Source organism: Enterobacter sp. CRENT-193, assembly GCF_002787395.1.
Lineage (GTDB): Bacteria > Pseudomonadota > Gammaproteobacteria > Enterobacterales > Enterobacteriaceae > Enterobacter > Enterobacter hormaechei_C.
The window spans coordinates 4,680,014-4,737,684 of the sequence record NZ_CP024812.1 but is presented as its reverse complement, the minus strand read 5'-3'; the positions used below and the strand labels follow the sequence as shown (position 1 = coordinate 4,737,684).

Sequence of the window (57,671 nt, the reverse complement as noted above, 5' to 3'; positions counted from 1 at the left end):
ATGGCATCCCTGTGGGCGGATTACACCTTCCACGAGACGGCGCTGAGTGGCCTGACCGTCGGTGCAGGCGCGCGTTACATCGGTAACACGGTGACGTACTACTCCTCAGCGTCGCCTAAAGCCTATGAGTCCTTTAACGTCGCGGGTTATGCCCTGGCGGATGCGACCGTGAAATACGATCTGGCGCGCTTCGGTCTGCCGGGCTCTTCCGTCGGCGTCAACGTGAACAACATCTTTGACCGTGAATACGTCTCCAGCTGCTACAGCGAGTATGCATGCTACTGGGGAGCAGGACGCCAGGTTGTTGCCACGGCGACCTTCCGCTTCTAACCTCTTTATGGGCACGGTTCGCCGTGCCCTTTTTATTTAAGTTGGCTGACATGCAGGATAACAAAACGCAATCCGACTCCACCTTCACGCTCAATAATCTCTCCTTTCGCGTACCCGGGCGCACCTTGCTGCATCCGCTCTCTTTGACGTTTCCCGCAGGTAAAGTGACCGGTTTAATCGGGCACAATGGTTCCGGTAAATCGACGCTGCTGAAGATGCTGGGCCGTCATCAGCCACCGTCCGAGGGCGACATTTTGCTGGATGACCAGCCGCTGGCGAGCTGGAGCAGTAAGGCCTTTGCCCGCAAGGTGGCCTATCTGCCGCAGCAGTTGCCGCAGGCGGAGGGGATGACGGTGCGCGAACTGGTGGCGATTGGACGTTATCCGTGGCACGGTGCGCTCGGGCGTTTTGGCGTTGCTGACAGAGAGAAAGTGGAAGAGGCGATCGCGCTGGTGGGATTAAAACCGCTGGCGCACCGTCTGGTGGATAGCCTGTCCGGTGGCGAGCGTCAGCGCGCATGGATCGCAATGCTGGTGGCGCAGGACAGCCGCTGCCTGCTGCTCGACGAACCCACGTCGGCGCTGGATATTGCTCATCAGGTTGACGTGCTGGCGCTGGTGCATCGCTTAAGTCAGCAGCGCGGCCTGACGGTGATTGCCGTTCTGCATGATATCAACATGGCGGCACGCTATTGCGACTATCTGGTAGCGCTGCGCGGCGGTGAAATGATCGCTCAGGGTACGCCTGCCGAACTGATGCGTAGCGAAACGCTGGAACATATCTACGGTATTCCTATGGGCATCCTGCCTCACCCGGCCGGGGCTGCACCCGTGAGCTTTGTCTACTGATGCTGGATTCAACATTCATTAGCCGCCGTCGCCTGCTGACGGCCATGGCGCTCTCACCGCTGCTGTTAAAGATGGGCCCGGCCCGCGCTGCCGCTATCGATCCGCACCGCATCGTGGCGCTGGAGTGGTTGCCCGTTGAACTGATGATGGCGCTGGGCGTGACGCCTTACGGTGTGGCCGATATTCCCAACTACACCCTGTGGGTGAATGAGCCAAAACTGCCGGACTCCGTCATCGACATCGGTCTGCGTACGGAGCCGAACCTTGAGCTTCTCACCCAGATGAAACCGTCTTATTTATTCTGGTCTGCGGGGTATGGTCCGTCGGAAGAGACCATGGCGAAGATTGCGCCCGGACGGGGCTTTTCCTTTAGCGACGGTAAAAAGCCGCTGACCATGGCAAAAAATTCCATCCACGAGATGGCGCAGTTCCTCAACCGTGAGGCTCAGGCGAAAAAACATCTCGATGAATTTGATGCGCTGATTGATTCCCTTAAGCCGCGCTTTGCCCACCGTGGCGATCGGCCTTTGCTGATGGTGACCCTGCTGGATGCCCGCCATATGCTGGTCTTTGGAAATAACTGTCTGTTCCAGGAAGTGCTCGACAGCTTTGGCATTCGCAATGCCTGGGAAGGCGAGATGACGTTCTGGGGCAGTACCGCCGTGGGGATTGACCGTTTGGCGGCGTTTCGTGATGTGGACGTGCTGTGCTTTGACCACGGCAATGAGCGCGAGATGCAAACCCTGATGGCGACCCCGCTCTGGCAGGCAATGCCGTTCGTCCGCGAGCAGCGCTTCCTGCGCGCGCCAGCGGTATGGTTCTACGGCGCGACGCTGTCGGCCATGCATTTTGCCCGCGTGCTGGACAATGCACTGGGAGGCAAGGCATGAGCACGCGTATGGCCCGTTTCCCGATGTTACTGTTAGCGCTCATTTTTCTGGCTGCCCTGGCGTTAACCGGCTTTAACCTGACCACGGCGTTGCCGCGCGATCAGTGGGCAGCCGCGTTTGCCGCACCGGATATCGATAATATTCAGCAAATGCTGTTCCACTACAGCCTGCTGCCGCGTCTGGCTATCTCCCTGCTGGTCGGGGCGGGACTGGGACTGGTGGGCGTACTGTTTCAGCAGGTGCTACGTAACCCGCTGGCGGAGCCGACTACGCTGGGCGTGGCGACGGGGGCTCAGTTGGGGATCACCATCACCACTCTCTGGACCCTGCCGGGAGCGTTAACCTCGCAGTTTGCCGCGCTGGCAGGCGCATGCGTGGTCGGTGCGCTGGTCTTTGGCGTGGCCTGGGGAAAACGTCTCTCGCCGGTCACGCTGATCCTCGCGGGGCTGGTCGTCAGCCTCTACTGTGGGGCGATCAACCAGCTGCTGGTGCTGTTTCACCACGACCAGTTGCAAAGCATGTTTATGTGGAGTACCGGCACGCTCACCCAGACCGACTGGAGTATCGTCCAGCGCCTGTGGCCGCAGCTGTTTGGCGGCGTGGTGCTGACACTGCTGCTGCTGCGTCCGCTCACGCTGATGGGCCTGGACGACGGCGTGGCGCGCAATCTCGGGCTGGCGCTGTCGCTGGCGCGTCTGGCGGCCCTGACCCTGGCGATTGTGCTCAGCGCGTTACTGGTTAACGCCGTCGGCATCATCGGCTTTATCGGCCTGTTTGCGCCGCTGCTGGCAAAAATGCTCGGCGCACGCCGTCTGCTGGCGCGCCTGATGCTGGCGCCGCTGATTGGTGCGCTGATCCTCTGGCTTTCCGATCAGCTCATTCTCTGGCTGGCGCGCGTCTGGATGGAAGTTTCCACGGGCTCGGTGACGGCCCTGATCGGCGCGCCGCTGCTGCTGTGGCTCTTGCCGCGCCTGCGCAGCATTAGCGCCCCGGCAATGGATGCCGGCGATAAAGTACATGCTGAGCGTCAGTCGGTGGTGTGGTTCAGCCTTGCCGGACTGGCAGTGCTGGTTATCGCCTCGTTTGCCGCACTCTCGCTGGGACGCGACGCCACGGGCTGGCACTGGGCGACGGGGGATTTGTTGCATGAACTCATGCAGTGGCGCTGGCCGCGGATCTTCTCCGCGCTGATTGCGGGCGTCATGCTGGCGGTGGCGGGCTGTATTATCCAGCGTCTCACCGGCAACCCGATGGCAAGCCCGGAAGTATTAGGGATCAGCTCCGGGGCCGCGTTTGGCGTAGTGTTGATGTTGTTCCTCGTGCCGGGAAATGCATTCGGCTGGCTGATGCCTGCCGGGAGTATCGGTGCGGCAGTCACGCTGATGATTATCCTGATCGCCTCCGGGCGCGGCGGTTTCTCGCCTCACCGCATGCTGCTGGCCGGGATGGCGCTGAGCACCGCGTTTACCATGCTGCTGATGATGTTGCAGGCGAGCGGCGATCCGCGCATGGCGCAGATCCTGACCTGGATCTCCGGCTCGACGTACAACGCCACCGGCAGCCAGGTGGTACATACCGGGATCGTGATGATCGTACTGCTGGCGATAGTGCCGCTGTGCCGCCGCTGGATGACCATTCTGCCGCTGGGCGGGGACACCGCGCGCGCGGTTGGGCTGGCGCTGACGCCAACGCGTATCGCCCTGCTGCTGCTGGCCGCGTGCCTGACGGCGACGGCCACCATGACCATTGGCCCGCTCAGTTTTGTCGGATTAATGGCGCCGCATATCGCCCGTATGATGGGCTTCCGCAGGACTTTGCCACATATCGCGATCTCTGCCCTGACGGGCGGGGCGATCCTGGTCTTTGCTGACTGGTGCGGAAGGATGGTGCTGTTCCCGTATCAGATCCCGGCGGGCCTGCTGTCGACCTTTATCGGCGCGCCGTACTTTATATATCTGTTGAGAAAGCAGAGTCGGTAATAAAAGTACACGGCAATCCTTAGATTGCCGTTTTAGCGTTTGCTCCCTCTCCCTGTAGGAGAGGGCTGGGGTGAGGGCATCAAGCCGCACATTTTACAGCTTCGCAAACACCTTACGCGCTGCGTCGATGGTGTTATTGATATCTTCTTCGCTGTGTGCCACGGACATAAAGCCCGCTTCAAACGCTGACGGGGCCAGATACACGCCTTCTTCCAGCATCAGGTGGAAGAAGCGTTTGAAGCGTTCCACGTCGCATTTCACCACGTCCTGATAGCAGGTCACGGTTTTCGCCTCGGTGAAGAAAATCCCGAACATCCCGCCGACGTGGTTTACCACCAGCGGAATACCCGCGTCTTCTGCGGCTTCCAGCAGACCGTTTGCCAGCTGCGTCGTCCGGTCCGTCAGGGTTTGGTGGATGCCCGGCTGCGCCACTTCGGTCAGACAGGCAAAGCCCGCCGCCATCGCAATCGGGTTACCGGAGAGCGTACCCGCCTGGTAAACCGGACCGGTTGGCGCCAGCGCGTCCATTACGTCCTTACGGCCGCCAAACGCGCCGACAGGCATGCCGCCGCCAATGATCTTGCCGAGGCAGGTCAGATCCGGCTCGACGCCGTAGTATGACTGCGCCCCCGCCAGTGCGACGCGGAAACCGGTCATCACTTCGTCGATGATCAGCAGCGCGCCGAACTCATCGCACAGCGCACGCAGGCCCGGCAGGAAATCCGGCTGCGGTGGGATACAGTTCATGTTGCCCGCAACTGGCTCAACGATAATGCAGGCGATCTCCTGCGGATACTGCTCGAACGCCGCGCGAACGGTGTCCAGATCGTTATAGGTGCAGGTGAGGGTGTGTTTTGCGAAGTCAGCCGGCACGCCCGGAGAGTTAGGCTGACCGAGCGTCAGCGCGCCGGAACCGGCTTTTACCAGCAGGCAGTCGGCGTGGCCATGGTAACAGCCTTCGAACTTGATAATCTTGTCACGGCCGGTAAAGCCGCGCGCCAGACGGATGGCGCTCATGGTCGCTTCCGTACCGGAGTTCACCATACGTACCATGTCCATTGTCGGCACCAGCTCGGTGACCAGCTCCGCCATTTTGACTTCCATCTCGGTTGGCGCACCGAAGCTCAGGCCGCGCTGAGCGGCTTCAATCACCGCGTTGCGGATCGCCGGGTGGTTGTGGCCCAGTACCATCGGGCCCCAGGAGCCGACGTAATCGACATAGGCTTTACCATCCACATCATACAGATATGCGCCATCCGCACGTTCGATAAACAGCGGGGTGCCACCCACGCCGGTAAAGGCGCGCACCGGTGAGTTTACGCCGCCTGGGATAAGCTCGCGGGCTGCGCTGTAGAGGTTTTCAGACTTGCTCATGGCGTCGTTCCTGGTTCGTAGAAATAAGTTAAGGAGACTATTCTAAGTGATCCGGATGAGGTTATAAAATTTTTGCCCCGTAAAGGGCTTAACAATTGTTAAGTATTTTTCAGGGGACGAGGGGACTGTCTCTGGTAAAATCCCTGCGGCCATTTGTATGACGAAACAGAACAGGTAATGAACGAGAACACTCCGTCTTTTGAACAACAGCAGTTTACGCGCGCGAAGCGCCGGGTCAGCATCCGGCGGCTGCTCAACCGTGACAAAACCCCGTTGGCCATTCTGCTGGCAGCTGCCGTTGTGGGCACGCTGGCCGGTCTCGTGGGCGTCGCGTTTGAAAAAGCCGTCAACGCGGTGCTCAACTGGCGCATAGGCACCGTCGCCAGCTTTGCGGATCGGGAATGGCTGGTCTGGGTGTGGGCCTTTGGCCTTTCGGCCCTGTTTGCCATGGTGGGCTATTTCCTGGTACGTAAATTCGCACCCGAAGCGGGCGGCTCGGGGATCCCGGAAATTGAAGGGGCGCTGGAGGAGCTACGCCCGGTTCGCTGGTGGCGGGTACTTCCTGTGAAATTTATCGGCGGGATGGGAACGCTCGGGGCGGGCATGGTGCTCGGTCGGGAAGGGCCAACGGTACAGCTGGGCGGTAACGTCGGGCGCATGGTCGGCGATCTGTTCCGTATGCGCAGCGCCGAAGCACGGCATACGTTGCTGGCGACGGGGGCGGCGGCGGGGCTGTCTGCGGCGTTTAACGCGCCGCTGGCGGGTATCCTGTTTATCATTGAAGAGATGCGCGCCCAGTTCCGCTACAACCTGATCTCCATTAAAGCGGTGTTTACCGGCGTGATTATGTCGAGCATTGTCTTTCGCGTCTTTAATGGCGAAGGGGCGGTGATTGAAGTTGGCAAGCTGACCAATGCGCCGGTCAATACTTTGTGGCTGTATCTGGTTCTTGGGATGATTTTTGGCGTCGTTGGCCCGCTTTTTAACACCCTGATTTTACGGGCTCAGGATATGTTTCAGCGCATCCATGGCGGAAATACCACGAAATGGGTGCTGGTGGGGGGCCTGCTTGGCGGCGTGTGCGGGATCCTCGGCTTTATCGAACCGAACGCGGCGGGCGGCGGTTTCGGGCTGATTCCCATTGCCGCGGCGGGGAATTTCAGCGTGGGGCTGCTGCTGTTTATGTTTATCTCGCGGGTTATCACGACCGTGCTGTGCTTCTCCTCCGGCGCACCGGGCGGCATATTTGCCCCGATGCTGGCGCTGGGAACGCTGCTGGGCACGGCGTTTGGCATGGCGGCAGCGGTTGGCTTCCCGGCCTATCATCTGGACGCGGGGACGTTTGCGGTGGCGGGAATGGGGGCGCTGCTGGCGGCCTCCCTGCGCGCGCCGCTTACCGGGATCGTACTGGTGCTGGAAATGACCGACAATTACCAGCTCATTTTGCCAATGATCATTACCTGTCTCGGCGCGACACTATTAGCCCAATTCCTGGGTGGAAAACCGCTATACTCCACCATTCTTGCCCGTACCCTGGCGAAACAGGAAGCTGAACAGGCCCTGAAGCAGAATGCTTGAATGAATTACCAGGGTATTAGATAATGACAAAAAGAATTGGGTGATTTTTGCCCAATAGCAGTCGCAGTATTCATGGGAGCATAAGATGAGTGATGACGTAGCGTTGCCGCTGGAATTTACCGAAGCAGCAGCGAAAAAAGTGAAAACCCTGATTGCCGACGAGGACAATCCGGATCTGAAACTGCGTGTTTATATTACCGGCGGCGGCTGTAGTGGCTTCCAGTATGGTTTTACCTTTGACGACCAGGTTAACGATGGTGATATGACTATCGAGAAACAGGGCGTCGCGCTGGTGGTTGATCCGATGAGCCTGCAATATCTGGTGGGCGGTTCAGTGGACTACACTGAAGGTCTGGAAGGTTCGCGCTTTGTGGTGACTAACCCGAATGCGACCAGCACCTGCGGGTGTGGTTCTTCATTCAGTATTTAAACCTGAATGCAAATTGTAGGCCCGGTAAGCGAAGCGCCACCGGGCTTATAAACGATACCTATCTTGAATTTTCATCCAGTGCAAAGGTCGGCAGCTTCAGGTGCCAGCGTATCGCCGCTAAACGGATCACCAGCGTGACCACCATCCCCAGCATCGCCGCGTTTTCCAGCGGGACAGCAAAAGTGTAATACGCCGTGGCGTGAACGATCCCCCCGATGATACAGGCCGTCGCGTAGATTTCCGTTCGCAGGATCATCGGGACTTCTCGCGCCAGTATGTCGCGAATAATCCCTCCGCCCACGCCAGTTAACACCCCCATGCAGATCGCCACCAGCGGGCCAGTCCCGGCAATAAAGGCTTTGTTCACGCCTATTCCCACAAAGACCGCCAGACCGACGGCATCCAGCACCGGTAATATCCATTTTGGCAGTCTGCGAGGCTGACGAACCAGCACGATGGTTAACAGGCAGGTGACCATCGCCACCACCAGATCCGTGGGATCTTTTACCCAAAATACCGGGCCATTTGCCAGCGCCATATCGCGGATCGTTCCGCCTCCCACCGCCGTAACGACGCCGAGCACCAGTACGCCAAAAGGATCCATGCGTAGTTTTCCGGCAAGCAAAACGCCGGAGATAGCAAAAACGGCTGTGCCAAGAATATCCAGCCAATACACGAGCATCGTTAAATCCTCGAAGGGGGTATTTATCTGTTTGAGTGACTCTCTGCCAGTTCGGCGCAGAGTTGTTTTGCGGCGAGGATAATACGCGGGCTGGCGCGTTCAAACCAGTCGCTGTTGAGTGCGATGACCGGAATTTTAAGCTGCCGATGCCAGAATTGTTCTATTTTAGGAATCTCGCTCGCATTTCCGACCACCACAATGGCCTGCGGTTGTCGCGCCAGAACCTGCTCACGACTGACCTGGGGCCAGGGGACCCGGCTTTCGGCAAAGATATTTTCACCTCCACAGGTTTCAAGCACCTGGTTCTGGATCGAACCTTTCCCGGTAGTGAACAGCGGCTGGCTGCCAAATTGCAGAAAAACGCGTTGTTTCGGTTGCGTGCCGTATCGGGCTTTTAGCGCGGCATAGTCGTTGAGCATCTGCTGTGCAGCCTGTCCGGCGCGTTGGGGGGTAGGGCTGAAGGGCGCGAGGTCACGGAGGGTTTGCGACACCTGTTCGATGCTCACCGCGTCCACCCATTTAACCGTTATTCCCAGCGAAGAGAGCTGGTTTACCTGCCGTTCGGCATTACCGCCGCGCCAGGCGAGTACCAGATCGGGCTTTAGCGCAACGATGCGTTCCAGATTCATTCCCTGCCAGGTGGCAACCTGTTCGATTTGGGCGGCCTGCGGTGGATAATCGGAAAAGCTGCTCACCGCAACGGGCGTGATCCCGGCGGCAAAAGCCAGTTCCGTATTGGCAGGGGAGAGTGTGATCACCCGCGGCGCGGCGATGAGCCAGGCCGGAGCGAACAGAAGCAGGACGACCAGCGCCCTGAATGACACCTTACCCACGCGCCAGTTTCTGCACCAGGGTTTCCACCATCACGGTGGACTGCTTGGCCGCAACGGCCAGGAACTCGTCGAAGCTGATGTGGGACTGCTGGTCCGCTACGTCAGAGATCGCGCGAACGACCACGAACGGCACGCTGAAGTTATGGCACACGTGCGCAATGGCCGTGGCTTCCATCTCAACGGCCACAGCCTGCGGGAAGTTATGACGGATTTTCGCCAGACCAACAGAGCCGTTGATAAAGGCATCGCCGCTGACGATCAGGCCACGCACCGCATTGAGGTTCAGCTCGTTGATGCAGCTTTCAGCGGCGGCAATCAGCTTATCATCCGCTTTAAACCCGGCCGGGCAGCCCGGAAGCTGACCATATTCGTAGCCGAATGCGGTGACATCTGCATCGTGATAACGCGCTTCGTCGGAAACCACGATATCGCCCACTTTCAGCGTCGGCGCCAGACCGCCCGCAGAACCCGTATTAATGATAACGTCAGGCTTGCAGCGCTCAAGCAGCAGGGTCGCGCCCAGTGCCGCTGCAACTTTACCGATGCCTGATTTCAGCAGAGCCACGTCAACACCGTTCAGCTGGCCGGTGTAGATCTCACAGCCACCGAGGGAGAGGGTCTGACGGTTCTCAATTTTGTCACGCAGCAGCGTAACTTCTTCTTCCATTGCACCAATAATGCCGATTTTCATAGATTTACTCGCGATGTGCCTTGTTAAGATGCATAGTCTATCATGCGGTTAAGGGGAAACGCATTCTCACGCGGGGGAGCACATGGCACCAATCGATTTTCGCACCAAAATTAACTGGCACCGACGTTTCCGTTCGCCACAGGGCGATAAGAGCGAACATGAGATCCTGCGCATTTTTGAAAGCGATCGCGGACGCATCATCAATTCGCCCGCCATCCGCCGGTTACAGCAAAAAACCCAGGTGTTCCCGCTGGAGCGTAACGCCGCGGTGCGTACGCGGTTAACGCACTCCATGGAAGTGCAGCAGGTGGGGCGCTACATTGCGAAAGAGATCCTCAGCCGCCTTAAAGAGCAACGTCTGCTGGAAACCTACGGACTGGATGAACTCACCGGCCCGTTCGAAAGCATCGTTGAGATGGCCTGCCTGATGCACGATATCGGCAATCCTCCCTTTGGTCATTTCGGCGAGGCCGCCATCAATGACTGGTTTAAACAGCGGCTTTTTCCCTCTGATGCCATAAGCCAGCCGCTCAGCGATGACCGCTGTGTGGTACGCGATTTACGCCTGCGTGAAGGTGAAGATAGCCTGAACGATCTGCGCCGTAAGGTGCGCCAGGATCTGTGTCATTTCGAAGGTAACGCGCAGGGGATCCGTTTGGTGCACTCCCTGATGCGGATGAATCTGACCTGGGCCCAGGTGGGCTGTATTCTTAAATACACGCGTCCCGCGTGGTGGACCGGAGAAACGCCCGCCACGCATAGCTACCTGATGAAAAAACCGGGCTATTACTTATCGGAAGAAGCATATATCGCGCGGTTGCGTAAAGAACTGTCTCTGACCCCCAATGGCCGTTTTCCATTGACATGGATTATGGAAGCGGCTGATGACATTTCTTATTGCGTGGCCGATCTGGAAGACGCGGTGGAAAAAAGAATATTCAGCGTCGAGGAGCTCTATCAGCATCTTCATGATGCCTGGGGAGAGCATGAAAAAGGTTCTCTGTTTGCGCAGGTCGTCGAGAATGCCTGGGATAAATCGCGTTCAAATTCGCTGAGCCGCAGTACCGAAGATCAGTTCTTTATGTATTTGCGAGTAAACACGCTGAATAAACTGGTGCCGTATGCGGCCGCCCGTTTCATTGATAATTTGCCGATGATATTTAGCGGGGAATTTAATCACGCCCTGCTGGAAGATGATAGCAGTTTTAGCCAGCTTCTTGAATTATATAAAAACGTGGCTGTTCGCCATGTTTTCAGCCACCCGGATGTCGAACAGCTGGAGCTGCAAGGATACCGGGTTATCAGCGGGTTGCTGGAAATTTATGGCCCGCTGCTCCAGCTAACGGTCGATGAGTTTAGCGAGCTGGTCGAAAATGAACGTGTTCGCCGCCTGCCGATTGAATCTCGTCTCTATCAGAAGCTTTCAACGCGCCACCGGCTGGCATACATTGAAGCCGTCAGTAAAATAGATCGTCATTCTTCCCAATGGCCAGTCATGGAATATTATTATCGCTGTCGTCTTATCCAGGACTATATCAGCGGGATGACAGATTTGTATGCCTGGGATGAATACCGCAAGCTTATGGCCGTTGAATAAGCCATGAGTTTTGTAAAGACGACCAATAAATTTTTACTTTTTCCATAAACTTAATCCCGGAACTAAGCGGTATAAAACGAATCTGAGTTACACAGCAATTTTGCGTTATCTGGTAAATCGAGATTGAGAAACATGAAAAAAACCACATTAGCAATGAGTGCACTGGCTCTGAGTTTAGGTTTAGCGCTGTCCCCGCTGGCGACGGCGGCCGAGACAGCTTCCTCGGCAGCGACTGCGCAGCAGATGCCAAGCCTGGCCCCGATGCTCGAAAAAGTGATGCCATCGGTGGTGAGTATTAACGTTGAGGGCAGCACAACCGTCAATACGCCGCGTATGCCGCGTAATTTCCAGCAGTTCTTCGGCGACAATTCGCCGTTCTGCCAGGACGGTTCGCCATTCCAGAGCTCCCCGTTCTGTCAGGGCGGCGGTGCAGGGGATGACGGCATGGGCGGCGGCCAGCAGCAGAAATTCATGGCACTCGGCTCGGGCGTGATTATTGATGCAGCCAAAGGCTACGTGGTGACCAATAACCACGTGGTAGATAATGCTAACACCATTAAGGTGCAGATGAGCGATGGCCGTAAATTCGATGCTAAAGTGGTCGGTAAAGACCCGCGCTCCGATATCGCGCTGATTCAAATCCAGGATCCGAAGAACCTGACGGCGATTAAGCTTGCCGACTCTGACGCGCTGCGCGTGGGTGACTACACCGTCGCCATCGGTAACCCGTTTGGTCTGGGCGAAACCGTGACCTCGGGTATCGTCTCGGCGCTGGGACGTAGCGGCCTGAATGCGGAAAACTATGAAAACTTCATCCAGACGGATGCGGCCATTAACCGTGGTAATTCCGGCGGTGCGCTGGTTAACCTGAATGGTGAACTGATCGGTATCAACACCGCTATCCTGGCACCGGATGGTGGCAACATCGGTATCGGCTTTGCTATCCCGAGCAACATGGTGAAAAACCTGACTGCGCAGATGGTGCAATATGGACAGGTGAAACGCGGTGAGCTGGGTATCATGGGTACCGAGCTGAACTCCGAGCTGGCGAAAGCGATGAAAGTAGACGCTCAGCGCGGCGCATTCGTAAGCCAGGTCATGCCGAACTCCTCGGCGGCGAAAGCCGGCATTAAAGCGGGTGACGTGATCACTTCGCTGAACGGTAAACCGATCAGCAGCTTTGCCGCCCTGCGTGCGGAAGTGGGTTCTATGCCAATCGGCAGTAAAGTGACCCTCGGCCTGCTGCGTGAAGGTAAGCCGGTTAACGTGAGCCTGGAACTGCAACAGAGCAGTCAGAATCAGGTGGATTCCAGCACCATCTTCAGCGGTATTGAAGGTGCTGAGATGAGCAATAAAGGGGCAGATAAAGGCGTGGTGGTGAACAACGTGAAAGCGAACTCACCTGCTGCCCGTATCGGCCTGAAAAAAGGTGATGTGATCATGGGCGCTAACCAGCAGCCGGTGAAAAACATCGCTGAACTGCGCAAAATTCTCGACAGCAAGCCGTCCGTGCTGGCACTGAATATTCAGCGTGGTGATACTTCTATTTATCTCCTGATGCAGTAATCATCTTAAGCCCCTGTTCGCAGGGGCTTTCTCGTTTCTGTGACCTTTCCCACAACTCCATACATCTCTCTCTGCCTTTGGGCATCTGCACAATGCAGCCTTAGCTGAACTTCCCTATGCTTGAGCTCTGCTCACGGGAGGGTTTTATGGCTGGCTGGCATCTTGATACCAAAATGGCGCAGGATATCGTGGCGCGAACCATGCGCATCATTGATACCAATATCAACGTAATGGATGCCCGTGGGCGCATTATCGGCAGCGGCGATCGTGAGCGTATTGGGGAATTGCACGAAGGGGCGTTGCTGGTGCTCTCTCAGGGGCGCGTGGTCGACATCGATGACGCCGTGGCGAAACATCTGCATGGGGTTCGTCAGGGGATCAACCTGCCGCTGCGTCTGGAAGGAGAGATTGTTGGCGTTATCGGTCTGACCGGCGATCCTGAATCGCTGCGTAAATACGGTGAGCTGGTCTGCATGACGGCGGAGATGATGCTGGAGCAGTCGCGTCTGATGCACCTGCTCGCCCAGGACAGCCGCCTGCGCGAAGAGCTGGTGATGAATTTGATTCAGGCGGAGGAGCATACGCCTGCCCTGAGCGAGTGGGCGCAGCGTCTGGGTATCGACCTGAATCAGCCGCGCGTGGTTGCCGTTATTGAGGTGGATAGCGGCCAGCTTGGCGTGGACAGCGCCATGGTGGAACTACAGCAGCTGCAAAACATGCTGGCGACGCCGGAGCGTAACAACCTGGTGGCAATCGTCTCTTTAACGGAAATGGTGGTGCTCAAGCCTGCGCTTAATCAGTTTGGCCGCTGGGACGCGGAAGATCATCGTCGCCGCGTTGAGCTGCTCATCGAGCGCATGAAGGAGAACGGACAGCTCCGTTTTCGCGTCGCGCTGGGAAATTACTTTACCGGGCCGGGGAGTATCGCCCGTTCATGGCGAACGGCGCGCACCACCATGATGGTGGGTAAACAGCGCATGCCGGAGAGCCGCAGTTATTTCTATCAGGATCTGATGCTGCCGGTCCTGCTCGACAGCCTGCGCGGTGGCTGGCAGGCCAACGAGCTGGCGCGCCCGCTGGTGCGTCTGAAAGCGATGGACAACAACGGGCTGCTGCGCCGCACGTTGCAGGCGTGGTTCCGGCATAACGTGCAGCCGCTGGCAACGTCAAAAGCGCTGTTTATTCACCGTAATACGCTGGAGTATCGGCTTAACCGGATCTCGGAACTGACGGGGCTGGATTTAGGGAATTTTGACGACCGGCTACTGCTGTATGTGGCGTTGCAGCTGGATGAGCAGAGATAGCTGAGTGCGGTCTGGTGCCCTCACCCCATCTCTCTCCCAAAGGGAGAGGGCGCAAACATTAAAAACGGCAATCAAGGATTGCCGTTTTGCTTTTATTTCCGCGTCAATTTCTCAAGATCCGCTTCAATCTCGCTGATCTTATTGGTGACTACGCTTTCCAGGTGACGCAGGTCGTCAAGGATCTTACGTTTCAGATCGACTTCGCTGCGATCGCGCTGGCAGATTTGATCGAGTTCGTCGATCACGTAGCGCAGGTTAGGGCTGATTTCCTGTACTTCTTTATATCCCTGACCGATACCGTCAGCGACAACGGTCTTACGATGGCGAGGGTATTTAAACTTCACGCTTTTGGCGAAGAACTCTCCTTTGTCCTTGTGAAAATAGATTTTCAAAATATCGTTATTGGCTTCCTGGCGAAGACTATAACGATCAATTTCATCAGGATTGGTAATGCCCAGACTTTTCAGATTATCGTACATAGCGGTACCCTTGATCTCAACATAACCTATGAATAATTAACGAAAAAATCTATTTTCGCCACCTTCGGATATAAAAAAAGCGGGGTTGCCCCCGCTTTTTGTTATACCCGATTAATCGATGGTGCGCAGCAGTTCATTGATGCCTACTTTACCGCGCGTTTTCGCGTCCACTTTTTTCACGATGACCGCGCAATACAGGCTGTATTTGCCATCTTTAGACGGCAGGTTGCCGGAAACCACAACGGAACCGGCTGGAACGCGGCCGTAGTGAATTTCACCGGTTTCGCGATCGTAAATACGGGTGCTCTGGCCAATGTACACGCCCATGGAGATCACAGAACCTTCTTCGACGATCACGCCCTCAACCACTTCGGAACGTGCGCCGATGAAGCAGTTGTCTTCGATGATGGTTGGGTTAGCCTGAAGTGGCTCAAGAACGCCACCGATGCCCACGCCGCCGGACAGGTGAACGTTTTTACCGATCTGCGCGCAGGAGCCGACGGTAGCCCAGGTGTCCACCATGGTGCCTTCGTCAACGTAGGCGCCGATGTTCACGTAGGATGGCATCAGCACGGTGTTGCGTGCGATGAATGCCCCCTGACGAACGGCTGCCGGTGGTACTACGCGGAAGCCCTCTTTCTGGAAGCGCGCTTCGTCGTAATCCGCAAATTTCATTGGCACTTTATCGAAGTAGCGGCTTTCTGCTCCGTCGATAACCTGGTTATCGTTGATGCGGAAAGAGAGCAGCACAGCTTTCTTCAGCCATTGATGAGTAACCCACTGACCGTCGATTTTTTCTGCCACGCGCAGCGCGCCGGAATCCAGCAGGGAAATAACCTGGTTTACCGCTTCACGGGTCACGGTATCCACATTTGCCGGAGTGATGTCGGCGCGACGCTCAAAAGCGGACTCAATAACGTTCTGTAACTGCTGCATTGTTTACTCTTTCCATTTCACTAAAAAACACGTCACCCTTTATCGTTTGGATTGAGGGCTGCTGTCAACCGTTGTTGCACTTCAAGTTGCAGGTCATTATTAAGGGCACGCCGGTCGGCCGTCGCGATTATAAATAAATCTTCTACTCGTTCGCCAATCGTTGTAATTCGGGCGCCGTGAAGCGAAATTCCCAGATCGGCAAAAACCTGGCCGACGCGGGCGAGTAGCCCTGGCTGGTCGAGCGCAATCAGCTCAAGGAACGATTTACGGTCGGTATGGGTCGGCAGGAAATTGACCTCGGTATCGACGGTAAAGTGGCGCAGTTTTGCCGCCTGACGGCGCGGCTGCGGAGGTTGCCAGCTGCGCTGCGTAATCGCCTGCTCAAGGCCAAAGCGTATCCCCTCATGCCTGTCCGACGATAGCGGGCTGCCGTCCGGCTCCAGCACAATAAAGGTGTCCATCGCCATGCCGTCGCGGGTGGTAAAAATCTGCGCGTCGTGAACGCTCAGGTTACGCCTGTCCAGCTCGGCACAGACCGCTGCAAACAAATAAGGCCGGTCCGGGCTCCAGATAAAGATCTCCGTCCCGCCGCGTGTGGCCTGCGGGCTAAGCAGAATCATCGGTTTCGTCAGGTCGTGCTTCAGCAGATGCCGGGCGTGCCAGGCAAGCTGGTTTGGGCTGTGGCGTACAAAGTAGTTGGCGCGACAGCGCGCCCAAATCTGATGCAGTGCCTCTTCGTTGATGTCATCCATGCGCAGCAGGGCCAGCGCTTGCAACTGGTGATGGCGCACACGCTCGCGCATGTCCGGGGTATTCTGCATCCCGCGACGCAGCTGTTTTTCGGTGGCGAAATACAGCTCGCGCAGCAGGCTCTGCTTCCAGCTGTTCCACAGGGTTTCGTTGGTGGCGCAGATATCGGCTACCGTCAGGCAGACCAGGTAGCGCAGGCGGTTCTCCGTTTGCACTTCCTCGGCGAACTGCTTGATCACTTCCGGATCCTGAATATCACGACGCTGAGCGGTAACCGACATCAGCAGATGATGGCGAACCAGCCAGGCGATAAGCTGCGTTTCACGCGAGTTCAGGCCGTGCAGCTCGGCAAATTTCAGCACGTCCTGGGCACCGAGTACGGAGTGGTCGCCGCCGCGACCTTTGGCGATATCATGGAACAGAGCAGCGATCAGGATCAGCTCCGGGTGTGCCAGACGTGGCCACAGATCAACGCACAGCGGATGGCGGGATCGCGTCTCTTCTTTAGCGAAACTTTCCAGCTTCAGCATGACGCGGATCGTGTGCTCATCCACCGTATAGGCGTGAAACAGGTCGAACTGCATCTGCCCGACAATATGCGACCACTGAGGCATATAGGCCCACAGCACGCTGTGACGGTGCATTGGCAGCAGTCCGCGGCTGACGGCGCCCGGATGACGAAGCATGCTCAGGAACAACGAGCGCGCCTCCGGGATGTAACACAGCGGCTGCTTCAGATGACGCCGTGCATGGCGCAGATGACGCAGGGTAGTGGAGTAGATCCCGGTGATCGTGCTGTTGCGCACCATGGTATAGAACATTCGCAGGATCGCTTCCGGTTCGCGAATGAACAGCGTTTCGTCGCGCAGATCGATCAGCGTGCCGCGCAGCTGAAATTCGTCATCAATCGGACGCGGTTTTTCGTCTGCCGTCAGCGCGAGGATCGCCTCATCGAACAGCTGTAACAGCATCTGGTTCAGCTCAGAGACGCGGCGGGTGACGCGGAAGAAATCCTTCATCATTTGCTCGACCGGCTCGTTGCCCTCGCCCTGGTAATTCAGGCGCTGCGCCACGCTGAGCTGTCGGTCAAACAGCAGGCGGTTATCGTAGCGGGTGACTTCCAGGTGCAGGGCAAAACGGATGCGCCACAGCAGATGCAGACACTCATTGAGTTCGTTACGTTCGGCTTCGGTCAGAAAACCAAACCCGACCATTTCGTCCAGCGATGTTGCCCCAAAATGGCGACGGGCGACCCATTGCAGCGTGTGGATATCGCGCAGGCCACCGGGGCTGCTTTTAATATCCGGTTCGAGATTATAGCTGGTACCGTGATAGCGCTGGTGGCGCTGGTTTTGTTCTTCGACTTTCGCAGCGAAGAATTTTTCCGAAGGCCAGAAGCCGTCGCTAAAGATGTGCTTTTGCAGTTCGAGGAACAGCGCCACGTCGCCAATCAGGAGGCGGGTTTCAATCAGGTTGGTGGCGACGGTCAGGTCAGATAACCCTTCCAGCAGACACTCTTCCAGCGTGCGTACGCTGTGGCCCACTTCCAGCTTTACGTCCCAGAGCAGGGTCAACAGTTCACCGATTTTCTGCGCCCGATCGTCCGGCAGTTTTTTACGGCTTAAGATCAGCAGGTCGATATCAGAGAGCGGATGCAGTTCACCCCGGCCATAGCCACCAACAGCAACCAGCGCGACGTCGCTCACCTGTCCGAAACCGTAGTCGATCCAGAGACGTTGCAGGAGCTGGTCGATAAATTCGGTGCGCGCTTCAATGAGCTGCTCGGCCGAAACGCCTGCGTCAAATGCGCTTCCCAGCCAGCGATGGAAAACCTCCATGTGGGCTTTGATATGCGCGCAGGTCAGTTCATGCGGTGGCCAGACGCCCGGGTTATCAGGCTGGTCGGGGAGGGTGGGAAGTGCTGTGTTAGCATACTGTTCGGGTAAGAGATTACTCATCGTGCGCCACCCATAAGAAAAAGCTATCGCCATTAAAAAAGCCGGCATTCGCCGGCTTCTTATCACTCAATGTTCGTCAGTATCGCCGGGATGGTGTCATCCTTGCGCAACGTCATAATTTCGCAGCCGTTGTCTGTAACCACAATAGTATGCTCGTACTGGGCAGACAAGCTTCTGTCTTTGGTTTTTACCGTCCAGCCATCTTTCATGGTACGGATGCGGTAATCACCCGCGTTGACCATTGGCTCGATCGTGAAGGTCATGCCCTTTTGCAGCACTACGCCGCCGTCGTCTGCATCGTAGTGCAGAACCTGCGGTTCTTCATGGAACACACGACCAATACCGTGACCGCAATATTCGCGCACCACGGAGAAACCTTCCGCTTCCACAAATTTCTGGATTGCGGCGCCGATGGTGCGCAGGCGGATGCCCGGCTTCACCATTTTCAGCGCCAGGTAGAGGCTCTCTTGCGTTACTTTGCACAGACGCTCGCCCAGAATCGTTGGCTTGCCAACGATGAACATCTTAGAGGTGTCGCCGTGGTAGTCGTCTTTGATGACGGTCACGTCGATGTTGACGATGTCGCCATCTTTCAGCAGCTTCTCGTCATCCGGAATGCCGTGGCAAACCACTTCATTAATAGAGATGCAGACGGATTTCGGGAAACCGTGATAGCCAAGGCAGGCGGAGACCGCGTGCTGTTCGTTGACGATATAGTCGTTACAGATGCGATCCAGTTCGCCAGTGCTGACGCCCGGTTTCACAAACGGCTCAATCATTTCCAGCACGTCCGCGGCCAGACGACCGGCGACGCGCATCTTTTCAATTTCTTCAGGTGTCTTAATAGAGATAGCCATGTAATCTGTCCATCGGTGTCGATTTTTTCGACAATACTAGTGTAAGTGTTGTCAATGGTATCAGTCAGGCGCACCCCGTGCCAAATTGAGAATCATTAACAGCACACTCCGCCAACAATTATTGGTTTCTGGCCGTGTTTTGTGATATAAAGCGCGCCGGACTTCCGATCCATCTCAGATACACAGGCTGGACGGGAGCGACAAATCTCACTTTGTGTAACAACACACACGTATCGGCACATATTCCGGGGTGCCCTTCGGGGTCGGTAATATGGGATACGTGGAGGCATAACCCCAACTTTCAATATAGAGGTTTTAAACATGGCAACTGTTTCCATGCGCGACATGCTCAAGGCTGGTGTTCACTTCGGTCACCAGACCCGTTACTGGAACCCGAAAATGAAGCCTTTCATCTTCGGCGCACGTAACAAAGTTCACATCATCAACCTTGAGAAGACTGTACCAATGTTCAACGAAGCCCTGGCTGAGCTGAACAAGATCTCTTCCCGTAAAGGTAAGATTCTGTTCGTTGGTACTAAGCGCGCTGCAAGCGAAGCTGTGAAAGATGCTGCTAACAGCTGCGACCAGTTCTTCGTGAACCATCGCTGGTTGGGCGGCATGCTGACCAACTGGAAAACTGTTCGTCAGTCCATCAAGCGCCTGAAAGATCTGGAAACCCAGTCTCAGGACGGTACTTTCGATAAGCTGACTAAGAAAGAAGCGCTGATGCGCACTCGTGAACTGGACAAGCTGGAAAACAGCCTGGGCGGTATCAAAGATATGGGCGGCCTGCCAGACGCGCTGTTCGTAATCGATGCAGACCACGAGCACATCGCAATCAAAGAAGCTAACAACCTGGGTATCCCGGTATTCGCTATCGTTGATACCAACTCCGATCCGGACGGTGTTGACTTCGTTATCCCGGGTAACGACGACGCAATCCGTGCTGTTAGCCTGTATCTGAGCGCTGTAGCTGCTACCGTTCGTGAAGGCCGTTCCCAGGATCTGGCTTCTCAGGCGGAAGAAAGCTTCGTAGAAGCTGAATAATAAGGTTTTACCCCTTATTAGTACCGTGTATGAATAGGGGCCCATTATCGGCCCCTTTTTTCAATTTATACTGTTTGGCTCCCGGCCGGGCAGTTCACATCTCCCGAGGATTTAAGAATGGCTGAAATTACCGCATCCCTGGTAAAAGAGCTGCGTGAGCGTACTGGCGCAGGCATGATGGATTGCAAAAAAGCGCTGACCGAAGCGAACGGCGACATCGAGCTGGCAATCGAAAACATGCGTAAATCCGGTGCGATCAAAGCAGCTAAGAAAGCAGGCAACGTTGCTGCTGACGGCGTGATCATCACCAAAATCGACGGCAACTACGGCATCATTCTGGAAGTTAACTGCCAGACTGACTTCGTTGCTAAAGATGCTGGTTTCCAGGCATTTGCTAACAAAGTTCTGGACGCAGCGGTTGCAGGCAAAATCACTGACGTTGAAGTTCTGAAAGCACAGTTCGAAGAAGAGCGTGTTGCGCTGGTTGCTAAAATCGGTGAGAACATCAACATCCGTCGCGTTGCTTCCCTGGAAGGTGACGTTCTGGGCTCTTACCAGCACGGCGCGCGTATCGGTGTTCTGGTTGCGGCTAAAGACGCTGACGAAGAGCTGGTTAAACAGCTGGCAATGCACATCGCTGCAAGCAAACCAGAATTCGTTAAGCCAGAAGACGTGTCTGCTGAAGTGGTAGAGAAAGAGTACCAGGTTCAGCTGGACATCGCGATGCAGTCTGGTAAGCCAAAAGAAATCGCAGAGAAAATGGTTGAAGGCCGCATGAAGAAATTCACCGGCGAAGTTTCTCTGACTGGCCAGCCTTTCGTAATGGATCCAAGCAAGTCTGTTGCTCAGCTGCTGAAAGAGCACAACGCTGATGTAACTGGCTTCATCCGCTTCGAAGTGGGCGAAGGCATCGAGAAAGTTGAGACTGACTTCGCAGCAGAAGTTGCTGCAATGTCCAAGCAGTCTTAATGATTGAAAAGGAGCCGCCTGAGGGCGGCTTCTTTTTGTCACCCGTCTCACGAAATCAGACAGGCTCCAGTATCGCTGTGCTGATTTGCGACATATCATGTCGCCAGAATTAACCCCATCTTAATCGTTGACAGTCTCAGGAAAGAAACATGGCTACCAATGCAAAACCCGTGTACAAACGCATTCTGCTTAAGCTGAGTGGCGAAGCGCTGCAAGGATCGGAAGGCTTCGGTATTGACGCAAGCATCCTTGATCGCATGGCACAGGAAATCAAAGAACTGGTCGAACTGGGTATTCAGGTTGGCGTGGTCATTGGCGGTGGCAACCTTTTCCGTGGTGCTGGTCTGGCGAAAGCGGGGATGAACCGCGTAGTGGGCGACCACATGGGTATGCTGGCAACCGTGATGAATGGCCTGGCGATGCGTGATGCGCTTCATCGCGCCTATGTGAACGCTCGCCTGATGTCCGCTATTCCTTTGAATGGCGTATGCGATAATTACAGCTGGGCAGAGGCCATCAGCCTGCTGCGCAACAACCGCGTGGTGATCCTCTCCGCCGGTACGGGTAACCCGTTCTTTACCACCGATTCCGCAGCCTGCCTGCGCGGTATCGAAATCGAAGCCGATGTGGTGCTGAAAGCGACCAAAGTAGATGGCGTGTTTACTGCCGACCCGGCAAAAGATCCTTCAGCGACCATGTACGATCAGCTGAGCTACAGCGAAGTGCTGGAAAAAGAGCTAAAAGTGATGGATCTTGCCGCCTTTACGCTGGCTCGTGACCACAAACTGCCGATCCGTGTCTTCAATATGAACAAGCCTGGCGCGCTGCGTCGCGTTGTTATGGGCGAAAAAGAAGGCACTTTGATCACGGAATAATTTCCGTCGGCGATAAATACAGGTAAGATTCCGCTTTATTTCGACGTGGTATCTTACCCGGGCGCGCCTTTGGCGTTGTCATGAATTAAACGCGACTATACTTAGCACACCTGTAGCGCTGTGCTGGCGGATAGTCTGCCTGAGACAAGTTTTCAAGGATCCGTAACGTGATTAACGACATCAGAAAAGATGCTGAAGTACGCATGGACAAATGCGTAGAAGCGTTCAAAAACCAAATCAGCAAAATCCGTACTGGCCGAGCTTCCCCAAGCCTGCTGGATGGCATCATCGTAGAATACTACGGTACGCCTACGCCACTGCGTCAGCTGGCGAGCGTGACGGTAGAAGATACCCGTACCCTGAAAATCAACGTGTTCGATCGCTCAATGAGCCCGGCCGTTGAAAAAGCGATCATGGCATCTGACCTGGGTCTGAACCCAAGCTCAGCGGGCGCGGATATTCGCGTACCACTGCCTCCGCTGACGGAAGAGCGTCGTAAAGACCTGATCAAAGTGGTTCGCGGTGAAGCTGAGCAAGGTCGCGTTTCCGTACGTAACGTGCGTCGCGATGCGAACGATAAAGTGAAAGCTCTGCTGAAAGAAAAAGAGATCAGCGAAGACGACGATCGTCGTTCTCAGGACGACATTCAGAAAATGACCGACGCGGCGATCAAGAAAATTGATGCGGCGCTGGCAGAAAAAGAAGCGGAACTGATGCAGTTCTGATTTTCGCTGTACACTGATAAACGCCGTTCAGAAGGACATTGAGTCTTGCTGGCGGCGTTTTGCTTTTATCTGGTCTAACTTTTGGGCATCTCATGAAGCATCTCACTCTCCTCGGCTCGACCGGCTCTATCGGTTGCAGCACTCTCGACGTTGTACGTCATAATCCTGACAGCTACACCGTAGCCGCGCTTGTGGCCGGAAAAAACGTGCAGCGAATGGTCGAACAGTGCCTGGAGTTTACCCCCCGTTTTGCGGTGATGGATGATGAAGAGAGCGCCCGCCAGGTAAAAGCGCTGTTGCAGGAGAAGGGCTGCCGTACCGAGGTGCTCAGCGGGCAACAGGCGGCGTGCGATATGGCCGCGCTTGATGAAGTTGATCAGGTTATGGCGGCAATCGTCGGGGCGGCGGGTCTTCTGCCGACGCTTGCCGCGATCGATGCGGGAAAAGATGTCCTGCTTGCGAACAAAGAGTCGCTGGTCACCTGCGGACGCCTCTTTATGGACGCGGTAAAACAGCGTGGGGCACGTCTTTTGCCGGTCGATAGCGAGCACAACGCCATTTTTCAGAGTTTACCCCAACCTTTTCAACAAAACCTGGGGTACGCTGACCTGGAGCAGAATGGCGTTGTGTCGATTCTGCTTACCGGGTCTGGTGGCCCGTTCCGTGAAACGCCACTGTCTGAATTGAGCGCAATGACGCCGGATCAGGCATGTCGTCATCCGAACTGGTCAATGGGGCGTAAGATCTCCGTCGATTCGGCCACCATGATGAACAAAGGTCTGGAATACATTGAAGCTCGCTGGCTGTTCAATGCGTCGGCGAAACAGATGGAAGTGCTGATCCACCCGCAGTCGGTGATTCACTCGATGGTGCGCTATCAGGACGGCAGCGTGCTGGCCCAGCTGGGCGAACCGGATATGCGTACGCCAATTGCTCATACAATGGCGTGGCCAAACCGCGTAAAATCGGGCGTTAAGCCTCTCGATTTTTGCAAGCTGAGTTCACTGACGTTTAGCGAGCCTGATTACGACCGTTATCCCTGTCTGAAACTGGCGATGACGGCCTTCGATCAGGGGCAGGCGGCGACAACGGCGCTTAATGCAGCCAATGAAGTGACCGTTGAAGCATTCCTGAACCAGCAGATCCGCTTTACTGATATCGCCGCGTTGAATTTATCCGTGCTGGAGATGATGGATTTGCGTGAGCCGCAGAGCGTGGAAGAGGTGCTGGCCGTGGATGAACAGGCACGCATTGTTGCGCGTAAACAGGTGACACGTCTCGCAAGCTGGTGATAAAGCAAGCACTAGTCGTCGTGCTATTTGTTAGCGTTGGGCTTCAGTGATATAGTCTGCGCCACCTGATCGCAGGTATTTGGCTTTAAGTGGTCAGGTAAGCCGTGGTTTGACACGGCTTTTTTATGTATAGGCTTCAGTATTCCTGTGTACCGTTAAATCCTTTCAGGGACTAAAAACGCGTTATGTTGTCTGCGAATCAACCAATAAGCGAAAACTTGCCAGCACATGGCTGTCGCCATGTTGCAATCATCATGGATGGCAATGGCCGCTGGGCGAAAAGACAAGGGAAGATACGAGCCTTTGGGCATAAAGCTGGGGCGAAATCTGTTCGCCGCGCCGTTTCTTTTGCCGCCAATAACGGCATTGATGCGTTAACGCTCTATGCTTTTAGCAGTGAGAACTGGAATCGACCTGCGCAGGAAGTGACTGCGTTGATGGAACTGTTCGTGTGGGCGCTCGATAGCGAAGTAAAAAGCCTGCACCGCCACAACGTCCGCTTGCGTATTATTGGCGAAACCAGTCGTTTTAACTCACGTTTGCAGGAACGGATTCGCAAAGCAGAAGCGCTGACGGAAAATAATACCGGCCTGACGCTCAATATCGCGGCGAATTACGGCGGACGCTGGGATATTATCCAGGGGGTTCGGCATCTGGCTGAGCAGGTTCAGGAAGGGCTGTTAAGACCCGACCAGATTGATGAAGAGGCGCTGAGTCAGCAAATCTGCATGAATGAACTGGCACCCGTGGATTTGGTTATAAGGACAGGGGGGGAGCATCGCATTAGTAACTTTTTGCTGTGGCAAATTGCCTACGCCGAACTTTACTTTACGGATGTTCTTTGGCCAGATTTTGATGAACAAGACTTTGAAGGTGCGCTGCATGCCTTTGCCAATCGAGAGCGTCGTTTCGGCGGCACCGAGCCTGGTGGCGATAACGCCTGATGGGGGTAGCTTTTGCTGAAGTATCGCCTGATTTCCGCTTTTGTATTAATACCCGTCGTCATCGCAGCGCTGTTTTTACTGCCTCCGGTGGGATTCGCTATTGTTACGCTGGTGGTGTGTATGCTCGCCGCGTGGGAATGGGGGCAGCTTAGCGGCTTTACCTCGCGCACTCAGCGGGTATGGCTGGCGGTACTCTGTGGTTTTTTACTGGCCCTGATGCTGTATACCTTGCCTGAATATCATCACGATGTTCACCAGCCGCTGGTTGCCGGATCCTTATGGATATCGCTGGCCTGGTGGATTGCTGCGCTTGTTTTAGTGCTTTTCTATCCGGGCTCTGCGGCGATCTGGCGTAACTCTAAAGTGTTGCGCCTTATTTTTGGTCTGCTCACGATTGTTCCCTTTTTCTGGGGGATGGTTGCGCTGCGCGCCTGGCACTATGACGAAAACCACTACAGCGGCGCGATATGGCTGCTTTATGTGATGATTCTCGTCTGGGGGGCTGACTCCGGGGCCTATATGTTTGGTAAACTGTTCGGCAAACATAAACTGGCGCCAAAGGTTTCTCCGGGCAAAACCTGGCAAGGCTTCATTGGCGGCCTGTTTACGGCAGCGATTATCTCCTGGGGCTATGGCGTCTGGGCGAATCTTGAGGTTGCCCCCTCCACGCTGCTGGTATGTTCGATTTTCGCGGCGCTGGCATCGGTGCTGGGTGATTTAACCGAGAGTATGTTTAAGCGTGAAGCAGGGATTAAGGACAGTGGTCACCTGATTCCAGGACATGGCGGAATACTGGATCGCATTGACAGCCTTACCGCGGCTGTTCCTGTATTTGCTTGCCTGCTTTTACTGGTGTTTGGGACGATATAACGGAAGGTTTTATGCTGAGCATTCTCTGGAATCTGGCGGCGTTCATTGTTGCACTGGGTGTACTGATTACCGTGCATGAATTTGGCCATTTCTGGGTTGCCCGGCGCTGTGGTGTGCGGGTGGAGCGATTCTCGATTGGCTTTGGCAAATCGCTCTGGAAGCGTACCGATAAGCATGGCACCGAGTTTGTCATTGCTCTGATTCCCCTGGGCGGCTATGTCAAAATGCTCGACGAACGCGTTGAGCCTGTCGCCCCGGAACTTCGCCATCGCGCGTTTAACAATAAAACTGTTGGACAACGTGCTGCCATCATCGCTGCCGGCCCGGTAGCCAATTTCATCTTCGCTATCTTCGCCTACTGGCTGGTGTTTATCATCGGCGTGCCTGGCGTGCGCCCGGTCGTGGGCGAAATCACTACGGGTTCTATTGCGGCAACGGCGCAAATTACACCGGGAATGGAACTTAAAGCGATTGATGGTATCGAAACCCCTGATTGGGATGCCGTGAGGTTACAACTGGTTGCCAAAATTGGTGATGAGCAGACAACCGTCAGCGTATCGCCATTTGGTTCCGACCAGCGGCAGGAAAAAGTGCTGGATTTACGCCACTGGCGCTTTGAGCCAGACAAAGAGGACCCTGTCGCCGCACTCGGGATTCGACCGCGCGGCGCGCAGATCGAGCCGGTATTAGCCGAAGTACAGGCCAAATCGGCAGCGAGTAAAGCAGGTTTACAAGCGGGTGACAGGATCGTTAAAGTCGATGGTCAGCCATTAACACAATGGATGACCTTTGTTACTCTGGTGCGCGATAATCCAGGCAAGCCGCTCGCGCTGGAAGTGGAAAGGCAGGGGAGTTCGCTCTCACTGACTCTCACCCCGGATACCAAATCGGGCGGCGGTAAGGCGGAAGGGTTTGCAGGCGTTGTGCCGAAAGTGATCCCACTGCCAGATGAGTACAAGACAATACGCCAGTATGGGCCGTTTAGCGCCATCGTTGAGGCCACGGATAAAACATGGCAGCTGATGAAGCTTACGGTCAACATGTTGGGGAAATTGATAACCGGTGATGTGAAACTGAACAACCTCAGTGGGCCAATTTCGATTGCTCAGGGGGCTGGGATGTCAGCGGAGTTCGGGGTGATTTACTATCTCATGTTCCTTGCGCTGATTAGCGTGAACCTGGGGATAATCAACCTGTTCCCGCTTCCCGTATTAGATGGGGGCCATCTGCTGTTTTTAGCGATTGAAAAGCTAAAAGGCGGACCGGTATCCGAGCGAGTTCAAGACTTTAGTTATCGCATTGGCTCGATTTTGCTGGTGCTGTTAATGGGGCTTGCACTTTTCAATGATTTCTCTCGGTTGTAAGAGAGTTAGTTAGGAAGAACGCATAATAACGATGGCGATGAAAAAGTTGCTCATAGCGTCGCTGCTGTTTAGCAGCGCGACCGTATACGGTGCTGACGGGTTCGTAGTGAAAGATATTCATTTCGAAGGCCTTCAGCGTGTCGCCGTTGGTGCGGCCCTCCTCAGTATGCCTGTGCGCCCCGGCGATACGGTTAATGATGAAGATATCAGTAACACCATCCGTGCTCTGTTTGCCACTGGCAACTTTGAGGACGTCCGCGTCCTGCGCGATGGTGATACGCTGGTGGTTCAGGTAAAAGAACGTCCAACGATTGCCAGCATCACTTTCTCCGGTAACAAATCGGTGAAAGACGACATGCTCAAGCAGAACCTTGAGGCATCGGGTGTTCGTGTGGGGGAATCTCTGGACCGCACAACCCTTGCAGACATTGAAAAAGGTCTGGAAGATTTCTACTACAGCGTCGGTAAATACAGTGCGAGCGTTAAAGCGGTTGTTACACCGCTGCCACGTAACCGTGTTGACCTGAAACTGGTCTTCCAGGAAGGTGTTTCTGCGAAGATCCAGCAGATCAACATCGTGGGTAACCACGCGTTCAGCACCGACGAACTGATCTCCAACTTCCAGCTGCGTGACGAAGTGCCGTGGTGGAACGTGGTAGGCGATCGTAAATACCAGAAACAGAAACTGGCGGGTGACCTTGAAACCCTGCGCAGCTACTATCTGGATCGCGGTTACGCCCGTTTCAACATCGATTCAACTCAGGTGAGTCTGACTCCGGACAAGAAAGGTATCTACATTACCGTTAACATCACTGAAGGCGATAAGTACACGCTTTCAGGTGTTGAAGTCAGCGGCAACCTGGCAGGACATTCAGCTGAAATTGAATCTCTGACCAAAATTCAGCCGGGCGATCTGTACAGCGGATCTAAAGTCACCAAAATGGAAGACAGCATTAAGAAGCTGCTCGGCCGTTATGGTTATGCGTATCCGCGTGTGCAAACGCAGCCGGAAATTAACGACACGGATAAAACCGTTAAGCTGCACGTTAACGTTGATGCGGGCAACCGTTTCTATGTGCGTAAGATCCGCTTCGAAGGTAACGATACCTCTAAAGACTCCGTTCTGCGCCGTGAAATGCGCCAGATGGAAGGGGCATGGCTGGGAAGCGATCTGGTAGACCAGGGTAAAGAGCGTCTGAACCGTCTGGGCTATTTCGAAACGGTCGATACCGATACTCAGCGTGTACCAGGTCGTCCGGATCAGGTTGATGTTGTTTATAAAGTTAAAGAACGTAATACCGGTAGCTTCAACTTCGGTATTGGTTACGGTACTGAAAGTGGCGTGAGCTTCCAGGTCGGTGTTCAGCAGGATAACTGGCTGGGTACGGGCTACTCTGTCGGTATCAACGGGACGAAAAACGACTACCAGACCTACTCTGAGTTCTCTGTTACCAACCCATACTTCACCGTTGACGGTGTAAGCCTGGGCGGTCGTATCTTCTATAACGACTTTAAAGCGGATGACGCGGACCTCTCCTCGTATACCAACAAGAGTTACGGTCTGGATGGTACGCTCGGCTTCCCGGTTAACGAATACAACACCCTGCGCGCAGGTTTAGGGTACGTGCATAACGACCTGTCCAACATGCAACCGCAGGTGGCGATGTGGCGTTACCTGGACTCCATCGGTCAGTCGGCGAGTACGTCCAGCGATGACAACGGTTTCGCCGCGGATGACTTCACCTTCAACTACGGTTGGACCTACAACCGTCTTGACCGTGGCTACTTCCCGACGGAAGGTTCACGTGTCAACCTGAACGGTAAAGTGACTATCCCGGGCTCGGATAACGAGTTCTACAAGGTCACGCTGGATACGGCGTCCTACTTCCCAATTGATGAAGATCACAAGTGGGTTGTTCTGGGTCGTACCCGTTGGGGTTATGGTGACGGTATTGGAAGCAAAGAACTGCCGTTCTATGAAAACTTCTACGCCGGTGGTTCAAGCACCGTGCGTGGCTTCCAGTCCAATAACATTGGTCCGAAAGCGGTTTATTACGGCGGTAATGACGAAGATAACTGCGCAAGCCGTGATCCTAAGCAAGTATGTAGCTCTGATGACGCAGTAGGTGGTAACGCTATGGCCGTGGCGAGCCTCGAGTTCATCACGCCTACGCCGTTTATCAGCGACAAGTACGCAAACTCTGTCCGCACCTCCTTCTTTATGGATGCAGGTACAGTGTGGGACACCAACTGGGAGAACACCGCCCAGATGCGTGCGGCGGGGGTTCCGGACTACAGCGATCCGAGCAACATTCGCATGTCCGCAGGTATCGCATTACAATGGATGTCACCGCTGGGGCCGTTGGTCTTCTCTTACGCCCAGCCGTTTAAGAAATACGATGGAGACAAAGCGGAGCAGTTCCAGTTTAACATTGGTAAAACCTGGTAATAATCCGCTGCAATGGAATGCGTTGGCAGTGTAGCGCTGACAACCGGCGATCGGTAAAACGATCGCCTTGCCACGCAAAGAACGGTACCCCTCGGGTGCCAATGGGATGGTAAGGAGTTAATTGTGAAAAAGTGGTTATTAGCTGCAGGTCTCGGTTTAGCGATGGCAACTTCTGCTCAGGCAGCGGATAAAATTGCAATCGTCAACATGGGTAATTTGTTCCAGCAGGTTGCACAGAAAACCGGTGTTTCTGCAACGCTGGAAAACGAATTCAAAGGCCGTGCGAGCGAACTGCAACGTATGGAAGGTGATCTTCAGTCCAAGATGCAGCGTCTTCAGCGTGATGGTTCTACCATGAAAGCGAGCGAGCGCAGCAAACTGGAAAAAGACGTCATGTCTCAGCGCCAGACCTTCTCTCAGAAAGCGCAGGCTTTCGAGCAGGATCGTCAGCGTCGTTCTAACGAAGAGCGTGGCAAACTGGTGACGCGTATTCAGTCTGCCGTTAAAGCAGTCGCAGCCGATCAGAGCATCGATCTGGTTGTTGATTCGAACGCCGTTGCATTCAACAGCAGCGATGTTAAAGACATCACCGCTGATGTTCTGAAACAGGTTAAATAAGTAATGCCTTCAATTCGACTGGCTGATTTAGCTCAGCAGTTGGATGCAGAATTACACGGTGATGGCGATATCGTCATCACCGCTGTTGCGTCCATGCAATCTGCTAAAGCAGGCACTATTACCTTCATGGTAAGCCCTAAGTACCGTGAACACCTGGCCCAGTGCCAGGCGTCTGCCGTTGTTCTGACGCAGGACGATCTTCCGTTTGCCACTAGCGCTGCACTGGTAGTGAAAAATCCCTACCTGACCTATGCGCGCATGGCCCAAATTCTTGATACCACGCCGCAGCCGGCACAGAACATTGCAGCCAGTGCTGCGATTGATCCGACGGCTCAGCTGGGTAACAACGTATCAGTCGGCGCAAACGCCGTTATCGAATCCGGCGTCGTGCTGGGTGATAACGTGGTGATTGGCCCAGGCTGCTTTGTTGGAAAAAATACGAAAATTGGCGCAGGGACTCGTCTGTGGGCCAATGTCTCTGTCTACCATGAGGTTGAGATTGGCGAGAATTGTCTCGTACAGTCCAGCACGGTGATTGGTTCTGACGGATTTGGTTACGCTAACGATCGGGGTAACTGGGTTAAGATCCCTCAGCTGGGTCGCGTGATTATCGGCGATCGTGTGGAGATCGGCGCTTGCACCACCATCGACCGCGGTGCGCTTGACGACACCATTATTGGTAACGGTGTTATCATAGACAACCAGTGCCAGATTGCACATAACGTTGTGATTGGCGACAATACCGCAGTTGCGGGTGGTGTTATCATGGCAGGCAGCCTGAAAATTGGCCGTTACTGCATGATTGGCGGTGCCAGCGTGATCAATGGCCATATGGAAATATGCGACAAAGTCACGGTGACGGGGATGGGCATGGTGATGCGTCCAATCACTGAGCCTGGCGTTTATTCCTCCGGTATTCCGCTGCAACCGAACAAGGTCTGGCGTAAAACAGCTGCACTGGTGATGAATATTGATGATATGAGCAAGCGACTCAAAGCGATTGAGCGCAAAATCGATCAACAAGACTAAGCGTTCATCCGTTTAACGCTAAATTTCCCGGCCTGTCGGCTTTGTTTATAAACCGGCAGGCCGTGTTATTATTGCTACTTAGTACATTTGACAGGAAGAGTATTTTGACTACTGACACTCATACTCTGCATATTGAAGAGATTTTAGAACTTCTGCCGCACCGCTATCCGTTTTTACTGGTAGACCGTGTGCTGGATTTTGAAGAAGGTCGTTTTCTGCGCGCAGTGAAAAATGTCTCCGTTAACGAGCCGTTCTTCCAGGGGCACTTCCCTGGTAAGCCTATCTTCCCGGGGGTATTGATCCTGGAAGCGATGGCACAGGCTACCGGTATTCTGGCGTTTAAAAGCGTAGGTAAACTGGAACCGGGTGAACTCTATTACTTCGCGGGTATCGATGAAGCGCGCTTCAAGCGTCCGGTCGTGCCTGGTGATCAAATGATCATGGAAGTCACTTTTGAAAAAACGCGTCGCGGCCTGACTCGCTTCAAAGGCGTAGCTATGGTTGACGGCAAAGTTGTTTGCGAAGCGACAATGATGTGTGCGCGTAGCCGGGAGGCCTGATACGTGATTGATAAATCCGCCTTTATTCATCCTACCGCCATTGTGGAAACGGGTGCCATCATTGGTGCCAATGTCCACATCGGCCCGTTTTGTATTGTTGGACCCCATGTCGAAATTGGTGAGGGTACAGTACTGAAATCTCACGTTGTCGTGAATGGTCATACCACCATTGGCTGCAACAATGAGATCTATCAGTTCGCCTCCATCGGCGAAGTTAACCAGGATCTCAAGTATGCTGGCGAACCGACCCGCGTGGAAATCGGCGATCGTAACCGCATTCGCGAAAGCGTCACCATTCATCGTGGTACAACGCAAGGCGGTGGATTGACGAAGGTGGGCAGCGACAACCTGTTTATGGTTAATGCGCACATTGCGCACGACTGTACCGTGGGGAGCCGCTGTATTCTCGCCAACAACGCAACGCTGGCGGGACACGTATCGGTCGATGATTTCGCCATTATTGGCGGCATGACCGCAGTCCATCAGTTCTGCATCATTGGTGCACACGTGATGGTCGGCGGATGCTCCGGTGTGGCGCAGGACGTCCCACCGTTTGTGATTGCGCAGGGCAACCATGCCACGCCGTTTGGCGTGAACATTGAAGGTCTCAAGCGTCGTGGCTTCAGCCGCGAAGCGATTACCGCGATCCGCAACGCGTACAAATTGCTGTACCGTAGCGGTAAAACGCTGGAAGAGGCTAAGCCGGAAATTGCCGAGCTGGCGAATAAGCACCCTGAAGTGAAAACGTTCATGGAATTCTTTGAACGTTCAACCCGTGGTCTGATTCGTTAATGGTCGACAGTCGTCCGCTTACCATCGCCCTGGTCGCCGGAGAAACCTCCGGCGATATTCTTGGTGCAGGTCTTATCCGCGCGCTTAAAGCCCGTGTACCCAATGCCCGCTTTGTGGGCGTGGCTGGGCCGCTAATGCAGGCCGAAGGCTGCGAAGCCTGGTATGAAATGGAAGAGCTGGCTGTGATGGGCATCGTCGAGGTGCTGGGCCGCTTGCGTCGCCTGCTGCATATCCGCGCCGACCTTACCCGCCGCTTTACCGACCTCAAGCCCGATGTATTTGTCGGCATTGATGCGCCTGATTTCAATATTACCCTTGAAGGGAACCTGAAAAAGCAGGGGATCAAAACGATCCATTACGTCAGCCCATCCGTGTGGGCGTGGCGACAGAAACGCGTTTTCAAAATCGGACGGTCCACCAATCTGGTGCTGGCTTTTCTGCCTTTCGAAAAAGCGTTTTACGACAGATTTAATGTCCCGTGCCGTTTTATCGGTCATACCATGGCGGATGCCATGCCACTGGATCCGGATAAAAACGCGGCGCGTGACGAACTGGGCATCCCGCATGATGTGCATTGTCTGGCGCTGCTGCCAGGAAGCCGGGGTGCGGAAGTTGAAATGCTCAGTGCCGATTTCCTGAAAACGGCGCAAATTCTTCGCAAGACTTACCCCGATCTTGAAGTGGTCGTGCCGCTGGTGAATGCCAAACGCCGGGAGCAGTTTGAGCGTATCAAAGCCGACGTCGCCCCGGATCTTCACGTCCGCCTGCTGGACGGAAAAGGGCGGCAAGCCATGTTTGCGAGCGATGCCGCACTGCTGGCTTCCGGCACGGCTGCGCTGGAGTGTATGCTGGCAAAATGCCCAATGGTGGTCGGTTATCGCATGAAGCCGTTTACCTTCTGGCTGGCAAAACGTCTGGTAAAAACAGATTACGTATCTCTGCCAAACCTGCTTGCGGGTCGCGAGCTGGTGAAAGAGCTCTTGCAGGATGAATGCCAGCCGCAGGCGCTGGCAGATGCGCTGCTGCCGCTGCTGGCCAACGGTAAAACCAGCCACCAGATGCACGATACGTTCCGTGAACTGCATCAACTGATCCGCTGTAATGCTGATGAGCAGGCGGCCGATGCGGTGCTGGAGTTAGCACAATGATGGAATTTATTTATCCCCATACCCACCTCGTTGCCGGTGTGGATGAAGTCGGTCGTGGCCCGTTAGTGGGTGCCGTTGTGACCGCGGCGGTGATCCTCGATCCAGCCCGCCCGATCGTTGGCCTGAACGACTCGAAAAAACTGAGCGAAAAGCGTCGTTTAGCGCTGTTCGATGAAATTAAAGAGAAAGCGCTGGCCTGGAGTCTCGGGCGCGCAGAACCGCATGAGATTGACGATCTAAACATTCTGCACGCTACCATGCTGGCGATGCAGCGTGCCGTTGCGGGCCTGAAGATTGTGCCTGAGTATGTACTGATCGACGGTAACCGTTGCCCGGCGCTGCCGATGCCTTCCATGGCTGTTGTTAAAGGCGATAGCCGCGTCGCAGAAATCAGTGCGGCGTCAATCATTGCCAAAGTGACGCGCGATGCTGAAATGGCCGCGCTGGACCTCACTTATCCCGCGTATGGTTTCGCCCAGCACAAGGGATATCCAACGGCTTTCCATCTGGAAAAGCTGGCTGAACATGGCGCAACTGAACATCATCGGCGCAGCTTTGGCCCGGTGAAACGCGCGCTGGGACTGGTGTCCTGAATCAAGACGCAAGCAATTAAGTAACGCGGGATTTGAAGATGGCTGAACCACGTTTCGTACACCTGCGGGTGCATAGCGACTACTCCATGATCGATGGGCTGGCAAAGACCGGGCCGCTGGTAAAAAAGGCGGCCTCGCTTGGCATGCCTGCGCTGGCGATCACCGATTTTACCAACCTGTGTGGCCTGGTGAAGTTCTACGGAACGGCGCATGGCGCAGGATTAAAGCCCATCGTCGGTGCGGATTTTCATGTGCAGAGCGACCTGCTCGGCGATGAGATGACGCAAATTTCCGTGTTAGCCATGAATAACACGGGCTATCAGAACCTCACTCTGCTGATCTCAAAAGCCTACCAGCGCGGCTACGGCGCACTGGGCCCATGGATTGACCGCGACTGGCTGGCAGAGCTGAATGAAGGTTTGCTGCTGATCTCCGGTGGTCGTATGGGGGATGTCGGCAAATGTCTGCTGCGCGGTAACAACGCGCTGGTGGATCAGTGCGTCTCGTTCTACGAAGAGTATTTCCCGGATCGCTATTACCTGGAGCTGATCCGTACCGGGCGTGCGGACGAAGAGAGCTATCTGCATGCGGCCGTCGCCCTGGCGGAAGCGCGTGGCCTGCCTGTAGTGGCCACCAACGATGTGCGGTTCCTTGAGGCGGGCGATTTTGACGCGCATGAAATTCGCGTCGCTATCCACGACGGCTTCACCCTCGACGATCCGAAACGCCCGCGCAACTACTCATCGCAGCAGTACATGCGCAGCGAAGAGGAGATGTGTGAGCTTTTCTCGGACATCCCGGAAGCGCTGGAAAACAGCGTAGAGATTGCCAAGCGCTGTAACGTCACCGTGCGTCTCGGCGAATACTTCCTGCCGCAGTTCCCGACGGGCGACATGACCACCGAAGATTTCCTGGTCATGAAATCGAAAAAGGGTCTGGAAGAGCGTCTGGAATTCCTTTTCCCGGATGAAGCGGTCCGTAAAGAGAAGCGTCCTGAATATGACGAGCGCCTGGATATTGAACTCCAGGTGATCAACCAGATGGGGTTCCCTGGCTACTTCCTGATCGTGATGGAGTTCATCCAGTGGTCGAAGGATAACGGCGTGCCGGTAGGCCCGGGCCGTGGTTCCGGTGCCGGCTCGCTGGTGGCGTACGCACTGAAAATCACCGACCTCGATCCGTTGGAATTCGACCTGCTGTTCGAACGTTTCCTCAACCCGGAACGTGTCTCCATGCCCGACTTTGACGTCGACTTCTGCATGGAAAAACGCGACCAGGTGATTGAGCACGTGGCCGATATGTACGGTCGTGATGCGGTTTCACAGATCATTACCTTCGGGACGATGGCGGCGAAAGCGGTTATCCGCGACGTGGGCCGCGTTCTGGGCCACCCGTACGGTTTTGTCGATCGTATCTCTAAGCTGGTCCCGCCCGATCCGGGCATGACCCTGGCGAAAGCCTTTGAAGCCGAACCTCAGCTGCCGGAAATCTACGAAGCCGACGAAGAGGTGAAAGCGCTGATCGACATGGCGCGCAAGCTGGAAGGCGTCACGCGTAACGCCGGTAAGCATGCGGGGGGCGTGGTTATCGCCCCGACCAAAATCACCGACTTCGCGCCGCTGTACTGCGATGAAGCGGGCCAGCATCCGGTCACCCAGTTCGACAAGAACGACGTGGAATACGCCGGGCTGGTGAAGTTTGACTTCCTCGGCCTGCGTACGCTGACCATCATCAACTGGGCGCTGGAGATGATCAACGCCCGTCGCGAGAAGAACGGCGAACCGCCGCTGGATATCGCGGCTATCCCGCTTGATGACAAGAAAAGTTTCGACATGCTGCAACGCTCGGAGACGACAGCCGTCTTCCAGCTTGAATCCCGCGGCATGAAAGATTTGATTAAGCGTCTGCAACCAGACTGCTTCGAAGATATGATCGCGCTGGTGGCCCTGTTCCGTCCGGGGCCGTTGCAGTCGGGGATGGTGGATAACTTTATCGACCGTAAGCACGGGCGCGAAGAGATTTCCTACCCGGACGTGCAGTGGCAGCATGAAAGCCTGAAACCGGTACTGGAGCCAACCTATGGCATCATCCTGTATCAGGAACAGGTGATGCAGATCGCCCAGGTACTTTCGGGTTATACCCTTGGCGGCGCAGACATGCTGCGTCGTGCGATGGGTAAGAAAAAGCCGGAAGAGATGGCCAAGCAGCGCTCCATCTTTGAAGATGGAGCGAAGAAAAACGGCATCGATGGCGAACTGGCGATGAAAATCTTCGACCTGGTGGAGAAATTCGCCGGGTACGGATTTAACAAATCTCACTCCGCCGCCTATGCTTTGGTTTCGTATCAGACGCTGTGGCTGAAAGCTCACTATCCCGCTGAGTTTATGGCAGCGGTAATGACTGCCGATATGGACAACACCGAGAAGGTGGTTGGCCTGGTGGACGAGTGCTGGCGCATGGGGCTGAAGATCCTGCCGCCGGATATTAACTCGGGCCTGTATCATTTTCACGTTAACGATGACGGGGAAATCGTCTATGGGATCGGCGCGATCAAGGGCGTGGGTGAGGGGCCGATCGAGGCGATCATTGAAGCGCGTAACAACGGCGGCTACTTCCGTGAGCTGTTCGATCTGTGCGCCCGTACCGATACCAAAAAACTGAACCGCCGCGTGCTGGAAAAACTGATCATGTCCGGCGCGTTTGACCGTCTGGGGCCACACCGCGCCGCGCTGATGAACTCGCTCGGCGATGCGCTGAAGGCGGCCGATCAGCATGCGAAAGCGGAAGCCATTGGCCAGGCGGATATGTTCGGCGTGCTGGCGGAAGAGCCAGAGCAGATCGAGCAGTCCTATTCCAACTGCCAGCCGTGGCCAGAACAGGTAGTGCTGGATGGAGAGCGGGAAACGTTAGGTCTGTACCTGACGGGGCACCCGATCAACCAGTATCTTAAAGAAATTGAGCGCTATGTCGGCGGCCACAGGCTTAAAGACATGCATCCGACAGAACGTGGTAAAATCACCACGGCTGCGGGGCTCGTGATTGCTGCAAGGGTAATGGTCACCAAGCGCGGCAATCGTATCGGCATCTGTACCCTGGATGACCGTTCCGGGCGTCTGGAGGTGATGTTGTTCACCGACGCGCTGGATAAATACCAGCAATTGCTGGAAAAAGACCGCATACTTATCGTCAGCGGACAGGTCAGCTTTGATGACTTCAGCGGGGGGCTTAAAATGACCGCCCGCGAAGTGATGGACATTGACGAAGCCCGGGAAAAATATGCTCGCGGGCTTGCTATCTCGCTGACGGACAGGCAAATTGATGACCAGCTTTTAAACCGACTCCGTCAGTCTCTGGAACCCCACCGCTCGGGGACCATTCCAGTACATCTCTACTATCAGAGGGCGGATGCACGCGCGCGGTTGCGCTTTGGTGCAACGTGGCGTGTCTCTCCGAGCGATCGTTTACTGAACGATCTCCGTGGCCTCATTGGTTCGGAGCAGGTGGAACTGGAGTTTGACTAATACAGGAATACTATGAGTCTGAATTTCCTTGATTTCGAACAGCCGATTGCAGAGCTGGAAGCGAAAATCGATTCTCTGACAGCCGTGAGCCGTCAGGATGAAAAACTGGATATTAACATCGACGAAGAAGTGCATCGTCTGCGCGAAAAAAGCGTAGAACTGACGCGCAAAATCTTTGCCGATCTCGGCGCATGGCAGATCGCCCAGCTGGCGCGACATCCACAGCGTCCGTACACCCTGGATTATGTCCGCCTGGCGTTTGACGAATTTGACGAACTGGCAGGCGACCGCGCATACGCTGACGATAAAGCTATCGTCGGCGGTATCGCGCGTCTGGATGGACGTCCGGTGATGATCATTGGTCATCAGAAAGGCCGTGAAACCAAAGAGAAAATCCGTCGTAACTTCGGTATGCCAGCACCAGAAGGCTACCGTAAGGCCCTGCGTCTGATGGAGATGGCTGAGCGTTTCAATATGCCAATCATCACCTTCATCGACACGCCGGGTGCTTACCCGGGGGTTGGTGCCGAAGAGCGTGGTCAGTCTGAAGCCATCGCACGCAACCTGCGCGAGATGTCTCGCCTGAAAGTGCCGGTCATCTGTACCGTTATCGGTGAAGGTGGGTCCGGCGGTGCGCTGGCAATTGGCGTGGGCGATAAAGTGAATATGCTACAGTACAGTACCTATTCCGTTATCTCTCCGGAAGGCTGTGCCTCCATCCTGTGGAAAAGTGCCGATAAAGCGCCGCTGGCTGCTGAAGCGATGGGCATCATTGCCCCACGTCTGAAAGAGCTGAAGCTGATCGACACCGTTATCCCTGAACCGCTGGGTGGCGCGCATCGTAAGCCGGAAGTGATGGCTGCTTCCCTGAAAGCGCAGCTGCTGGCAGACCTGGCGGACCTGGACGTGCTGAGCACAGAAGATCTGCTCAACCGTCGTTATCAGCGTCTGATGACCTACGGTTACGCGTAAGCCTCACAATTATCCTAAAAGCCGCACATTGTTGCGGCTTTTTTTATACCTGCCGTTTACCTTAACTATGCTTATCTGATGTTTTTCAAGGAGGTAAACCATGAACATCATTGCCATCATGGGGCCACACGGCGTCTTTTATAAAGACGAACCCATCAAGGAGCTGGAGCAAGCCCTTAAAGCACGCGGATACCAGCTGATCTGGCCGCAAAACAGCGCCGACCTGCTGAAATTTATCGAACACAATCCGCGCATTTGTGGCGTGATATTCGACTGGGACGAATACGACATGGAGTTGTGCAGCGATATCAATAAGCTCAACGAATATCTTCCGCTGTACGCGTTTATCAACACTCACTCGACCATGGACGTGAGTGCGCACGATATGCGTATGGCGCTGTGGTTCTTCGAATACTCACTCGGCGTTGCCGAGGACATTGCGACCCGCATTCAGCAGTACACCGGTGAATACCTCGATAACATCACACCGCCGTTTACGCGCGCATTGTTCACCTATGTGAAAGAAGGGAAGTACACCTTCTGTACGCCAGGCCATATGGCGGGAACGGCCTATCAAAAAAGCCCGGTGGGATGCCTGTTCTACGATTTCTTCGGCGGTAACACGCTGAAGGCGGACGTGTCGATTTCGGTCACCGAGTTAGGCTCTCTGCTGGATCATACCGGCCCGCATCTGGAAGCTGAAGAGTACATCGCCCGGACCTTTGGCGCCGAGCAAAGCTACATGGTGACCAACGGTACCTCAACCTCGAACAAAATCGTCGGGATGTACGCCGCGCCTGCCGGCAGTACGCTGCTGATTGACCGAAACTGCCATAAATCACTGGCGCATTTGCTGATGATGAGCGACGTGGTGCCGCTCTGGCTGTCGCCTACGCGTAATGCGCTGGGTATTCTCGGCGGCATTCCTCGCCGCGAGTTCGCGCATGAAGCCATTGAAAATAAGATCGCGGCTATCCCCGAGGCAAGCTGGCCTGTGCATGCGGTGATCACCAACTCCACCTATGACGGGCTGCTTTACAACACGAACTGGATCAAGCAGACGCTGGACGTGCCGTCGATTCACTTTGACTCCGCGTGGGTGCCTTACACTAATTTCCACCCGATTTACTCGGGTAAAAGTGGGATGAGCGGCGAGCGGGTGCCGGGCAAGGTGTTCTTCGAAACGCAGTCGACGCACAAAATGCTGGCCGCGTTTTCCCAGGCGTCTCTCATTCACATCAAGGGTGAGTACGACGAGGACACCTTCAACGAAGCTTTCATGATGCACACGACCACGTCGCCAAGCTACCCGCTGGTGGCGTCCATCGAAACGGCGGCGGCGATGCTGCGCGGTAATCCGGGTAAACGCCTGATCAATCGTTCGGTGGAGCGGGCGTTGCATTTCCGAAAAGAGGTTCAGCGACTTAAAGATGAAGCGGACGGCTGGTTCTTTGATATCTGGCAGCCGGAAGAGATTGATGAGGCAGAATGCTGGCCCGTCGCGCCGGGGGAGAGCTGGCACGGTTTTCGGGATGCTGAAGCGGACCACATGTTCCTCGATCCGGTTAAGGTGACAATCCTGACGCCGGGCATGGATGAGCAGGGTGTGATGGGTGAGGAAGGGATCCCGGCAGCGCTGGTGGCGAAGTTCCTTGATGAGCGCGGCGTGGTGGTGGAGAAAACCGGCCCCTATAATCTGCTGTTCCTGTTCAGCATCGGGATCGATAAAACCCGCGCGATGGGGCTGCTCAGGGGACTGATGGAGTTTAAGCGCGCATACGATCTGAACCTGCGGGTGAAGAACATGCTGCCGGATCTCTACGCGGAAGATCCTGACTTCTACCGCAATATGCGTATTCAGGATCTGGCCCAGGGGATCCACAGGCTGATCCGCCAGCACGATCTGCCGCGCCTGATGTTGCAGGCATTTGATGTTCTGCCTGAAATGAAGCTGACGCCGCACAGGGCGTGGCAGCGCCAGGTGAAAGGGGAGGTTGAAACCGTTGAGCTGGAGAACCTGGTCGGGCGGGTATCGGCCAACATGATCCTGCCTTATCCGCCGGGCGTGCCGCTGCTGATGCCGGGTGAAATGATCACTGAGGAGAGCCGGGCGGTGCTCGATTTCCTGCTGATGCTCTGTTCGGTGGGGCGCCACTATCCCGGCTTTGAAACGGATATTCATGGCGCGAAACGCGACGATAACGGCGTGTACTGGGTGAGAGTCCTAAAATAAAAGGGGCCGCTTGCCAGGGGCGGGTTGTCGGTTGTAACGTTCAGGACATCATAAAAAGGAGAAACTATGCTGGGTTTAAAAGCGGTTCATCATATTGCGATCATTGCCACCGATTATGCGAAAAGTAAGGCATTCTACTGCGACGTTCTCGGCTTTACGCTGTTGAGCGAGGCCTACCGTGAGGAGCGCGACTCCTGGAAAGGCGATCTGGCGTTAAACGGTCAATATGTGATTGAGCTGTTCTCTTTTCCTTTCCCGCCAGCGCGTCCTTCACGCCCGGAAGCCTGCGGCCTGCGCCACCTGGCCTTCAGTGTCGATGACCTGGACAGCGCGGTAAAACATCTGGAAGCCCACGGCGTGGCCTGCGAAGCGATTCGTGTCGATCCCTTTACCGATAAACGTTTCACTTTTTTCAACGATCCGGACGGCCTGCCGCTGGAGCTTTATCAGCAGTAATCGCCGTCATGTGTGATAATGCCCGTTCAGTTCGGGCATTTTTTATGTGTAATTTCCTATGACCTTACCCGCTATCGCGCACGCCGTTTCACCCTACCGCCAGCTGCTGGTGGGGTTCAGCGGTGGCCTGGATTCCACCGTTTTGCTGCACCGCCTTAAGCTCTGGCGCGACCGTGAGCCTGACGTCCAGCTGCGGGCGATGCATATCCATCACGGCTTAAGCCCCCATGCCGAAGACTGGGTGGCGCACTGCGAAGCGGTGTGCTCAGGGTGGGAGATCCCGCTGATCGTTGAACGCGTCACGCTTGAGGATGAGGGGCTGGGTATTGAGGCGCAGGCGCGGAAAGCCCGCTACGCCGCGTTTTCTGGCGCATTACAGCCTGGAGAAGCGTTGGTCACCGCGCAGCATCTGGACGACCAGTGCGAGACGTTTTTACTGGCGCTCAAGCGGGGCAGCGGGCCTGCGGGTTTATCCGCCATGCCTGAGCGCGCTGATTTTGCTGAAACAGAGCTCATCCGCCCGCTGCTGGGTGAGACGCGCGCATCACTGGAAGCCTGGGCGCAGCAGCATCATCTGTGCTGGATTGAAGACGACAGCAATCAGGACGACAGTTACGACCGTAACTTCCTGCGCCTGCGCGTCTTACCGCTGCTGAGTGAGCGCTGGGCGCATTTTTCCGAAGCGGCGGCCAGAAGCGCCATGCTGTGTGCTGAACAGGAAAGCTTGCTGGATGAGTTGCTGAGCGGGGAGCTGAATACACTGATTACCGCTGACGGTGCCCTGAAAGTTGCGCCGTTGAAGGTGATGAGCCCCGTGCGTCGGGCTGCTCTGATTCGCCGCTGGCTGGCTTACCACCGTGCGGTTATGCCGTCCCGGGCGATGCTCAACCGTATCTGGGAGGAAGTTGCACAGGCGAGGGAAGATGCCGCACCGTGTATACACCTGAATGGTTATGACGTCAGGCGTTATAAAGGGCAACTCTGGTGGGTAAAATCTGTGCCGTCGCTGGCTGACGTTGTGCTCGGCTGGCCGTCGCCGGAAAAAGCATTAACGCTACCGATGAATGCCGGTGTCGTTGCGTTAAGTCATTCGGGCAATGTGCGTCTACCTGAGCCGGACGAGAACGTTACCATACGCTTCAGGGCCAGCGGCATGCTGCATATCGTCGGTCGTAACGGCGGGCGTAAGCTGAAGAAAATCTGGCAGGAACAGAACGTTCCGCCCTGGCGACGTGATACCACGCCGCTTCTGTTTTACGGCGACACGCTCATCGCGGCGGCAGGGGGGGTCATCACTGAAGAGGGGTGGGCTGAAGCGGGTGTTAATTTTGAATGGAAAGCGTAACGGGCAGCCTGGCTGCCCGTTGGTTATCAGGATTCGCTCACCACGACGGTGCCGATTTCCGGATGGCTGAAACTGGCAATTTTGTCGAGGCGTAGCTCACGCGTTGCACCTGCATCTTCCACAACCAGGTATTCCACATTTTTACGGGAAACCAGATCGCTGGCCTTTGCCTTTAGCACTTCGCCATCTTTTAGCTCCAGCGTCAGTATTAAATGATGCTGGCAGGCGAGTTCGAGGTTGTCATAGTCATCACAATTGATGGGTTGATAAGTATCATTCATCGACATAATCGCTCACCAGTAAATTCGCCGCAGCATACGCTGCTTTTTCCCTGACCGATTCAGAAAGGCTCTCATCAGAGGCCACTTCATTTAGCACGTTCAATACACAGCCCAACGCATCCGGAATGTACCCCAGATCTCCGCTGGCGATCTCCGCATACCGTCTGCGAATCAACTCACAATAATTATTCACATCACCTCCTGCCAGCGTACTGACTTACTGTGAGATATCATTAAGCCTACGAAGTTAAACTCGGTTTAGCAAGGTGACTATACCATACTCATTTAAGCAATATCAGCGCCTTGATAAGAGTGAGCCACCACCTCGTAACAGCCTTTTGCCGCGGTTTTCGCTACAATGTACGCCTGATTCGAAAGGAGTTCTCTCATGGCGCTGAAAGCGACTATTTATAAAGCTGTGGTCAATGTGGCGGATCTTGACCGTAACCAGTTTCTGGATGCGTCATTGACGCTGGCGCGTCACCCTTCTGAAACCCAGGAGCGCATGATGCTGCGCCTGCTGGCGTGGATTAAGTATGCCGACGAGCGTCTGCAATTTACCCGTGGTTTAAGCGCGGAAGATGAACCGGAAGCCTGGCTGCGCAACGATCATCTGGGTATCGATTTATGGATTGAGCTTGGCCTGCCGGATGAACGCAGGATCAAAAAGGCCTGCACCCAGTCTGCTGAAGTGGCGTTGTTTGCCTACAACCAGCGCGCGGCGGAGATCTGGTGGCAACAAAATAAAAATAAATGTGCGCAGTTCAAAAATCTCACCGTCTGGTATCTGGATGATGAACAGCTGGCGCAGTTGAGTGCGTTCGCCAGCCGGACGATGGCGCTACAGGCAACAATTCAGGACGGTGCCATCTGGCTTTCCGATTCTCAGAATAATCTGGAAATTCATCTCACGGCCTGGCAGCCCGCATCATGATTGTATTGTCCCGAAATGTCAGCATCCCTGATAACGAGCTGGAGATCACCGCTATCCGGGCCCAGGGCGCAGGGGGGCAGCACGTTAACAAGGCCTCAACGGCTATCCATTTGCGCTTTGACATTCGGGCCTCCAGCCTGCCAGAGTATTATAAAGAAAGCCTGCTTGCCGCCAGCCATCACCTGATCACCAGCGAGGGTGTGATAGTGATTAAAGCGCAGGAGTATCGCAGCCAGGAGCTTAACCGGGAAGCGGCAATTGCCCGGCTGGTCGCGGTCATCAAAGAGCTGACGGCTGTACAAAAAAGTCGCCGGGCAACACGTCCAACGCGGGCATCGAAAGAACGTCGGTTGTCATTGAAGGCGCAGAAATCCACCGTAAAATCACTGCGTGGCAAAGTCCGTCACCCATAATGTGACGAAAGGGATACCCTTTTCATAAGGAAAGTATTGTGAAAAAAGCATTATTATCAGCGCTGGCCGTGACAAGCCTGTTTGCGCTTTTTGGCTGTAATAACCGTTCGGAAACGCAGGTACTACAGCCAACGCAAAATGAAGAATTAAAGCCGATGCAGCAAAGCTGGCGCGGCGTATTACCGTGTGCAGATTGCGAGGGCATCGAAACCTCTCTGTTCCTGCAAAAAGATGGCACCTGGGTCATGAACCAGCGTTACCAGGGGGCGAAAGAACCGTCTTCTTTTGCATCTTACGGAACATGGGCGCGTACGGCTGAGAAGCTGGTATTGACGGATACCACGGGCGATAAAACCTTCTTCCGCGCCAAAGGCGAGGGGATGGAGATGCTCGATCGCGAAGGCAATCCGATTGAATCCCAGTTCAACTACACGTTGGCCCCGGTGAAAGCGACCCTGCCAGCCACCCCAATGGCGATGCGAGGAATGTATTTCTACATGGCGGATGCGGCGATCTTCACTGACTGTGCAACCGGGAAGAAAGTCAGCGTGGCGAACAATGCCCAGCTGGAGCGAGACTATGCCGTTGCGCGCGGCAACGACAGTAAGCCAGTGTTGCTGACGGTTGAAGGGCATTTTACGCTGGAGCCAAACCCGGATAGCGGCGAGCTGGTGAAAACGCTAGTGGCAGATAAAGACGCGAAGTTTGCTGCGGGGAAAGACTGCGACAGTAAATAAGATATAGCCATTAAAAAACCCCGCACTGGCGGGGTTTTTTGTTTCTTAACCTTTGATGGCTTTCACCAGGTAATCAAGAATATCGCCCGTCTTGATCATCTGTTTTTCGCCGTTGCGACGGTACTTGTATTCAATCTCGTCGCTGTCGAGGTTACGGTCGCCAATGACGATGGTGTGTGGAATACCGATCAGTTCCATGTCAGCAAACATCACGCCAGGACGCTCTTTACGGTCATCCATTAGCACGTCGATACCTTTCGCGCTCAGCTCAGCGTAGAGTTTCTCAGCCAGCTCCTGCACACGGTAAGACTTGTGCATGTTCATTGGCAGGATCGCTACCTGGAAAGGCGCGATGTTATCCGGCCAGACGATTCCGCGTTCGTCATAGTTCTGCTCGATAGCGGCAGCAACAACGCGCGTTACGCCAATGCCGTAGCAGCCCATGGTCAGAACCTGGTTACGACCATCTTCGCCCTGAACGGCAGCGTTCATTGCGCGTGAGTACTTATCGCCCAGCTGGAAGATGTGGCCTACTTCGATACCGCGTTTGATCATCAGGGTACCCTTGCCGTCCGGGCTTGGATCGCCTGCGACCACGTTACGGATGTCAGCCACTTCCGGCGTCGCCACGTCCCGATCCCAGTTGATGCCGAAGTAGTGTTTACCGTCGATGTTTGCGCCCGCAGCGAAGTCGCTCATCGCCGCAACGGTGCGGTCAATGACCACCGGAACAGGCATGTTCACCGGGCCCAGAGAACCAGGACCTGCATTCACCACGGCGCGGATCTCCGCTTCCGTTGCGAAGGTCAGCGGGCTGGCAACCTGCGGCAGCTTCTCGGCTTTCACTTCGTTCAGCTCGTGATCGCCTCGTACCAGCAGGGCAACCAGTGGATAAGCGCTACCTTCAGCCGATTTCACCAGCAGGGTTTTCACGGTTTTTTCGATCGGCAGAGTAAACTGCTCAACCAGCTCGGCGATGGTTTTCGCGTTTGGCGTATCAACCAGCGTCATCTCTTGCGTTGCCGCGCCGCGTGGTTCTTTTGGTGCCAGCGCTTCTGCAAATTCGATGTTCGCGGCGTAATCAGAGGAGTCAGAGAAGATCACATCGTCTTCGCCGCTCTGCGCCAGAACCTGGAATTCATGGGAGGCGCTACCGCCGATTGAACCGGTATCAGCCTGTACAGCACGGAAATCCAGCCCCATGCGGGAGAAGATTTTACTGTAGGCCGCGTACATTTTGTCGTAGGTCTCTTGCAGCGATTCCTGAGAAGTATGGAAAGAGTAAGCATCTTTCATCAGGAACTCGCGAGAACGCATGACGCCAAAGCGTGGACGCACTTCGTCACGGAACTTGGTCTGGATCTGGAAGAAGTTCAGCGGCAGCTGTTTGTAAGAGCTCAGCTCGTTACGGATCAGATCGGTGATCACTTCTTCATGCGTTGGGCCGAGGACGAATGGACGATCGCCACGATCGGCAATACGCAGCAGTTCAGGACCGTACTGCTCCCAGCGACCGCTCTCCTGCCACAGTTCAGAGGGCTGAACGACCGGCATTAACACCTCGATAGCACCGGCGTTGTTCATCTCTTCACGCACGATGTTTTCGACTTTTTTCAGGACGCGCACGCCGGTCGGCAGCCAGGTGTATAACCCGGAGGCCAGCTTGCGGATCATCCCGGCGCGCAGCATCAGCTGGTGGCTGATCACCTCGGCGTCGGCAGGTGTCTCCTTCAGAGTGGAGAGCAGATATTGGCTAGTACGCATGTTGTTACGGTTCCATTTCGACGATTGGAACAGGCTGAAACACCAGCCTGACACAAAAAAAGTGGTTTAGTTTACCAGTGTGGCAAAGATGCCAAAAGAGAGGAGAACAAAATTACCTGGGTTCCAGGGCAAACACTTCAAAACCCGCCGCAGTCACGCGCCAGCGCACGTTAAAGTCCAGCAGCCAGACGGCGTACGTTTTCCCGGCTTCCTCTTCTTTGCGGTAGGCGGGACGGGGGTCCTGCGCCAGCACTTCAACGATAAAGTCACGCAGACGTGGATAACGCTTTTCCAGCTCGCTGATTTGCGTCGTTATTTCAGACGTGAAGTGAACCGGCATATCTGCCTGCGGTGCGTCCTGAGCATAGCTTGCCCGGGCATCCGGCAGCGCTTCGGCGAAGGGCAGGTAAGGCTTAATATCTATGACCGGTGTGCCATCAACCAGGTCAAGGCTACCTAACTCCAGGATCACCTGATCTCTCTGACAACGTATGCCTTTCAGCTCGACCAGCGACATTCCGATGGGGTTGGGACGAAAGGTTGAGCGGGTGGCAAAGACCCCCATTCTGGCATTTCCGCCCAGACGAGGAGGACGCACAGTGGGACGCCAGCCGCCTTCCATGGTCTGGTGAAACACAAAGACCACCCATAAATGGCTGAACGCCTCAAGCCCGCGCACTGCATCGGCCTGGTTATACGGCGCGACAAGATGAAGCTCGCCGCCGCCGTGAATGACCAGACCCGGCTGACGCGGCACGGCGAACTTTTCTTTATAAGGGGAGCGGATAACGCCTATCTGCTCGAACTGAAATGAACTCATTTCGCCGTAATGTTAAGCGCAGAACCGATACATACCGCCTGACGATAGCAACCTGGTGTGCCGCTGGTGACTTCACAGCTGTGCAGCAACACCGCGTTGGCTTTCATTTTCGACGCGTTGATTTGCATACGCTTGCGGGCTGTCGGAATATTGGGTGGAGAGTCCTGATTCGTTGCCTGGCAGGATTCGCCGCTCACTTCGCCCAGTTCACGGAATGGCTTACCGACCAGCTCGTCGGCTTTGGTAATAATACGTACCGGCGCAGCGCGAGGCGCTTTCGGTTTTGCTGGCTCCGCTTTTGGCGGGGTTGCAGTGCTTTGAACAGGTTCAACAGGAGATCTGCTTAGCATAGAACAGCCGCTCAGCATCAGTGCTAAAAGACAGATCGGTAAAGCACGCATAATAATTCCTCAGTGGATAATCAAAACGTCAGATATTGAAGCAGTTGACCGCACAAATGACAAGACGGGCAAATGCCCGTCTTGATGATATTACACTGCCGGGAGATTACCAGCCTTTAACCGCGCCGCCGTTAAACACCTTATTGGCTTCCTGGTACACTTCTTCAGACTGATATGCCTGTATGAATTTCTTCACATTCTCCGCGTCTTTGTTGTCTTCGCGAGTCACGATCAGGTTGACGTACGGGGAATCTTTATCTTCAACGAAGATGCCATCTTTCGCTGGGGTCAGGCCGATCTGGCTGGCGTAAGTGGTGTTGATCACGGCCAGGGCGATCTGCGCATCGTCCAGAGAACGTGGCAGCTGTGGTGCTTCCAGCTCAACAATTTTCAGATTTTTCGGGTTTTCGGTTACGTCCAGAACGGTCGGTAACAGGCCAACGCCTTCTTTCAGTTTAATCAGGCCCACTTTCTGTAGCAGAAGCAGGGAACGGCCAAGGTTGGTTGGGTCGTTAGGGACGGCAACCTGTGAACCCGGCTGGAGTTCATCCAGAGATTTAATTTTCTTGGAGTAGCCGGCAATCGGGTAAACGAAGGTGTTACCGACAGCAACCAGTTTGTAGCCGCGATCTTTGATCTGCTGATCCAGGTACGGTTTATGCTGGAAGGCGTTAGCGTCAATGTCGCCTTTGCTCAGCGCTTCGTTCGGCAGAACGTAATCGTTGAAGGTCACCAGTTCAACGTCCAGGCCATATTTCTCTTTAGCGATTTTCTGCGCGGCCTCAGCAACCTGCTGTTCTGCACCGACGATAACGCCTACTTTGATGTGGTTTGGATCTTTTTCGTCCTGACCGCAACCCACCAGTGCCAGCGAGCCAATCAGTGCGCCTACTGCTGCGAAGGTCTTAAATTTAAACGCCATGTTATATCCTTAACTCGTCGAGTTTGTGTTGTTTGTAACGTTATTTATGCGTAACAGCCCGGACGATACGATCGCCAGAGAATTGAATTAAGTAAACCAGCACAACCAGCAATACCAGAACGGTATTCATTACGGTAGCGTTATAGCCAATATAGCCGTACTGATATCCAATCTGGCCTAAACCGCCAGCACCTACGGCGCCGCCCATTGCGGAATAACCGACCAGCGTGATAAGCGTGATGGTTGCTGCGTTCACCAGCCCAGGCAGCGCCTCTGGCAGCAGAACTTTGCGAACGATCTGCATTGGTGTTGCACCCATCGCGCGGGAAGCTTCAATCAGGCCTGTTGGGATTTCCAGCAGGGCGTTTTCCACCATACGGGCGATAAACGGTGCCGCGCCTACTGTCAGCGGGACAATTGCCGCCTGCAAACCAATCGACGTCCCGACGATCACGCGAGTAAACGGAATCATCCACACCAGCAGAATAATGAACGGAATAGACCGGAAAATGTTCACCAGCGCAGAGAGCGTGCGATACAGCTTCGCGTTTTCAATAATTTGACCCGGGCGCGTGACGTACAGCAACACGCCGACCGGCAGCCCAATCACAAAACCAAAGAAGCCCGATACGAAGGTCATTGCCAGCGTTTCCCAAACGCCGCGAACCAGTAGCCACATCATCGGCTCAGACATAACCCAGTACCTCTACTTTTACGTGATGTTCTTGCAGCCAGGCAATTGCCGCCTGGGTTTCTTCCTGTGTGCCGTGCATTTCCGTCAGCATAATGCCGAACTTCACGCCACCGGCGTAATCCATCTGCGCGCTAATAATGTTGTTATTAACGTTAAAGCGACGCGCGGTTTCGGAAAGCAGCGGTGCGTCAACGGACTGACCCGTAAACTCCATGCGCAGCATTGGAACGCTGTCTGCAACGGCTTCTGTTTTCAGTCGTTCCAGATAATCTTCCGGAATATCAAGATGCAGTGTGGACTGAATGAACTGCTGAGCCAGCGGCGTTTTCGGGTGCGAGAAGACTTCGCTCACCGTGTCCTGCTCAATCAGCTCACCGTTGCTGATGACTGCTACACAGTCGCAGATACGTTTCACTACATCCATTTCATGCGTAATAAGGAGGATAGTCAGGCCCAGACGACGGTTAATGTCTTTTAACAGTTCCAGAATAGAGCGCGTGGTAGCCGGATCTAATGCGCTGGTGGCTTCATCGCACAGCAGCACTTTTGGGTTGCTTGCCAGCGCGCGAGCGATTGCTACTCGCTGTTTTTGCCCGCCGGACAGATTTGCCGGGTAGCTGTCATGTTTATCACCCAGACCAACCAGATCGAGCAGTTCGGTGACGCGACGCGTAATTTCTTCTTTTGGTGTGTTATCAAGCTCCAGGGGTAACGCAACGTTACCGAAAACGGTGCGTGAGGCCAGCAGGTTAAAGTGCTGGAAAATCATGCCAATCTGGCGACGCGCTTTGGTGAGTTCTTTTTCTGAGAGAGCGGTAAGCTCCTGGCCGCCAACTTCTACGCTGCCCTGGGTTGGGCGCTCAAGCAGGTTAACACAACGGATCAGCGTACTTTTACCTGCACCCGATGCGCCAATGACGCCATAAATCTGACCAGCAGGCACATGCAGGCTGACGTTGTTCAGCGCCTGAATGGTTCGGTTCCCCTGCTGGAACACTTTAGTGATATTGGAAAGTTTAATCATTAGATTATTTTTATCGTAAGTAAGTTAGCCGTGGCATTTTCTTCTGCCAGATACGGGGAATGACCGTAAACAAAATGGATGTTAAGGCATCCAGACGTCTAAATCAATCCACCTCTTTGCGATGAGCACTTTATTGCGCTGCGATTCATGAGATACTAGCCGAACAAGCCTTTTTCAGGAGCAAACCGGTGGCAAAATCTGTACCCGCAATTTTTCTCGATCGTGACGGCACTATTAATGTGGATCACGGTTACGTCCATGAGATTGATGAGTTCGAATTTATCGAGGGCGTAATAGATGCCATGCGCCAGTTGAAAGAGATGGGCTATGCGCTGGTGGTGGTAACTAACCAGTCCGGTATCGCCCGGGGTAAATTTACCGAAGCGCAGTTCGAGACGCTGACGGAATGGATGGACTGGTCTCTGGCCGATCGCGGCGTCGATCTTGATGGCATCTATTATTGTCCGCATCACCCGCAGGGAAGTGTAGAGGCGTATCGTCAGACCTGCGATTGCCGTAAGCCACACCCGGGCATGTTTATCTCTGCACAGGAATTCCTGCACATTGATATGGCCGCATCTTATATGGTGGGCGATAAACTGGAAGATATGCAGGCAGCAACGGCGGCAGGTGTAGGTACCAAAGTATTAGTGCGTACCGGTAAACCGGTCACCCCAGAAGCAGAAAATGCAGCCGACTGGGTGATAACTAGTCTGGCAGAACTGCCAAAAGAGATTAAAAAGCACCAAAAATAGGCGTTTTGGCGAAAAGGTGAGCGGTTGAAATAAAAATGCATTTTTCCGCTTGTCATTCCTCGGCGGCTCCCTATAATGCGCCTCCATCGACACGGCGGATGTGAATCACTTCACAAACAACCCGGTCGGCTGAAGAGAAAAAATCCTGAAAATCAGGGTTGACTCTGAAAGAGGAAAGCGTAATATACGCCACCTCGCGACAGAGCGCTGAAGCGCGTCGCAACTGCTCTTTAACAATTTATCAGACAATCTGTGTGGGCACTCAAAGTGACATGGATTCTTAACGTCCTCGGACGAAAAATGAATACCAAGTCTCAACGAGTGAACACGTAATTCATTACGAAGTTTAATTCATTGAGCATCAAACTTTTAAATTGAAGAGTTTGATCATGGCTCAGATTGAACGCTGGCGGCAGGCCTAACACATGCAAGTCGAACGGTAACAGGAAGCAGCTTGCTGCTTCGCTGACGAGTGGCGGACGGGTGAGTAATGTCTGGGAAACTGCCTGATGGAGGGGGATAACTACTGGAAACGGTAGCTAATACCGCATAACGTCGCAAGACCAAAGAGGGGGACCTTCGGGCCTCTTGCCATCGGATGTGCCCAGATGGGATTAGCTAGTAGGTGGGGTAACGGCTCACCTAGGCGACGATCCCTAGCTGGTCTGAGAGGATGACCAGCCACACTGGAACTGAGACACGGTCCAGACTCCTACGGGAGGCAGCAGTGGGGAATATTGCACAATGGGCGCAAGCCTGATGCAGCCATGCCGCGTGTATGAAGAAGGCCTTCGGGTTGTAAAGTACTTTCAGCGGGGAGGAAGGCGATAAGGTTAATAACCTTGTCGATTGACGTTACCCGCAGAAGAAGCACCGGCTAACTCCGTGCCAGCAGCCGCGGTAATACGGAGGGTGCAAGCGTTAATCGGAATTACTGGGCGTAAAGCGCACGCAGGCGGTCTGTCAAGTCGGATGTGAAATCCCCGGGCTCAACCTGGGAACTGCATTCGAAACTGGCAGGCTAGAGTCTTGTAGAGGGGGGTAGAATTCCAGGTGTAGCGGTGAAATGCGTAGAGATCTGGAGGAATACCGGTGGCGAAGGCGGCCCCCTGGACAAAGACTGACGCTCAGGTGCGAAAGCGTGGGGAGCAAACAGGATTAGATACCCTGGTAGTCCACGCCGTAAACGATGTCGACTTGGAGGTTGTGCCCTTGAGGCGTGGCTTCCGGAGCTAACGCGTTAAGTCGACCGCCTGGGGAGTACGGCCGCAAGGTTAAAACTCAAATGAATTGACGGGGGCCCGCACAAGCGGTGGAGCATGTGGTTTAATTCGATGCAACGCGAAGAACCTTACCTACTCTTGACATCCAGAGAACTTTCCAGAGATGGATTGGTGCCTTCGGGAACTCTGAGACAGGTGCTGCATGGCTGTCGTCAGCTCGTGTTGTGAAATGTTGGGTTAAGTCCCGCAACGAGCGCAACCCTTATCCTTTGTTGCCAGCGGTTAGGCCGGGAACTCAAAGGAGACTGCCAGTGATAAACTGGAGGAAGGTGGGGATGACGTCAAGTCATCATGGCCCTTACGAGTAGGGCTACACACGTGCTACAATGGCGCATACAAAGAGAAGCGACCTCGCGAGAGCAAGCGGACCTCATAAAGTGCGTCGTAGTCCGGATTGGAGTCTGCAACTCGACTCCATGAAGTCGGAATCGCTAGTAATCGTGGATCAGAATGCCACGGTGAATACGTTCCCGGGCCTTGTACACACCGCCCGTCACACCATGGGAGTGGGTTGCAAAAGAAGTAGGTAGCTTAACCTTCGGGAGGGCGCTTACCACTTTGTGATTCATGACTGGGGTGAAGTCGTAACAAGGTAACCGTAGGGGAACCTGCGGTTGGATCACCTCCTTACCTTAAAGAACCTGCCTTTGCAGTGCTCACACAGATTGTCTGATGAAAAACAGCAGTAAAAAACCTCTACAGGCTTGTAGCTCAGGTGGTTAGAGCGCACCCCTGATAAGGGTGAGGTCGGTGGTTCAAGTCCACTCAGGCCTACCAAATTTTTGCTGATGCTGCGTTGCGGCGACACTCACATACCTGAGTATGCTTCGTGTCACCACGCCTTGCTTCAACAAAAATTACCGGTACAGAGGTGACTACGATGGGGCTATAGCTCAGCTGGGAGAGCGCCTGCCTTGCACGCAGGAGGTCTGCGGTTCGATCCCGCATAGCTCCACCATCTTTTACTGCGAACACAAGAAAACTTCAGAGTGAACCTGAAAAGGTGCACTGCGAAGTTTTGCTCTTTAAAAATCTGGATCAAGCTGAAAATTGAAACGACACACAGCTCATGTGTGTTCGAGTCTCTCAAATTTTCGCAATCAGAAGTGAAACATCTTCGGGTTGTGAGGTTAAGCGACTAAGCGTACACGGTGGATGCCCTGGCAGTCAGAGGCGATGAAGGACGTGCTAATCTGCGAAAAGCGACGGCGAGGTGATATGAACCTTTGACCCGTCGATGTCCGAATGGGGAAACCCAGTGTGTTCCGACACACTATCGTTAACTGAATACATAGGTTAACGAGGCGAACCGGGGGAACTGAAACATCTAAGTACCCCGAGGAAAAGAAATCAACCGAGATTCCCCCAGTAGCGGCGAGCGAACGGGGAGCAGCCCGGAGTCTGAATCAGCTTGTGTGTTAGTGGAACGGTCTGGAAAGTCCGACGGTACAGGGTGATAGTCCCGTACACGAAAACACACTTGCTGTGAACTCGAAGAGTAGGGCGGGACACGTGGTATCCTGTCTGAATATGGGGGGACCATCCTCCAAGGCTAAATACTCCTGACTGACCGATAGTGAACCAGTACCGTGAGGGAAAGGCGAAAAGAACCCCGGCGAGGGGAGTGAAAAAGAACCTGAAACCGTGTACGTACAAGCAGTGGGAGCCTCTTTATGGGGTGACTGCGTACCTTTTGTATAATGGGTCAGCGACTTATATTCTGTAGCAAGGTTAACCGTATAGGGGAGCCGAAGGGAAACCGAGTCTTAACTGGGCGTTAAGTTGCAGGGTATAGACCCGAAACCCGGTGATCTAGCCATGGGCAGGTTGAAGGTTGGGTAACACTAACTGGAGGACCGAACCGACTAATGTTGAAAAATTAGCGGATGACCTGTGGCTGGGGGTGAAAGGCCAATCAAACCGGGAGATAGCTGGTTCTCCCCGAAAGCTATTTAGGTAGCGCCTCGTGAACTCATCTTCGGGGGTAGAGCACTGTTTCGGCTAGGGGGCCATCCCGGCTTACCAACCCGATGCAAACTACGAATACCGAAGAATGTTATCACGGGAGACACACGGCGGGTGCTAACGTCCGTCGTGAAGAGGGAAACAACCCAGACCGCCAGCTAAGGTCCCAAAGTCATGGTTAAGTGGGAAACGATGTGGGAAGGCACAGACAGCCAGGATGTTGGCTTAGAAGCAGCCATCATTTAAAGAAAGCGTAATAGCTCACTGGTCGAGTCGGCCTGCGCGGAAGATGTAACGGGGCTAAACCATGCACCGAAGCTGCGGCAGCGACACTATGTGTTGTTGGGTAGGGGAGCGTTCTGTAAGCCGTTGAAGGTGTGCTGTGAGGCATGCTGGAGGTATCAGAAGTGCGAATGCTGACATAAGTAACGATAAAGCGGGTGAAAAGCCCGCTCGCCGGAAGACCAAGGGTTCCTGTCCAACGTTAATCGGGGCAGGGTGAGTCGACCCCTAAGGCGAGGCCGAAAGGCGTAGTCGATGGGAAACAGGTTAATATTCCTGTACTTGGTGTTACTGCGAAGGGGGGACGGAGAAGGCTATGTCAGCCGGGCGACGGTTGTCCCGGTTTAAGCATGTAGGCGGAGGTTCCAGGTAAATCCGGTACCTTTTAACGCTGAGGTGTGATGACGAGGCACTACGGTGCTGAAGTGATAAATGCCCTGCTTCCAGGAAAAGCCTCTAAGCATCAGGTAACACGAAATCGTACCCCAAACCGACACAGGTGGTCAGGTAGAGAATACCAAGGCGCTTGAGAGAACTCGGGTGAAGGAACTAGGCAAAATGGTGCCGTAACTTCGGGAGAAGGCACGCTGATATGTAGGTGAAGCCCCTGCGGGCGGAGCTGAAATCAGTCGAAGATACCAGCTGGCTGCAACTGTTTATTAAAAACACAGCACTGTGCAAACACGAAAGTGGACGTATACGGTGTGACGCCTGCCCGGTGCCGGAAGGTTAATTGATGGGGTTAGCGGCAACGCGAAGCTCTTGATCGAAGCCCCGGTAAACGGCGGCCGTAACTATAACGGTCCTAAGGTAGCGAAATTCCTTGTCGGGTAAGTTCCGACCTGCACGAATGGCGTAATGATGGCCAGGCTGTCTCCACCCGAGACTCAGTGAAATTGAACTCGCTGTGAAGATGCAGTGTACCCGCGGCAAGACGGAAAGACCCCGTGAACCTTTACTATAGCTTGACACTGAACACTGGTCCTTGATGTGTAGGATAGGTGGGAGGCTTTGAAGCGTGGACGCCAGTCTGCGTGGAGCCGCCCTTGAAATACCACCCTTTAATGGCTGGTGTTCTAACGTAGACCCGTGATCCGGGTTGCGGACAGTGTCTGGTGGGTAGTTTGACTGGGGCGGTCTCCTCCCAAAGAGTAACGGAGGAGCACGAAGGTTGGCTAATCCTGGTCGGACATCAGGAGGTTAGTGCAATGGCATAAGCCAGCTTGACTGCGAGCGTGACGGCGCGAGCAGGTGCGAAAGCAGGTCATAGTGATCCGGTGGTTCTGAATGGAAGGGCCATCGCTCAACGGATAAAAGGTACTCCGGGGATAACAGGCTGATACCGCCCAAGAGTTCATATCGACGGCGGTGTTTGGCACCTCGATGTCGGCTCATCACATCCTGGGGCTGAAGTAGGTCCCAAGGGTATGGCTGTTCGCCATTTAAAGTGGTACGCGAGCTGGGTTTAGAACGTCGTGAGACAGTTCGGTCCCTATCTGCCGTGGGCGCTGGAGAATTGAGGGGGGCTGCTCCTAGTACGAGAGGACCGGAGTGGACGCATCACTGGTGTTCGGGTTGTCATGCCAATGGCACTGCCCGGTAGCTAAATGCGGAAGAGATAAGTGCTGAAAGCATCTAAGCACGAAACTTGCCCCGAGATGAGTTCTCCCTGAGACTTTAAGTCTCCTGAAGGAACGTTGAAGACGACGACGTTGATAGGTCGGGTGTGTAAGCGCAGCGATGCGTTGAGCTAACCGATACTAATGAACCGTGAGGCTTAACCTTACAACGCCGAAGGTGTTTTGGCGAAGAGACAGACACGATTTTCAGCTTAGATTCAGAGTCCGAAGGATTTTGCGCTGAGACAAGGCGGCAAACGAAGGAAAGGAAGGAGCATACTGAGGTATGTGACTGACTTTACGAGAGCAGCCAACGCAGTATCAGTGCGAAAGACACAGGACAGAGCACAAGAATTTGCCTGGCGGCTTTAGCGCGGTGGTCCCACCTGACCCCATGCCGAACTCAGAAGTGAAACGCCGTAGCGCCGATGGTAGTGTGGGGTCTCCCCATGTGAGAGTAGGGAACTGCCAGGCATCAAATTAAGTAGTAAGCCGGTGCATTAATCCGGTGGTTACAGAAGTATTCGGTGGAGCGGTAGTTCAGTCGGTTAGAATACCTGCCTGTCACGCAGGGGGTCGCGGGTTCGAGTCCCGTCCGTTCCGCCACTTATTAAAAGCCCTGAGCGTTAGCTCAGGGCTTTTTTCTTATCTGTCATTTGATTGTTGCGAAATTAGCAAAAATCCTCTGCGTTTTACGATCTTTTTCGTCATAACAACTACAGCGATAATCTTCCTCAGTTTACGAACATAACGATTGAGGAATCATATGACTATCCCTGCACTGGGTCTGGGCACTTTTCGCCTGAAAGACGATGTTGTTATTGCATCTGTTAAAACCGCACTCGAGTTGGGCTATCGTGCTATTGATACGGCGCAGATTTATGATAACGAAG

50 protein-coding genes, 3 tRNA genes and 3 rRNA genes (2 of these 56 running past the window's edge) are annotated in these 57,671 nt (G+C 54.6%); 40 read left to right on the top strand and 16 right to left on the bottom strand.

Annotation, left to right across the window (positions count from 1 at the left end):
* The 4 genes in view from fhuA to fhuB are tightly spaced (at most 50 nt apart) and all read left to right on the top strand, a layout consistent with a single transcriptional unit that may run on beyond the window.
* On the top strand, positions 1 to 330 hold the 3' portion of the coding sequence (gene fhuA, locus CU081_RS23595; RefSeq protein ID WP_003856244.1) for a ferrichrome porin FhuA. It extends 1,881 nt beyond the left edge of the window; the window shows 330 of its 2,211 coding nt (coding positions 1,882-2,211); its start codon lies beyond the left edge, outside the window; it ends in the stop codon at positions 328 to 330.
* A gap of 50 nt (positions 331 to 380) precedes the next feature.
* Positions 381 to 1,178: a Fe3+-hydroxamate ABC transporter ATP-binding protein FhuC gene (gene fhuC, locus CU081_RS23590; protein ID WP_003856242.1), complete on the top strand. Its 798-nt coding sequence runs from the start codon at positions 381 to 383 to the stop codon at positions 1,176 to 1,178.
* A complete protein-coding gene (gene fhuD / locus CU081_RS23585) occupies positions 1,178 to 2,068 on the top strand; it encodes a Fe(3+)-hydroxamate ABC transporter substrate-binding protein FhuD (RefSeq protein WP_003856240.1) in 891 nt (296 codons plus the stop codon). The genes fhuC and fhuD overlap by 1 nt, the downstream gene beginning before the upstream one ends.
* Positions 2,065 to 4,047, top strand: a complete 1,983-nt coding sequence (gene fhuB, locus CU081_RS23580) for a Fe(3+)-hydroxamate ABC transporter permease FhuB (protein WP_003856237.1) — start codon at positions 2,065 to 2,067, stop codon at positions 4,045 to 4,047. Before fhuD ends, fhuB begins: the two co-directional genes overlap by 4 nt.
* 93 nt (positions 4,048 to 4,140) lie before the next feature.
* On the opposite strand, the gene hemL is transcribed toward fhuB, so the two are convergent.
* Positions 4,141 to 5,421, bottom strand: coding sequence for a glutamate-1-semialdehyde 2,1-aminomutase (hemL, locus tag CU081_RS23575; protein WP_003856235.1), 1,281 nt, complete (start codon positions 5,419 to 5,421; stop codon positions 4,141 to 4,143).
* 177 nt (positions 5,422 to 5,598) lie between these two features.
* On the opposite strand from hemL, the gene clcA reads away from it, so the two are divergent.
* Together clcA and erpA are read left to right on the top strand one after the other, a co-directional pair.
* Complete coding sequence (clcA, locus tag CU081_RS23570) at positions 5,599 to 6,999, top strand: H(+)/Cl(-) exchange transporter ClcA (RefSeq protein WP_003856233.1); 1,401 nt, start codon at positions 5,599 to 5,601, stop codon at positions 6,997 to 6,999.
* Between the two features lie 85 nt (positions 7,000 to 7,084).
* The gene (erpA, locus tag CU081_RS23565) at positions 7,085 to 7,429 is read left to right on the top strand and encodes an iron-sulfur cluster insertion protein ErpA (protein WP_003856230.1); all 345 of its coding nucleotides are present in this window, start codon (positions 7,085 to 7,087) and stop codon (positions 7,427 to 7,429) included.
* A gap of 58 nt (positions 7,430 to 7,487) precedes the next feature.
* Here the strand turns inward: erpA and CU081_RS23560 are convergent, their stop codons facing one another.
* Genes CU081_RS23560 through mtnN form a run of 3 tightly spaced genes read right to left on the bottom strand, consistent with a single transcriptional unit; the run spans position 7,488 to position 9,635 of the window.
* Positions 7,488 to 8,111, bottom strand: a complete 624-nt coding sequence (locus tag CU081_RS23560) for a TRIC cation channel family protein (protein WP_003856227.1) — start codon at positions 8,109 to 8,111, stop codon at positions 7,488 to 7,490.
* Positions 8,112 to 8,134: 23 nt separating this feature from the next.
* Positions 8,135 to 8,944, bottom strand: a complete 810-nt coding sequence (btuF, locus tag CU081_RS23555; RefSeq protein WP_003856225.1) for a vitamin B12 ABC transporter substrate-binding protein BtuF — start codon at positions 8,942 to 8,944, stop codon at positions 8,135 to 8,137.
* Positions 8,937 to 9,635 carry a 5'-methylthioadenosine/S-adenosylhomocysteine nucleosidase gene (mtnN, locus tag CU081_RS23550; protein WP_003856223.1) on the bottom strand — a complete coding sequence of 233 codons (699 nt, stop codon included), beginning with the start codon at positions 9,633 to 9,635 and terminating at the stop codon, positions 8,937 to 8,939. The genes btuF and mtnN overlap by 8 nt, the downstream gene beginning before the upstream one ends.
* A gap of 82 nt (positions 9,636 to 9,717) precedes the next feature.
* Between mtnN and dgt the strand changes: the two genes are divergently transcribed.
* From dgt to CU081_RS23535, 3 genes are all read left to right on the top strand, one after another.
* Positions 9,718 to 11,232, top strand: a complete 1,515-nt coding sequence (gene dgt, locus CU081_RS23545; protein ID WP_022650414.1) for a dGTPase — start codon at positions 9,718 to 9,720, stop codon at positions 11,230 to 11,232.
* A gap of 132 nt (positions 11,233 to 11,364) precedes the next feature.
* Complete coding sequence (degP, locus tag CU081_RS23540; protein WP_003856219.1) at positions 11,365 to 12,798, top strand: serine endoprotease DegP; 1,434 nt, start codon at positions 11,365 to 11,367, stop codon at positions 12,796 to 12,798.
* 146 nt (positions 12,799 to 12,944) lie between these two features.
* Positions 12,945 to 14,102: a CdaR family transcriptional regulator gene (locus tag CU081_RS23535; RefSeq protein WP_003856217.1), complete on the top strand. Its 1,158-nt coding sequence runs from the start codon at positions 12,945 to 12,947 to the stop codon at positions 14,100 to 14,102.
* Positions 14,103 to 14,194: 92 nt separating this feature from the next.
* Here CU081_RS23535 and CU081_RS23530 read toward each other — a convergent pair whose 3' ends face one another.
* The 4 genes from CU081_RS23530 to map all read right to left on the bottom strand — a co-directional run bounded on the left by CU081_RS23530 (position 14,195) and on the right by map (position 19,082).
* Positions 14,195 to 14,581: a DUF3461 family protein gene (locus CU081_RS23530; protein WP_022650415.1), complete on the bottom strand. Its 387-nt coding sequence runs from the start codon at positions 14,579 to 14,581 to the stop codon at positions 14,195 to 14,197.
* A gap of 111 nt (positions 14,582 to 14,692) precedes the next feature.
* On the bottom strand, positions 14,693 to 15,517 hold the full coding sequence (gene dapD / locus CU081_RS23525; protein WP_003856214.1) for a 2,3,4,5-tetrahydropyridine-2,6-dicarboxylate N-succinyltransferase: 825 nt from the start codon (positions 15,515 to 15,517) through the stop codon (positions 14,693 to 14,695).
* A gap of 32 nt (positions 15,518 to 15,549) precedes the next feature.
* The gene (gene glnD / locus CU081_RS23520) at positions 15,550 to 18,225 is read right to left on the bottom strand and encodes a bifunctional uridylyltransferase/uridylyl-removing protein GlnD (protein ID WP_022650416.1); all 2,676 of its coding nucleotides are present in this window, start codon (positions 18,223 to 18,225) and stop codon (positions 15,550 to 15,552) included.
* A 62-nt stretch (positions 18,226 to 18,287) separates the two neighbouring features.
* The gene (map, locus tag CU081_RS23515; protein WP_003856208.1) at positions 18,288 to 19,082 is read right to left on the bottom strand and encodes a type I methionyl aminopeptidase; all 795 of its coding nucleotides are present in this window, start codon (positions 19,080 to 19,082) and stop codon (positions 18,288 to 18,290) included.
* 321 nt (positions 19,083 to 19,403) lie between these two features.
* Between map and rpsB the strand changes: the two genes are divergently transcribed.
* From rpsB to tilS, 20 genes are all read left to right on the top strand, one after another.
* Positions 19,404 to 20,129: a 30S ribosomal protein S2 gene (rpsB, locus tag CU081_RS23510; RefSeq protein WP_003856207.1), complete on the top strand. Its 726-nt coding sequence runs from the start codon at positions 19,404 to 19,406 to the stop codon at positions 20,127 to 20,129.
* Between the two features lie 117 nt (positions 20,130 to 20,246).
* Positions 20,247 to 21,098, top strand: coding sequence for a translation elongation factor Ts (gene tsf / locus CU081_RS23505; protein WP_022650417.1), 852 nt, complete (start codon positions 20,247 to 20,249; stop codon positions 21,096 to 21,098).
* A gap of 149 nt (positions 21,099 to 21,247) precedes the next feature.
* Entirely contained in the window at positions 21,248 to 21,973 is a 726-nt protein-coding gene (gene pyrH / locus CU081_RS23500; protein ID WP_003856194.1) for a UMP kinase, read from the top strand.
* 167 nt (positions 21,974 to 22,140) lie between these two features.
* Positions 22,141 to 22,698 carry a ribosome recycling factor gene (gene frr / locus CU081_RS23495; RefSeq protein ID WP_003856180.1) on the top strand — a complete coding sequence of 186 codons (558 nt, stop codon included), beginning with the start codon at positions 22,141 to 22,143 and terminating at the stop codon, positions 22,696 to 22,698.
* A 92-nt stretch (positions 22,699 to 22,790) separates the two neighbouring features.
* On the top strand, positions 22,791 to 23,990 hold the full coding sequence (ispC, locus tag CU081_RS23490; RefSeq protein WP_022650418.1) for a 1-deoxy-D-xylulose-5-phosphate reductoisomerase: 1,200 nt from the start codon (positions 22,791 to 22,793) through the stop codon (positions 23,988 to 23,990).
* 185 nt (positions 23,991 to 24,175) lie between these two features.
* Positions 24,176 to 24,934: a (2E,6E)-farnesyl-diphosphate-specific ditrans,polycis-undecaprenyl-diphosphate synthase gene (gene ispU, locus CU081_RS23485; RefSeq protein ID WP_003856176.1), complete on the top strand. Its 759-nt coding sequence runs from the start codon at positions 24,176 to 24,178 to the stop codon at positions 24,932 to 24,934.
* Positions 24,935 to 24,946: 12 nt separating this feature from the next.
* Entirely contained in the window at positions 24,947 to 25,804 is an 858-nt protein-coding gene (gene cdsA / locus CU081_RS23480) for a phosphatidate cytidylyltransferase (protein WP_003856175.1), read from the top strand.
* Positions 25,805 to 25,815: 11 nt separating this feature from the next.
* The gene (gene rseP, locus CU081_RS23475; RefSeq protein WP_003856174.1) at positions 25,816 to 27,168 is read left to right on the top strand and encodes a sigma E protease regulator RseP; all 1,353 of its coding nucleotides are present in this window, start codon (positions 25,816 to 25,818) and stop codon (positions 27,166 to 27,168) included.
* Between the two features lie 31 nt (positions 27,169 to 27,199).
* Complete coding sequence (gene bamA, locus CU081_RS23470) at positions 27,200 to 29,617, top strand: outer membrane protein assembly factor BamA (RefSeq protein ID WP_003856172.1); 2,418 nt, start codon at positions 27,200 to 27,202, stop codon at positions 29,615 to 29,617.
* A 123-nt stretch (positions 29,618 to 29,740) separates the two neighbouring features.
* Positions 29,741 to 30,235, top strand: coding sequence for a molecular chaperone Skp (gene skp / locus CU081_RS23465; RefSeq protein ID WP_003856169.1), 495 nt, complete (start codon positions 29,741 to 29,743; stop codon positions 30,233 to 30,235).
* 3 nt (positions 30,236 to 30,238) lie between these two features.
* Complete coding sequence (gene lpxD / locus CU081_RS23460; protein WP_003856168.1) at positions 30,239 to 31,264, top strand: UDP-3-O-(3-hydroxymyristoyl)glucosamine N-acyltransferase; 1,026 nt, start codon at positions 30,239 to 30,241, stop codon at positions 31,262 to 31,264.
* Between the two features lie 104 nt (positions 31,265 to 31,368).
* Positions 31,369 to 31,824: a 3-hydroxyacyl-ACP dehydratase FabZ gene (fabZ, locus tag CU081_RS23455; protein WP_003856165.1), complete on the top strand. Its 456-nt coding sequence runs from the start codon at positions 31,369 to 31,371 to the stop codon at positions 31,822 to 31,824.
* A 3-nt stretch (positions 31,825 to 31,827) separates the two neighbouring features.
* Positions 31,828 to 32,616: an acyl-ACP--UDP-N-acetylglucosamine O-acyltransferase gene (gene lpxA / locus CU081_RS23450; RefSeq protein ID WP_003856164.1), complete on the top strand. Its 789-nt coding sequence runs from the start codon at positions 31,828 to 31,830 to the stop codon at positions 32,614 to 32,616.
* Entirely contained in the window at positions 32,616 to 33,764 is a 1,149-nt protein-coding gene (lpxB, locus tag CU081_RS23445; protein WP_003856161.1) for a lipid-A-disaccharide synthase, read from the top strand. The genes lpxA and lpxB overlap by 1 nt, the downstream gene beginning before the upstream one ends.
* Complete coding sequence (gene rnhB, locus CU081_RS23440; RefSeq protein ID WP_003856158.1) at positions 33,761 to 34,357, top strand: ribonuclease HII; 597 nt, start codon at positions 33,761 to 33,763, stop codon at positions 34,355 to 34,357. Before lpxB ends, rnhB begins: the two co-directional genes overlap by 4 nt.
* Positions 34,358 to 34,395: 38 nt before the next feature.
* A complete protein-coding gene (dnaE, locus tag CU081_RS23435; RefSeq protein ID WP_022650419.1) occupies positions 34,396 to 37,878 on the top strand; it encodes a DNA polymerase III subunit alpha in 3,483 nt (1,160 codons plus the stop codon).
* Between the two features lie 12 nt (positions 37,879 to 37,890).
* A complete protein-coding gene (gene accA / locus CU081_RS23430) occupies positions 37,891 to 38,850 on the top strand; it encodes an acetyl-CoA carboxylase carboxyl transferase subunit alpha (protein WP_003856154.1) in 960 nt (319 codons plus the stop codon).
* Between the two features lie 100 nt (positions 38,851 to 38,950).
* On the top strand, positions 38,951 to 41,083 hold the full coding sequence (locus CU081_RS23425) for a lysine decarboxylase LdcC (protein WP_022650420.1): 2,133 nt from the start codon (positions 38,951 to 38,953) through the stop codon (positions 41,081 to 41,083).
* Between the two features lie 66 nt (positions 41,084 to 41,149).
* Entirely contained in the window at positions 41,150 to 41,539 is a 390-nt protein-coding gene (locus CU081_RS23420; RefSeq protein ID WP_003856151.1) for a VOC family protein, read from the top strand.
* A gap of 58 nt (positions 41,540 to 41,597) precedes the next feature.
* Positions 41,598 to 42,884, top strand: a complete 1,287-nt coding sequence (gene tilS / locus CU081_RS23415; protein WP_022650421.1) for a tRNA lysidine(34) synthetase TilS — start codon at positions 41,598 to 41,600, stop codon at positions 42,882 to 42,884.
* A gap of 26 nt (positions 42,885 to 42,910) precedes the next feature.
* Here the strand turns inward: tilS and rof are convergent, their stop codons facing one another.
* Together rof and CU081_RS23405 are read right to left on the bottom strand one after the other, a co-directional pair.
* A complete protein-coding gene (gene rof / locus CU081_RS23410; RefSeq protein ID WP_003856148.1) occupies positions 42,911 to 43,171 on the bottom strand; it encodes a Rho-binding antiterminator in 261 nt (86 codons plus the stop codon).
* Positions 43,158 to 43,358 (bottom strand): YaeP family protein, encoded by a 201-nt coding sequence (locus tag CU081_RS23405; protein WP_003856146.1) that lies wholly within the window; start codon positions 43,356 to 43,358, stop codon positions 43,158 to 43,160. Before CU081_RS23405 ends, rof begins: the two co-directional genes overlap by 14 nt.
* Positions 43,359 to 43,553: 195 nt before the next feature.
* On the opposite strand from CU081_RS23405, the gene CU081_RS23400 reads away from it, so the two are divergent.
* The 3 genes from CU081_RS23400 to nlpE are packed head-to-tail and all read left to right on the top strand — an operon-like array spanning position 43,554 to position 45,249.
* Positions 43,554 to 44,099 carry a YaeQ family protein gene (locus tag CU081_RS23400; protein ID WP_003856144.1) on the top strand — a complete coding sequence of 182 codons (546 nt, stop codon included), beginning with the start codon at positions 43,554 to 43,556 and terminating at the stop codon, positions 44,097 to 44,099.
* Positions 44,096 to 44,512 carry an alternative ribosome rescue aminoacyl-tRNA hydrolase ArfB gene (gene arfB, locus CU081_RS23395; RefSeq protein WP_022650422.1) on the top strand — a complete coding sequence of 139 codons (417 nt, stop codon included), beginning with the start codon at positions 44,096 to 44,098 and terminating at the stop codon, positions 44,510 to 44,512. The genes CU081_RS23400 and arfB overlap by 4 nt, the downstream gene beginning before the upstream one ends.
* A 38-nt stretch (positions 44,513 to 44,550) precedes the next feature.
* Complete coding sequence (gene nlpE, locus CU081_RS23390; RefSeq protein WP_003856140.1) at positions 44,551 to 45,249, top strand: envelope stress response activation lipoprotein NlpE; 699 nt, start codon at positions 44,551 to 44,553, stop codon at positions 45,247 to 45,249.
* Positions 45,250 to 45,294: 45 nt separating this feature from the next.
* Here the strand turns inward: nlpE and proS are convergent, their stop codons facing one another.
* The 6 genes from proS to metN form a co-directional block, all read right to left on the bottom strand.
* A complete protein-coding gene (gene proS / locus CU081_RS23385; protein WP_003856138.1) occupies positions 45,295 to 47,013 on the bottom strand; it encodes a proline--tRNA ligase in 1,719 nt (572 codons plus the stop codon).
* Positions 47,014 to 47,125: 112 nt separating this feature from the next.
* Entirely contained in the window at positions 47,126 to 47,833 is a 708-nt protein-coding gene (gene tsaA, locus CU081_RS23380; RefSeq protein WP_003856135.1) for a tRNA (N6-threonylcarbamoyladenosine(37)-N6)-methyltransferase TrmO, read from the bottom strand.
* A complete protein-coding gene (rcsF, locus tag CU081_RS23375) occupies positions 47,830 to 48,234 on the bottom strand; it encodes an Rcs stress response system protein RcsF (RefSeq protein WP_003856133.1) in 405 nt (134 codons plus the stop codon). The genes tsaA and rcsF overlap by 4 nt, the downstream gene beginning before the upstream one ends.
* Positions 48,235 to 48,340: 106 nt before the next feature.
* On the bottom strand, positions 48,341 to 49,156 hold the full coding sequence (gene metQ / locus CU081_RS23370) for a methionine ABC transporter substrate-binding lipoprotein MetQ (protein ID WP_003856132.1): 816 nt from the start codon (positions 49,154 to 49,156) through the stop codon (positions 48,341 to 48,343).
* A gap of 40 nt (positions 49,157 to 49,196) precedes the next feature.
* Positions 49,197 to 49,850, bottom strand: a complete 654-nt coding sequence (locus tag CU081_RS23365) for a methionine ABC transporter permease MetI (protein ID WP_003856130.1) — start codon at positions 49,848 to 49,850, stop codon at positions 49,197 to 49,199.
* Complete coding sequence (metN, locus tag CU081_RS23360; protein WP_003856124.1) at positions 49,843 to 50,874, bottom strand: methionine ABC transporter ATP-binding protein MetN; 1,032 nt, start codon at positions 50,872 to 50,874, stop codon at positions 49,843 to 49,845. Before metN ends, CU081_RS23365 begins: the two co-directional genes overlap by 8 nt.
* 188 nt (positions 50,875 to 51,062) lie before the next feature.
* On the opposite strand from metN, the gene gmhB reads away from it, so the two are divergent.
* From gmhB to dkgB, 8 genes are all read left to right on the top strand, one after another.
* Positions 51,063 to 51,629, top strand: coding sequence for a D-glycero-beta-D-manno-heptose 1,7-bisphosphate 7-phosphatase (gmhB, locus tag CU081_RS23355; RefSeq protein ID WP_003856122.1), 567 nt, complete (start codon positions 51,063 to 51,065; stop codon positions 51,627 to 51,629).
* Between the two features lie 371 nt (positions 51,630 to 52,000).
* Positions 52,001 to 53,542 (top strand): 16S ribosomal RNA (locus CU081_RS23350).
* Between the two features lie 70 nt (positions 53,543 to 53,612).
* Positions 53,613 to 53,689: transfer RNA gene (locus CU081_RS23345), tRNA-Ile, on the top strand.
* A 105-nt stretch (positions 53,690 to 53,794) separates the two neighbouring features.
* Positions 53,795 to 53,870 (top strand) — tRNA-Ala (locus CU081_RS23340).
* A 170-nt stretch (positions 53,871 to 54,040) separates the two neighbouring features.
* Positions 54,041 to 56,944: ribosomal RNA gene (locus CU081_RS23335) — 23S ribosomal RNA — on the top strand.
* A gap of 192 nt (positions 56,945 to 57,136) precedes the next feature.
* Positions 57,137 to 57,252: ribosomal RNA gene (gene rrf, locus CU081_RS23330) — 5S ribosomal RNA — on the top strand.
* The 16S, 23S and 5S rRNA genes sit together here with 3 tRNA genes alongside, the layout of an rRNA operon.
* A gap of 55 nt (positions 57,253 to 57,307) precedes the next feature.
* Positions 57,308 to 57,384 (top strand) — tRNA-Asp (locus CU081_RS23325).
* Between the two features lie 160 nt (positions 57,385 to 57,544).
* Positions 57,545 to 57,671: the 5' end (the start) of a 2,5-didehydrogluconate reductase DkgB gene (gene dkgB, locus CU081_RS23320; RefSeq protein WP_003863253.1), read on the top strand. 677 nt of this gene lie beyond the right edge of the window; only the first 127 of its 804 coding nucleotides appear in the window; its start codon is at positions 57,545 to 57,547; its stop codon lies beyond the right edge, outside the window.

Bases quoted from the DNA above. Each gene is read 5' to 3' on its own strand.
- accA (WP_003856154.1), top strand. From the start codon at position 37,891: ATGAGTCTGAATTTCCTTGATTTCGAACAGCCGATTGCAGAGCTGGAA.
- tsf (WP_022650417.1), top strand. From the start codon at position 20,247: ATGGCTGAAATTACCGCATCCCTGGTAAAAGAGCTGCGTGAGCGTACT.
- rnhB (WP_003856158.1), top strand. From the start codon at position 33,761: ATGATGGAATTTATTTATCCCCATACCCACCTCGTTGCCGGTGTGGAT.
- clcA (WP_003856233.1), top strand. From the start codon at position 5,599: ATGAACGAGAACACTCCGTCTTTTGAACAACAGCAGTTTACGCGCGCG.
- hemL (WP_003856235.1), bottom strand. From the start codon at position 5,421: ATGAGCAAGTCTGAAAACCTCTACAGCGCAGCCCGCGAGCTTATCCCA.
- fhuB (WP_003856237.1), top strand. From the start codon at position 2,065: ATGAGCACGCGTATGGCCCGTTTCCCGATGTTACTGTTAGCGCTCATT.
- rof (WP_003856148.1), bottom strand. From the start codon at position 43,171: ATGTCGATGAATGATACTTATCAACCCATCAATTGTGATGACTATGAC.
- CU081_RS23535 (WP_003856217.1), top strand. From the start codon at position 12,945: ATGGCTGGCTGGCATCTTGATACCAAAATGGCGCAGGATATCGTGGCG.
- pyrH (WP_003856194.1), top strand. From the start codon at position 21,248: ATGGCTACCAATGCAAAACCCGTGTACAAACGCATTCTGCTTAAGCTG.
- mtnN (WP_003856223.1), bottom strand. From the start codon at position 9,635: ATGAAAATCGGCATTATTGGTGCAATGGAAGAAGAAGTTACGCTGCTG.
- fhuD (WP_003856240.1), top strand. From the start codon at position 1,178: ATGCTGGATTCAACATTCATTAGCCGCCGTCGCCTGCTGACGGCCATG.
- bamA (WP_003856172.1), top strand. From the start codon at position 27,200: ATGGCGATGAAAAAGTTGCTCATAGCGTCGCTGCTGTTTAGCAGCGCG.
- fhuC (WP_003856242.1), top strand. From the start codon at position 381: ATGCAGGATAACAAAACGCAATCCGACTCCACCTTCACGCTCAATAAT.
- dnaE (WP_022650419.1), top strand. From the start codon at position 34,396: ATGGCTGAACCACGTTTCGTACACCTGCGGGTGCATAGCGACTACTCC.
- glnD (WP_022650416.1), bottom strand. From the start codon at position 18,225: ATGAGTAATCTCTTACCCGAACAGTATGCTAACACAGCACTTCCCACC.
- proS (WP_003856138.1), bottom strand. From the start codon at position 47,013: ATGCGTACTAGCCAATATCTGCTCTCCACTCTGAAGGAGACACCTGCC.
- CU081_RS23420 (WP_003856151.1), top strand. From the start codon at position 41,150: ATGCTGGGTTTAAAAGCGGTTCATCATATTGCGATCATTGCCACCGAT.
- CU081_RS23400 (WP_003856144.1), top strand. From the start codon at position 43,554: ATGGCGCTGAAAGCGACTATTTATAAAGCTGTGGTCAATGTGGCGGAT.
- rpsB (WP_003856207.1), top strand. From the start codon at position 19,404: ATGGCAACTGTTTCCATGCGCGACATGCTCAAGGCTGGTGTTCACTTC.
- lpxD (WP_003856168.1), top strand. From the start codon at position 30,239: ATGCCTTCAATTCGACTGGCTGATTTAGCTCAGCAGTTGGATGCAGAA.
- rseP (WP_003856174.1), top strand. From the start codon at position 25,816: ATGCTGAGCATTCTCTGGAATCTGGCGGCGTTCATTGTTGCACTGGGT.
- degP (WP_003856219.1), top strand. From the start codon at position 11,365: ATGAAAAAAACCACATTAGCAATGAGTGCACTGGCTCTGAGTTTAGGT.
- tsaA (WP_003856135.1), bottom strand. From the start codon at position 47,833: ATGAGTTCATTTCAGTTCGAGCAGATAGGCGTTATCCGCTCCCCTTAT.
- ispU (WP_003856176.1), top strand. From the start codon at position 24,176: ATGTTGTCTGCGAATCAACCAATAAGCGAAAACTTGCCAGCACATGGC.
- CU081_RS23425 (WP_022650420.1), top strand. From the start codon at position 38,951: ATGAACATCATTGCCATCATGGGGCCACACGGCGTCTTTTATAAAGAC.
- lpxB (WP_003856161.1), top strand. From the start codon at position 32,616: ATGGTCGACAGTCGTCCGCTTACCATCGCCCTGGTCGCCGGAGAAACC.
- metQ (WP_003856132.1), bottom strand. From the start codon at position 49,156: ATGGCGTTTAAATTTAAGACCTTCGCAGCAGTAGGCGCACTGATTGGC.
- rcsF (WP_003856133.1), bottom strand. From the start codon at position 48,234: ATGCGTGCTTTACCGATCTGTCTTTTAGCACTGATGCTGAGCGGCTGT.
- tilS (WP_022650421.1), top strand. From the start codon at position 41,598: ATGACCTTACCCGCTATCGCGCACGCCGTTTCACCCTACCGCCAGCTG.
- CU081_RS23560 (WP_003856227.1), bottom strand. From the start codon at position 8,111: ATGCTCGTGTATTGGCTGGATATTCTTGGCACAGCCGTTTTTGCTATC.
- dapD (WP_003856214.1), bottom strand. From the start codon at position 15,517: ATGCAGCAGTTACAGAACGTTATTGAGTCCGCTTTTGAGCGTCGCGCC.
- erpA (WP_003856230.1), top strand. From the start codon at position 7,085: ATGAGTGATGACGTAGCGTTGCCGCTGGAATTTACCGAAGCAGCAGCG.
- map (WP_003856208.1), bottom strand. From the start codon at position 19,082: ATGGCTATCTCTATTAAGACACCTGAAGAAATTGAAAAGATGCGCGTC.
- CU081_RS23530 (WP_022650415.1), bottom strand. From the start codon at position 14,581: ATGTACGATAATCTGAAAAGTCTGGGCATTACCAATCCTGATGAAATT.
- ispC (WP_022650418.1), top strand. From the start codon at position 22,791: ATGAAGCATCTCACTCTCCTCGGCTCGACCGGCTCTATCGGTTGCAGC.
- metN (WP_003856124.1), bottom strand. From the start codon at position 50,874: ATGATTAAACTTTCCAATATCACTAAAGTGTTCCAGCAGGGGAACCGA.
- CU081_RS23365 (WP_003856130.1), bottom strand. From the start codon at position 49,850: ATGTCTGAGCCGATGATGTGGCTACTGGTTCGCGGCGTTTGGGAAACG.
- arfB (WP_022650422.1), top strand. From the start codon at position 44,096: ATGATTGTATTGTCCCGAAATGTCAGCATCCCTGATAACGAGCTGGAG.
- dgt (WP_022650414.1), top strand. From the start codon at position 9,718: ATGGCACCAATCGATTTTCGCACCAAAATTAACTGGCACCGACGTTTC.